Origin of the sequence: Sphingobacterium sp. 1.A.4, from assembly GCF_002734245.1 — a bacterium.
Classification (GTDB): domain Bacteria; phylum Bacteroidota; class Bacteroidia; order Sphingobacteriales; family Sphingobacteriaceae; genus Sphingobacterium; species Sphingobacterium tenebrionis.
Window position 1 is genome coordinate 1 of the sequence record NZ_PEAZ01000051.1, and the last position, 43,643, is coordinate 43,643.

General features: G+C 37.5%; 37 protein-coding genes and 1 pseudogene. 16 read left to right on the top strand and 22 right to left on the bottom strand.

Going from position 1 to position 43,643, the window contains the following annotated elements:
* Positions 1–361: 361 nt before the first annotated feature.
* Positions 362–1,672 carry a DEAD/DEAH box helicase gene (locus tag CRJ00_RS07980; protein WP_099366348.1) on the bottom strand — a complete coding sequence of 437 codons (1,311 nt, stop codon included), beginning with the start codon at positions 1,670–1,672 and terminating at the stop codon, positions 362–364.
* Positions 1,673–1,956: 284 nt separating this feature from the next.
* On the opposite strand from CRJ00_RS07980, the gene CRJ00_RS07985 reads away from it, so the two are divergent.
* The gene (locus tag CRJ00_RS07985; protein ID WP_099366349.1) at positions 1,957–2,853 is read left to right on the top strand and encodes an OmpA/MotB family protein; all 897 of its coding nucleotides are present in this window, start codon (positions 1,957–1,959) and stop codon (positions 2,851–2,853) included.
* A gap of 369 nt (positions 2,854–3,222) precedes the next feature.
* Here CRJ00_RS07985 and CRJ00_RS07990 read toward each other — a convergent pair whose 3' ends face one another.
* From CRJ00_RS07990 to CRJ00_RS08025, 8 genes are all read right to left on the bottom strand, one after another.
* Positions 3,223–3,669: a PepSY-like domain-containing protein gene (locus CRJ00_RS07990; protein WP_099366350.1), complete on the bottom strand. Its 447-nt coding sequence runs from the start codon at positions 3,667–3,669 to the stop codon at positions 3,223–3,225.
* A 50-nt stretch (positions 3,670–3,719) separates the two neighbouring features.
* The gene (locus CRJ00_RS07995; RefSeq protein ID WP_099366351.1) at positions 3,720–4,163 is read right to left on the bottom strand and encodes a PepSY-like domain-containing protein; all 444 of its coding nucleotides are present in this window, start codon (positions 4,161–4,163) and stop codon (positions 3,720–3,722) included.
* A gap of 82 nt (positions 4,164–4,245) precedes the next feature.
* Positions 4,246–5,526 carry a type IX secretion system histidine kinase PorY gene (locus CRJ00_RS08000; RefSeq protein WP_099366352.1) on the bottom strand — a complete coding sequence of 427 codons (1,281 nt, stop codon included), beginning with the start codon at positions 5,524–5,526 and terminating at the stop codon, positions 4,246–4,248.
* On the bottom strand, positions 5,526–6,197 hold the full coding sequence (locus CRJ00_RS08005; RefSeq protein WP_099366353.1) for a response regulator transcription factor: 672 nt from the start codon (positions 6,195–6,197) through the stop codon (positions 5,526–5,528). The genes CRJ00_RS08000 and CRJ00_RS08005 overlap by 1 nt, the downstream gene beginning before the upstream one ends.
* Positions 6,198–6,249: 52 nt before the next feature.
* A complete protein-coding gene (locus CRJ00_RS08010) occupies positions 6,250–6,987 on the bottom strand; it encodes a class I SAM-dependent methyltransferase (RefSeq protein WP_099366354.1) in 738 nt (245 codons plus the stop codon).
* 547 nt (positions 6,988–7,534) lie between these two features.
* Positions 7,535–8,566 carry a pirin family protein gene (locus CRJ00_RS08015; protein WP_099366355.1) on the bottom strand — a complete coding sequence of 344 codons (1,032 nt, stop codon included), beginning with the start codon at positions 8,564–8,566 and terminating at the stop codon, positions 7,535–7,537.
* 228 nt (positions 8,567–8,794) lie between these two features.
* Complete coding sequence (locus CRJ00_RS08020) at positions 8,795–9,415, bottom strand: hypothetical protein (protein ID WP_099366356.1); 621 nt, start codon at positions 9,413–9,415, stop codon at positions 8,795–8,797.
* Positions 9,416–9,533: 118 nt separating this feature from the next.
* A complete protein-coding gene (locus tag CRJ00_RS08025) occupies positions 9,534–10,475 on the bottom strand; it encodes a hypothetical protein (RefSeq protein WP_099366357.1) in 942 nt (313 codons plus the stop codon).
* A gap of 115 nt (positions 10,476–10,590) precedes the next feature.
* Here CRJ00_RS08025 and CRJ00_RS08030 point away from each other — a divergent pair, with 115 nt between their 5' ends.
* Positions 10,591–11,223, top strand: coding sequence for a hypothetical protein (locus CRJ00_RS08030; RefSeq protein WP_144038123.1), 633 nt, complete (start codon positions 10,591–10,593; stop codon positions 11,221–11,223).
* A gap of 114 nt (positions 11,224–11,337) precedes the next feature.
* Complete coding sequence (locus CRJ00_RS08035; RefSeq protein ID WP_099366359.1) at positions 11,338–12,147, top strand: AraC family transcriptional regulator; 810 nt, start codon at positions 11,338–11,340, stop codon at positions 12,145–12,147.
* Here CRJ00_RS08035 and CRJ00_RS08040 read toward each other — a convergent pair.
* On the bottom strand, positions 12,144–14,588 hold the full coding sequence (locus CRJ00_RS08040; protein ID WP_099366360.1) for a TonB-dependent receptor domain-containing protein: 2,445 nt from the start codon (positions 14,586–14,588) through the stop codon (positions 12,144–12,146). The genes CRJ00_RS08035 and CRJ00_RS08040 overlap by 4 nt on opposite strands.
* 235 nt (positions 14,589–14,823) lie before the next feature.
* Between CRJ00_RS08040 and CRJ00_RS08045 the strand changes: the two genes are divergently transcribed.
* Positions 14,824–15,252, top strand: a complete 429-nt coding sequence (locus CRJ00_RS08045; RefSeq protein ID WP_134776718.1) for a cold-shock protein — start codon at positions 14,824–14,826, stop codon at positions 15,250–15,252.
* Between the two features lie 74 nt (positions 15,253–15,326).
* Here the strand turns inward: CRJ00_RS08045 and CRJ00_RS08050 are convergent, their stop codons facing one another.
* Positions 15,327–15,521, bottom strand: a complete 195-nt coding sequence (locus CRJ00_RS08050) for a cold-shock protein (protein ID WP_099366361.1) — start codon at positions 15,519–15,521, stop codon at positions 15,327–15,329.
* A gap of 319 nt (positions 15,522–15,840) precedes the next feature.
* Here CRJ00_RS08050 and CRJ00_RS08055 point away from each other — a divergent pair, with 319 nt between their 5' ends.
* From CRJ00_RS08055 to CRJ00_RS08065, 3 genes are all read left to right on the top strand, one after another.
* Positions 15,841–16,710: a helix-turn-helix domain-containing protein gene (locus CRJ00_RS08055; protein WP_099366362.1), complete on the top strand. Its 870-nt coding sequence runs from the start codon at positions 15,841–15,843 to the stop codon at positions 16,708–16,710.
* A 150-nt stretch (positions 16,711–16,860) separates the two neighbouring features.
* Entirely contained in the window at positions 16,861–18,363 is a 1,503-nt protein-coding gene (locus CRJ00_RS08060) for an acyl-CoA dehydrogenase family protein (protein WP_099366363.1), read from the top strand.
* A gap of 305 nt (positions 18,364–18,668) precedes the next feature.
* A complete protein-coding gene (locus CRJ00_RS08065) occupies positions 18,669–20,015 on the top strand; it encodes a MutS-related protein (protein ID WP_099366364.1) in 1,347 nt (448 codons plus the stop codon).
* Between the two features lie 15 nt (positions 20,016–20,030).
* On the opposite strand, the gene CRJ00_RS08070 is transcribed toward CRJ00_RS08065, so the two are convergent.
* The 8 genes from CRJ00_RS08070 to CRJ00_RS08105 form a co-directional block, all read right to left on the bottom strand.
* The gene (locus CRJ00_RS08070; protein ID WP_099366365.1) at positions 20,031–20,375 is read right to left on the bottom strand and encodes a four-helix bundle copper-binding protein; all 345 of its coding nucleotides are present in this window, start codon (positions 20,373–20,375) and stop codon (positions 20,031–20,033) included.
* Between the two features lie 177 nt (positions 20,376–20,552).
* Positions 20,553–22,727, bottom strand: a complete 2,175-nt coding sequence (locus CRJ00_RS08075) for a S9 family peptidase (protein ID WP_099366366.1) — start codon at positions 22,725–22,727, stop codon at positions 20,553–20,555.
* 114 nt (positions 22,728–22,841) lie between these two features.
* Positions 22,842–24,404 carry a calcineurin-like phosphoesterase C-terminal domain-containing protein gene (locus CRJ00_RS08080; RefSeq protein WP_099366367.1) on the bottom strand — a complete coding sequence of 521 codons (1,563 nt, stop codon included), beginning with the start codon at positions 24,402–24,404 and terminating at the stop codon, positions 22,842–22,844.
* A gap of 142 nt (positions 24,405–24,546) precedes the next feature.
* Positions 24,547–25,518: a hypothetical protein gene (locus CRJ00_RS08085; protein ID WP_099366368.1), complete on the bottom strand. Its 972-nt coding sequence runs from the start codon at positions 25,516–25,518 to the stop codon at positions 24,547–24,549.
* Between the two features lie 71 nt (positions 25,519–25,589).
* On the bottom strand, positions 25,590–25,985 hold the full coding sequence (locus tag CRJ00_RS08090) for a hypothetical protein (protein ID WP_144038124.1): 396 nt from the start codon (positions 25,983–25,985) through the stop codon (positions 25,590–25,592).
* A gap of 247 nt (positions 25,986–26,232) precedes the next feature.
* Positions 26,233–26,883 (bottom strand): hypothetical protein, encoded by a 651-nt coding sequence (locus CRJ00_RS08095; RefSeq protein ID WP_218962198.1) that lies wholly within the window; start codon positions 26,881–26,883, stop codon positions 26,233–26,235.
* Between the two features lie 194 nt (positions 26,884–27,077).
* Positions 27,078–27,944 carry an alpha/beta hydrolase gene (locus tag CRJ00_RS08100; protein ID WP_180268450.1) on the bottom strand — a complete coding sequence of 289 codons (867 nt, stop codon included), beginning with the start codon at positions 27,942–27,944 and terminating at the stop codon, positions 27,078–27,080.
* A gap of 79 nt (positions 27,945–28,023) precedes the next feature.
* Complete coding sequence (locus CRJ00_RS08105; RefSeq protein WP_099366372.1) at positions 28,024–29,160, bottom strand: helix-turn-helix domain-containing protein; 1,137 nt, start codon at positions 29,158–29,160, stop codon at positions 28,024–28,026.
* A 257-nt stretch (positions 29,161–29,417) separates the two neighbouring features.
* Here CRJ00_RS08105 and CRJ00_RS08110 point away from each other — a divergent pair, with 257 nt between their 5' ends.
* From CRJ00_RS08110 to CRJ00_RS08135, 5 genes are all read left to right on the top strand, one after another.
* Entirely contained in the window at positions 29,418–29,840 is a 423-nt protein-coding gene (locus tag CRJ00_RS08110) for a hypothetical protein (protein ID WP_099366373.1), read from the top strand.
* A 635-nt stretch (positions 29,841–30,475) separates the two neighbouring features.
* Positions 30,476–31,579, top strand: coding sequence for a TlpA disulfide reductase family protein (locus CRJ00_RS08120; RefSeq protein ID WP_180268451.1), 1,104 nt, complete (start codon positions 30,476–30,478; stop codon positions 31,577–31,579).
* A 239-nt stretch (positions 31,580–31,818) separates the two neighbouring features.
* Entirely contained in the window at positions 31,819–34,077 is a 2,259-nt protein-coding gene (gene ggpS / locus CRJ00_RS08125) for a glucosylglycerol-phosphate synthase (protein WP_257213721.1), read from the top strand.
* Between the two features lie 13 nt (positions 34,078–34,090).
* Positions 34,091–34,936 (top strand): mechanosensitive ion channel family protein, encoded by an 846-nt coding sequence (locus tag CRJ00_RS08130; RefSeq protein WP_099366376.1) that lies wholly within the window; start codon positions 34,091–34,093, stop codon positions 34,934–34,936.
* 97 nt (positions 34,937–35,033) lie between these two features.
* Positions 35,034–37,553 (top strand): tetratricopeptide repeat protein, encoded by a 2,520-nt coding sequence (locus tag CRJ00_RS08135; RefSeq protein WP_099366377.1) that lies wholly within the window; start codon positions 35,034–35,036, stop codon positions 37,551–37,553.
* Positions 37,554–37,605: 52 nt separating this feature from the next.
* On the opposite strand, the gene CRJ00_RS08140 is transcribed toward CRJ00_RS08135, so the two are convergent.
* Positions 37,606–38,616 carry a hypothetical protein gene (locus CRJ00_RS08140; protein ID WP_099366378.1) on the bottom strand — a complete coding sequence of 337 codons (1,011 nt, stop codon included), beginning with the start codon at positions 38,614–38,616 and terminating at the stop codon, positions 37,606–37,608.
* Between the two features lie 614 nt (positions 38,617–39,230).
* Between CRJ00_RS08140 and CRJ00_RS08145 the strand changes: the two genes are divergently transcribed.
* Together CRJ00_RS08145 and CRJ00_RS08150 are read left to right on the top strand one after the other, a co-directional pair.
* Positions 39,231–39,638 carry a DUF4279 domain-containing protein gene (locus CRJ00_RS08145; protein WP_099366379.1) on the top strand — a complete coding sequence of 136 codons (408 nt, stop codon included), beginning with the start codon at positions 39,231–39,233 and terminating at the stop codon, positions 39,636–39,638.
* A 228-nt stretch (positions 39,639–39,866) separates the two neighbouring features.
* Positions 39,867–40,136 carry a DUF7336 domain-containing protein gene (locus CRJ00_RS08150; protein ID WP_144038125.1) on the top strand — a complete coding sequence of 90 codons (270 nt, stop codon included), beginning with the start codon at positions 39,867–39,869 and terminating at the stop codon, positions 40,134–40,136.
* Positions 40,137–40,150: 14 nt separating this feature from the next.
* Here the strand turns inward: CRJ00_RS08150 and CRJ00_RS19355 are convergent.
* Positions 40,151–40,360: pseudogene (locus CRJ00_RS19355) on the bottom strand (type II toxin-antitoxin system RelE/ParE family toxin); the annotation flags it as partial.
* A 90-nt stretch (positions 40,361–40,450) separates the two neighbouring features.
* Positions 40,451–40,702 (bottom strand): type II toxin-antitoxin system ParD family antitoxin, encoded by a 252-nt coding sequence (locus CRJ00_RS08160; protein ID WP_099366381.1) that lies wholly within the window; start codon positions 40,700–40,702, stop codon positions 40,451–40,453.
* Between the two features lie 208 nt (positions 40,703–40,910).
* On the opposite strand from CRJ00_RS08160, the gene CRJ00_RS08165 reads away from it, so the two are divergent.
* Positions 40,911–42,041, top strand: a complete 1,131-nt coding sequence (locus CRJ00_RS08165) for a DUF4932 domain-containing protein (RefSeq protein ID WP_099366382.1) — start codon at positions 40,911–40,913, stop codon at positions 42,039–42,041.
* A 149-nt stretch (positions 42,042–42,190) separates the two neighbouring features.
* Positions 42,191–42,430, top strand: coding sequence for a hypothetical protein (locus CRJ00_RS08170; RefSeq protein WP_144038126.1), 240 nt, complete (start codon positions 42,191–42,193; stop codon positions 42,428–42,430).
* The last annotated feature ends 1,213 nt before the right edge of the window (positions 42,431–43,643 follow it).

Consider the following 43,643-nt stretch of genomic DNA (forward strand, 5'->3'; position numbering starts at 1 on the left):
CTCTTTCTCTCCCGATTGGACAGAAATGTCAAAATAATCCTTTGAACAATCAATACCTGTTACCATATTTGTATATCATATTTGTGGATCACAGCAGCTCTTATCATAACTTATCAATCGTAAAAACAGGCTCCTGGCCTAATGAACTGTCCAAGTTTATGATAGGAATAAGAGAGGGGGATTAACATTGCGAAGGGTCTCTCAAGGACCAATGACGATTAAAAATCTTACTCCCTCTCTCGCTGTATCCTAAATGAAATACAAAATTATATTCTGTCTCTTTAATTCCTATAACTTTTATACAAACTTACGATGACGCGGGGATTGCTTCGTTCCTCGCAATGACGCGTTAATACAACCCTTAAATTAAATTCAACCTTACCTTCTGGCCTTTGATCCTACCATTAGATCCTAGCTTAATAACTTCTCTTGCAATAGCTCTACTAACAGCTACATAAGATTCATTGGGTTTTACATCGATCATTCCAAGATCTTCCTTCTTAAAATCTCCCAGGTTCAGAATAAAACCAACGATATCAATCTTATTTACTTTTTGGCGTTTTCCGGCCGTTATACGAATAGTTTGGTATTTCGGAGGTTCTGGGATAGGGTAGAACTCATTCAACTCCATCACCGGTACGTCCTGAAAATAAACCGGTACTCTTTCCTCCGTCGTTAATACCCCATAAACATGTCCTTCCTGCTGGTTTCTCCCAGCGCGACCGTTTCTATGGATAAAATCCTCTTCCTTAGGTGGGAACTGATAATGCACCACATGGTTCATATCCGGAATATCAAGACCTCTCGAGGCCAAATCCGTAGTTACCAATATCAATTGGCTACCATTCTTAATTTTTAATATAGCTAGCTCACGGAAAAATTGATCCAATCCACCATGATAAGGGATGCTATCGATTCCTTTGCTTTCCAATAGTTCGGAAATATGTTCTGCGGCTTCGCGATGGTTACAGAAAACCAGGATCCGCTCAGCACCAATCTTACAGATCAATTTAAAGAGACCTTCCAATTTCATTTTGCTGGACACCTCCACCTTATGGTAATCCAAACTCGGGATTAAAGCCTCCTTGTTCAAGAAATCCAATTTAATGGGATCATTAAGCTGGATGAAATTAGGCTTGTCGGTTACATCGGTCGCCGATGTCATCACTTGGTGCTTGATGTTCCTACAGCTGTTGATGATGTAGGAAATTTGCTCAGAAAATCCTAATTCCAAGGATTTATCAAACTCATCCAGGATCAGAGTATGGCAGTTTTCTAACAGATCAGGTCTTCTTTCCAAGTGGTAGATCAATCGACCAGGAGTAGCTATGATCAGGGAAGGACCTTCCTTAAGCTTGTTTTTCTCCATACGGTTATCATTTCCACCGTATAAACAAACCAAGGAAAGGGTATTATCCATCTTTCGGATAACCGATTCGATCTGAAGTGCCAGTTCTCTGGTAGGTACTACAATCAGCGCCGAAGAAGCCTGGATAGGGTATTTTTTCAGCAATTGCATCAGGATTAAGGAGAAGGCCAATGTTTTTCCAGAACCTGTAGGGGAGAGCAGAATAAAATCCCGAGTGTCGTCAAATTGACTCACTACGGCCTCCTGCATGGGGTTCAGCGCCTCTATTCCTAATCTATCGATATATGATTTTTCCTGTTGCATGCTGCAAAATTATCATAATTTATTGGATAGGCAGGGGATATTCGTTAAATAATGTTAACAAAGGAGAGGTCATTTCATTTTCGGCACGGAGATTGAATACTATTTAGCTCATAATTTAGGTTAATAATTGGTTAGTTAAAACTCCTGGAGCTCCCCGCTTCAGGAGTTTTTTTTATAGTAAAAAATCTGCTTAATTTTTATTTTTAAAATTAACTTAACAGATAAAGGCATCGCTTTTGCTTATCTTGTAGGAGCTATTGAATTTTATAATTAAATTACGTGTTATGATAAAAAGAATCAGTATCCCCTTATTCCTCATGTCGCTTATTTTTATTTCCTCCTGTGGGGTAAGTAAAAAAACATACCAGGCATTGGATGCTCAGTATAATGACTTGAGTGCGCAATATCAAAAAAGTCAAGTGGAGCTTGCCGAAAGTAGAGCCCGCGTTACCAGTTTAGAAGAACAGTTGGAACAGGAGCGTAAAACCAATGCAGGTCTTCGGGAGGCATTGGCAAAACTGCAATCCACTTTGGATAATAGTATCAACCAAAACACCCAGGGAAATGTCAATATTTCCAAATTGGTGGATGAAATCAACGCTTCTAATAAATACATCCAGCACTTGGTGAACACCAAAAACAAAAGTGATTCCCTTAATCTGGTGTTGACAAATAATTTGACCCGTTCATTAAGCCGTGAAGAATTACGCGATGTAGATGTGAAAGTATTGAAAGGTGTGGTTTATATTTCCCTTTCGGATAATATGTTGTACAAATCAGGAAGTTATGAAATTTCTGATCGTGCAGGTGAGACCTTATCCAAAATTGCTAAGATCATCCAGGATTACAGAGAGTATGATGTGTTGATCGAAGGTAATACCGATACAGATCCTATTTCGAAAACCAATATTAGAAATAACTGGGATCTAAGTACTTTACGTGCATCTTCTGTTGTACAGGCATTACAGAATACCTATGGTGTAGATCCTAAGCGTCTGACTGCTGGTGGTCGTGGAGAATATAACCCGATTGCAAGCAATGATTCGGCTGATGGTAAAGCGAGAAACCGTAGAACGCAGATCATAATTACCCCTAAATTGGATCAATTTATGGAGCTGATTGATCAGGCACCAGAAACCTCTGATGCGGATGCATCTGCAGCAGATACCTCTGGATTGTAAGCGAATTTATTTAAAACCTTAATATTTAAAGGCTGTATCAGAATATTTGATACAGCCTTTTTTTTGGGTTATGTCATTGTGAAACATACGTCATTGCGATTCATACGTCATTGCGAGGAGGTACGACGAAGCAATCCATACGTCATTGCGAGGAACGAAGCGATCCATACGTCATTGCGAGGAACGAAGCAATCTTTGAACATTGTCATCCTGAGCAGCGTCGAAGGATCTGCAATACTACTTAAGAACAGATGCTTCGACTACGCTCAGCATGACATGCGGACAGATTGCTTCGTCGTGCCTCCTCGCAATGACGGTAGGGTGTGCCTCCTCGCAATGACGGCAGCACGTACTACTTGTAAAAACCTCTTATAAATCTACTCTTAAAAACTTACCTTCTTTATCGAATACCAAATCGATATCATTCACCAATTCCACATCAAAGCCATGCTTTTCTTTTTCAATGCTCTTGATTCCAGAATTCGCATAATTTTCATTAATATAACTTACAATCGGCGCAAGGATAAAACCCGTACTGATTGCCGTATTATTATTGGATTCCACTTCTGTCCAATCTCCATTCTTATCAAACTTCACCTGAACACCAGTTGCCAAAATTGCTTTATACTCTGTTCCTGATAAAGCTTCCTTTTCTTTTTCCACTTGAAGGATTTTCACCCCATTAAAGTGCGTATTTAAAAAGGTATTGGCCTCTTTCGGTAATTGATCCGCTTGAATAACTTCCTCCTTATCACAGGAAATAAACAAAATCCCAAAACTCAATATAGCAGTTAATGTAAATAGTAATTTTTTCATGTTATGTTTAATTTTTTATTATCAATTTTTTAATTTCTAACGATGAATTATTAATCATCGATTCTTATAAATTCTCCTTTTTTATTGAACTCTAGGTCCAATCCGCTGGTCAATTCCACCTCAAATCCATTTCTTTCCTTTTTCAATTGAACAACCTCATTATTTGGAAAACTTTTGCGCACATAGTTCAATATAGAAGCTGGAATAATAGCCTGCGGAACTGATTTTTGTTTTGCATCCACTTCTGTCCAGTTTCCTTTTTGATCAAACTCAATCTCTGTCCCATTTTGTAGGACAACTTTGTATTCCATACCCGAAAGCATTTCTTTTTCAGAGCTTACCAAGGAAATTTGACCCTTATTATAATGTGTATTCACAAATGATTGAGCCGTTTTTGGTAGTTGATTAAATTCCAATACTTTTTTCTGTGCCGATGCACTGAATGATGCAACAAGCATTGCTGCGATCATACTGATTTTTGTTATTGATTTCATGTCTTTGTTCTTATGATTTGAATCAAAGGTCTACATCAATTTAGGAAACAATTAGGAATACGGAGGTAAAATGAAATAAATTTTAATTTTTTATTAATTCAAAAACATGTTGATTATGAATAAACTGATATTGAATCGTTAAATGTGGATATTTCTCCAATATGGATTGCACGATGGATAATCCTAATCCATTAGAGGTACTATCCTGTGTGCCTTTATGGAATCGTTCGAAAATGTATTTCGGATTTAGTGCTTCTCCCAGGCTATCATTAGCAATACGGATAGTCCTTTCCGAAAAAACCACTTGAATTTGTCCCTGTGGTCTATTATATTTGATTGCATTCCTGAGCAGATTTCCGATCAGTATTTGTGCTAGTTCCGGGTTACAATCCGCTAAAAAAATACCCTTATCTTCCAAGGAAACCTGTACTTCCTTGTACGTATAAATATCTTCCAGTTCTTCCAACAAATTCTTCGTTAATGCATTGAAATCTATTTTTTCGGTTTGATTATATTGGTGGTTTTCAATTCTGGATAGCATTAATAAGGATTTGTTCAAACCTACCATCCGATGAAGGGATTGCTTCGCTTCAGCTAATTTTTTCAATTGGGATTCGTTGAATGCTTCATCCTGCAATAAAAGCTCCATTTTACCAATACTCACTGCCAAAGGGGTCTGTAGCTCATGGGAGGCATTTTCCAGAAACCTTTTCTGATCTTCAAAGACCATTTCATTTCGATCGATCATTTTGGCGATCTGCAGATTGAGCTCTTCGAATTCCTTAACCTGGCTTTTTACAGGTTGAAAACTTTTTGATTCCCCAAAACGGTATTGACTAAGGTTGCGGAGGGTTTGTTTAAACGGTTTCCAGGCATTCCGCAGTACAAAATGATTGATGATGATTATGCTTAAGACAATCACTATATATAATACGGATAAAGAAATCGCTAAATTGATCAGGAAATCGTCTTCTTCTACAGTAGATGTGCGTATTTCCAGCTCATAAGCCTTCCCATCTTTGCTGAAAAATCCGGTACTTAGGATGCGATAAGGTTCATCTTCTTCATCATAGGGCATGTAGATCAATTTTCTGGAAAAATTATTTTTGTCCAAATCTTCCCTTGGCGCTACCTCCCGGATGATAAATTGATTGATGCCATAGGTTTTATTATCCGTTATTACCGAAGGATCTTTAAAAGCTTCCCGAATGATCTCGATTTTTTGGTTCTTCAGTCCATCATCTACATTGTCATATACCTCATCCATGAGGAGGGCATAGAACAATAAAGCCCAAATGGCCATAATGACCAAAATGGCTAGAACCAGGTATCGATTCGTGTAATTTTTAACGGATATTGCCATTATACGAGTTTATAACCTACACCGTAGACCGCTTGGATATCAGCTTCGGCATCGGCATCCTTTAATTTTTTTCGAATATTTTTTATCTGGGAATAGATGAAATCCAAATTATCTGCCTGATCTGCATGATCACCCCAAACGGCTTCTGCCAAGGTGGTTTTTTCTAATAATTTATTTGGCCTCAACAGAAAGTAATATAACATATCAAATTCTTTTCTGTTGAATGATAGTGTCTTGTCGGCAATACGAACAATCCGGTTTTCAGGATCCACCGTAATGTTCTTATAGGTAAGTAGGGAAGAACCTTCCTGCGCATTTCTGCGGATAATGGATTTGATCCTTGCCAGTAGCTCTGCAAAATGGAAGGGTTTTGCCAGGTAATCATCCGCCCCGATCTCTAATCCCAGCACTTTATCTGCTACGGAGTCTTTTGCTGATAGAATGAGTACGGCCTGTTTGCGATTTGCCGCTTTCATTTGTTTAAGGATATCCAATCCTGATCCGCCAGGGATCATGATGTCCAAAAGAATACAATCGTATTGGTAGTTCATTACTTTCTCCAGGCCAGATGGATAATCCATGGCCGTTTCTACCAAGAAATTTTCTGCTTCCAAAAACTCTTTGCTGTTCTGCAACAGGTCTATTTCATCTTCTATGATCAGGATCTTCATTTTTTAAAGGTATGTTATTCTTTTTTAAAACCAAGGTGAATACTTTGGCAAGTTAAGCGCTTAATTCTGGAAAGATTTGGGAATATTTTTTAGTACCTGAGATGCCTGAAGCACAACCGTAAAAATAGTTATTGAGGTTTACCTCTAATCCATGGTGTAGGAATATTTCTTGAACAAATTTACAATCGCCGAAGTTCTTACTGTAAATCCACAGCATACGGTAATCACTGGGATTGCCGAGGAATAATTTACCAAGGATTGGAATTAATTTTCCCAAATAAAATCCATAGAAAAAGTTCAAAACAGGGTTAGATGGTTTGGAAACTTCCACAAAACTAAATTTTCCTCCTGGCTTTAAGATTCGGGAGACCTCTAAGGCCAATTGGTTCAGTTGATCTTTATTGAATGTTTTTAGGCCATATGCACAGGTAAGAATATCAAAACTGTTTGCGGGCAGCGAATTGTTAAGTACATCTTCCGTAAATGTCTTTAATTTTCCGGAGAAAAGTTTATCTCCCTTAGCTTTTGCTTTCCTTTGCATTTCTTCTGAAAAATCCAATGCATAAAAAGTGGCGTTAGGATATTTTTTCAACAATAAGTTCCAGTTTTCACCTAAACCAGATAAGATATCAATTACTTGGATAGGGTCATTGTTTTCAGCTAACACATTTATAAATTGTTTTCTCCAACGAATACTAAATCCGAATGAAGTAATATAATTCATTCTTTCATAGGAAGAAGACATTTGATTGAAAAGCTTTTTGACAAATGCTGGATCGTATATATTCATTTTTTTTAGATATGGTAATTGATTCTGGCCATGAATATAAAAAAAACTCCTGAAGCGGGGAGATCCAGGAGTTTTTAACTAACCAATTATTAACCTAAATTATGAGCAAAACATATTTCAATCTTCGTGCCAAAGTATTTATAATTACACATACAATTCAAAATCAGCCCACTAACCATCCAATCTTAACATAAATTAACCATTTCCTCGACCTCGTATCCCACCTGACCCTTCAAAATAAGTTTGAATTTGGGTTAGAATCGCCCTTTAAGCATGTTTAAAGCAAGGGTAAAGTAACAAGAAACTATATGAAGCATACATTTTACATACTTTAAGTATACTTTCACTATGCTTTCACCACGAAGCAAACCATAAAAAAACTCCTGAAGCGGGGAGCTCCAGGAGTCTTAACTAACCAATTATTAACCTAAATTATGAAATTTGATAAGTATATTTCAAGTTCTGTGCCGAAAAACATACTTAACTAAAATTTTAATAAAAAATCATCTTTACTGACAATTTCATGGCAATCCACCATTAAAAAGCTTTAATTAACCTCCTCAGGCTTATCAATCACCTTATCAAAATCATAACTTGCAAAGCGTCCTGTATCTTTCGCGTGTACTAAATCTTGCTCTTCACCGCCCCATGGCCAACCGCCAAATTCTGTTCTGCGGTATTGATTAAAAGCTTCCTGCAATTCTTTTTCAGTATTCATAACAAATGGCCCATAGGCTGCAACCGGCTCACCAATAGGTTCACCTTCTAAGATCAACAACTTCGCAATGCCAGATCCTGTATTTTTGATCCAGATTTCTTCATCACCTCCCAAATCAGCCATGTGGTTTGGCTGAACCTTATAATCCGCCATTTCCACAGGATCCTGCCCATCATAATATAGCACAAAACGGTTCATGGTTTTGGAAACTGCATCTAGGTTGATTGCTGTTCCTGGTTCCATCTCTATTAACGCCGCACCCACATGATGCTCAGGGTCGCGAGCCCAAGAGTGTTTCAATGCACCCAAGGATTTCACACCATAATATTCGCCATGGATAACTTTAATGCTTACTTTCTTTCCTTCTTGATCCAAAACTGCTTCCGGAATGATCTCTTTCCATAACATCTTATAATCTGGTTCCGTCAATTTATCCTTTCCGGCCATATTTACCCAGATTTGGAATAAACGTAATGGATTTGGCTTATCTTCATGGATCAATGGGAACATCTCCGCATGAAGAACACCTTCGCCTGCACTCATCAACTGTACATCGCCATCCCCATATCTTCCTTTGGAACCTTTGGAATCAAAGTGGTCTGCGTATCCTTCAGAAACAATGGTGATGATCTCAAAGCCCCGGTGTGGGTGATGAGGGAAACCTGGGATTTGCTGTCCATGGTACATCCGCCAAGGATTGCTACGATCAAAGTCGTTACCGATGTTTCTTCCTGCCAATGATGCCTTCGGACCTAACTTTCCATTTCCTTCTGGATAAAGTTCATAATGGTAAGCGCCCATAATAAACGGATCGCGTAATGGTAATCTTCCTTCTACTTTGCTTATGTTTTTTACTTTCATGATATTTCCTTTTTTTTGTTTTCCTAGATACCATCAAACAGTAGTCCATAAGGCCAAAAAACGGGCTGGACTTACTTCTAGGTAACTAGTTAACAAGGAGTAACCCAAATGGTTTAGGCTTAACAGCTGGATTTTGGTAGGGGATAGGATGGATATAAAGGACCCTTTTATGTTAGAAAACCTGACAAAACTGTCTATCTGTCAGTTGGATTTGTTAACTAATCACCATTAACTGACAATAATTCCTTTTCCGAAGCTGTAATCTTCCAGGTTTTCGCAACATTTTTCAAATTCAAATGGCAGGCGGTCCAAAGGGATAGTCTCTTTATCAAAGTTAAAAAGGAGTTTGTAACCTAATTTATCTTCACTAACAGCATACACATAATCTGTATGCGTTTCATTTTGCGGCAGAGAAATCATTAACTGTTTATGAAATAACGGATCAATTGCCCAGGAATCTTTTTCTTTGCAACTGTGCCAACCGGTCACCTGGACATTGGGATTCCATTCCTTTACATGATGCAGGTAATTGATCAGGTAGCAGAAATGCTTCATATCTATATCATAGGGAAAAGTCAATAGATTCGTTTGGGCATCTAAGCGGGTCAGGTTGATGATGACCTGGAATTTCTGCTCATTGAATTGATCACAGAACGCTTTGCAGTGGTTTTTAACGTCGTTGAAGATTGGGCCTTTAACACGAATCACTTTATCATTGTTTTTTTTGATAAAATCCTCTTCATTGAACTGTTGAATAGGGGACACATCTCCTTTGCTATTTACGGTTTTTAATAGCATGAAGATCACAAACAATACAACAAGTATAGTAATGATGCTGAAGGTATTCATAAAAAAGGTTAATGATACGTTCGATACGGTTGGTTATATCCTTATCGCTTAGCCTAAAATTAGTTAATTTATTTCTAAAAATCCTATATTTTAGAAAAAAAATTAATAAAGTCTAAGTCTATTTAACAAGCTCAATGCTTACCAGCTCTTTTACTAAAGTTTTGCCTTTTACCTCTTGACCATCAACAATTCTTTCTGAGGCCGCTTTTAATATGTTTCCAGTTTTTAGATCAAAATGCAATTCATACCGATCCTTTAATTCTATATTAACGGAATTCAAATCTTCCTTGTTCTTCAAGTCAAATTGACTTTGAATTTTTCCTATTAATTGCTTGAGTTCTTCTTCATCAATTTCCGATTCTTTTTTGATGATGGCTACCTGATCGGCTTGAATAGTGTCTAACCAAATGCTGCTTTTAATAGATAATGGAATACTGCCAAGAATGTTCGGTGCATCTTCCTGGTATGTTTCCTTCTCCTTAGAGGTAAAATAGTTTCCGTAAAGGCCATGCAATAGTTTGATTTCTTTAAATGCAATGGATTCTATTAATTGCTTGTCCTTGAACAACTCTATTGTTTGGCTCATGGCGAAATCCATATCGTCTGCCATTTCAGGTTCTTCTTTTTTAAGTATGGAAAAGAATTTTTTAAGAGATTGTTCCATGTTACTCATCAATTCCGCTGTATTTAGGACTTCCTGAAAGACTCCATTTTGATCGGTACGATAAACCACCTTGATCTGCGAAAAATCCTTTAATGCATCATGATATTTTTCTGGGATTCCTAAAGATTCAAAATCAGTTTGATATAGCCACTGAATTTTATAACCATTCTCAGCAACATCCAAAACTTTAAATTTTGCCATTAGGCTCCCTTTATTGGACTTGACCAATTCTCCATTAACCGTTTCAGTTTTTTCTTTATGAATGATATAGTTTAATGAATCGCCTTTTTCCCATTTAGGAATTATTTGGATATCAATTTCTTCCTGGCCATATGCAATTTGGAATAAAAAAAGTAAGCTTATGATAGTGAGAAGGTAATTGGTTGGCTTTTGCATAATACTTTATGAATTTATTAGCAATAATAATAAAATTACCCTATATGGGGTATTTATTTCTATTGATGTAGGTGATAATTTTGCTGGTAATATAAAACCAACATAATTAATCAAAATGAAAAAGTTTCTATTAATGCTAGTGCCCATGTTCTTTTCAATTGCCTTAATGGCACAGAACAGACCCGGAGGAAAGTACATCAATGTAGGTTATTCCTCACAAACCTTAAGTTTTGCGGATGATAACGATGCATTCGAATTAAAAAGTAAAATTGGAGGAACGTTCAACAGCGGAAGAACATTCTATATCCTGAACAAACCTGTGGCCAAAATGATCTATTTCGGGATTGATTGGACTTATATTGATCTAAATTATGTGCAATATAAGGAAGAGGTGGTTGATGAGGAAGAAAGCTTCGTAACGCATAAAGCAGAAGCAGGTATGCAGGTAGGACCTTCGGTACATATTGCTCCAATCGATGGATTGACTTTCTCCACCTACTACCGTTATGCGCCAAGTTATTCCATGATGTTTGCGGATTCGGAATTTTCTGGTGGATATGCAGGACTTAATGTCGCTGGTATAAGTATAAATTATTCCGCTTTTGGAATAGGAGTAGAACAGCGTTGGGGAACCGCCAAACATAATTTTAGCTTGGATGTGGAGGATATGGAAGAGGAGCAGGAAGAAAAAGTCTCGCATAAATACAAACTTTCTGGACCAAGGGTGTTTTTATCCTTCAGATTCTAAATCCTCAGATTATAAATAAGACCATCAAATCAATTTAATTTTTTATAGTTAATAGTGAATAATGCTAAACCTCTGGCAATTGCTGGGGGTTTTACTTTTTAGTATATTTAGCCAATGGATAAGAAGGAAATCATTATCAAGGATAAACTTGAGCCTAAACGCCTTCTCAAGGTAGCCTTATTTGACCAAGAGAAAACAAACACAAAACCCCATAAGCATAATGGTTATCTGGAATTGGTGTACTTGTCGCATACTGCTGGTAAACATACCATCGATACGCGGGAAATTTTGGTCAAGACACCTTGTTTATTGGTAATCCGACAGGACAATGTGCATTTCTGGGAATTGGAACGCCCTGTGGAAGGTTATGTGGTTCTATTAAAAAGGGCGTTTATGGAAAGAAGCTTGGATCAGGGATTTCTAAAATTGCTCGAGCAGATCAGTGACTTTGATCAAATTCATTTAAAGGACGATGCATCCATTTACCAACTATTGGCCCTATTAGCCGAAGAGGAAAGTCCAATGATTCAGGAAGCAATTTTTAAGGCGGTTTTGCTTAAAACATTGGAAAATCTACCCAAACCAGAATTGAACCTTCCGAGAAATAATAATCTATTTGATCGATTTGTGGAGCTCATTGGGCAAAGTCGACCTATTGTGAACCATGTGGCCCATTATGCTGAATTACTAAATACCAGCCCTCAGAATCTCAATGCTTCCTGTAAGAAAAGGTCTGGGAAAACAGCTTCGGAAGTGCTTTCGGAACATATTCTTAAGGAAGCGCAAAGGCTCTTATTATATACCGGAAAGAGCATTTCGGAAATTGCTTATGCATTGGGATTTTCCGATAAATCTCATTTTTCCAAATACTTTAAGCGGAACCTTGGCATCCGTGCGAAGGATTTCCGCATGCAGCAAGCTTAGAATTCTTTTTCGCCAAATTCACTTTTTGGAAGTTTTATCAGATGATTCAACCGCTGAAGATTGATGTTGAGGTTCAACAAGAGGATATTCTTCTCATAGATGTAATTGGTGGTGGTATAGAAATCTTTATCCCAAGTGCTGATTCGTTGCTCATTGACGCCCCAATCTCCCAATTCTATATTTTGCCATTGCAATTGGGCAGTCATTGCACCCTTTAGGAATGATTTGCTCAGGTTAAAATGCGGTGTTAAAAAGCGGGAATCAACGCCTTGAACAGTTGGTCTTTCAGAAAGATAATTTACCTGTAAACCCGTGCTCCAGTTCTTACCAAGAGAAGCCTGTAGGCCTGAATTGATGTTGTAGACCCAATCACTATTCGTTTTCGTATCCTCGTAATCCAATACTTTTCCGGAAATGGAATAATGGTATGCATTGAAACCCAAGTTCAGGGTCAGCCAAGGAAAAACCTTTCCATTGGCGCCAAGTTCCGCACCAAAACGTTTTGAATAATCTGCATTGGTAAATACCCGGTGTAGGATGGTATCCGCATACACTGAATTGACCCGTTGAATCGGGTTTTTACTATGTTGGAAATAAGCATTCAAGAATACGGTTCCGTTTTTGAGTTTTTTGACCAATCCGGTCTCCGCATTAGTAATGAATTCGGGTAGGAGTTCGGGATCTCCCTGCTCCAATGTTTCGGAATGTTCCCTTTCTGGAATAGGGTTCAATTCAAAATTATTATTTCGTTGTACCCTTCTGGCTGCTGCAATTTTCCAGGATAGATTGTTTCCTAGATCATGCATCAGGTTAAAGGATGGATACAATTGATGGATGGAGTAGGGGAATTCCTCATTTCTATCCAGCAAAAGGACATCTCTTTGGTAATATTCGTAACGAAGCCCTAAGGAATATTGCGTTTTTTCCAGTTTTCTATCAAATTGGGAATAAAAGGCATGCACCAGATTAGTTGCTTTTAATTTTCCTGTAAATTCAGGGATCAACTGCAAATTATTGTTGCCACTGCTCGATTCCCAATATTCAAAGTTTCCTCGCTGCTTGTCTGATCGCAATTGATAACCCGACAACAATTCTCCAGCCTTCATTTTCCATTGGTGGTTAAATTGCAGCCTTAGCCCATTCAGCGGATTCGTATATCGGTTATCGGTATATTGAACGGTATCCATTCCATTTTCAATATTGGCGTTTTTGGTGGAACCATGGATATTGGCATGTTCATAAATAGCACCTAAAGTAAAAGCGTGTTGTGGATTTACCTTGAACTGATAGGTAAAATCGACCAAATAGAATTCCCCTTGTTTATTCTGCAGGTTGGGATTGAAATAGTTAGAAGTCCCCAATAACTCTCCGGTAGAAGGTTTTACGGTTCTATTGGTATAATGAATGTCGGCAATTCGGTCTTGGTATTTTTTAGACGCCAACAAACCGATGCTGATGTTGTTTTGGGCATTAAATTCATAGGAACCATTTAGTCGTAATCCATAATTGTATTTATCGAAGCTTCTTTCACCTTTGGATGGGAAAGATGTCTGTCTATCGCCAATGATGGTGTTGACATCGCCATCCCTGAATCCTGCATTATCGTTTCGGAGGTAATTGGCAGAACCATTGAGCTCTAGCTTTTCCTGTTTGAATTGAAAAGCGATGTCGGCTCCATAACGCTGCTGTTTTTTAACATTGTCATAGTCGTCAATGCTTGGTAAACCGCCTTGAAGGTTCATGATCCATGAAAAACCACTTGTGATGTTCTTTTTCGTTTTGATATTAATGATCCCTGCCTTACCATCTGGGTCGAATTGTGCAGATGGGCTGCTGATGAATTCCACCTCTGAAACATCATTGGCCGCTATCTGGTTCAAAATACTCGTAGGATCTACTAAGCTCGGTTTTCCATTGATCAATACCATTAAGCCAGCATTTCCACGAACACTTAAATTTCCTTGGCCATCTAAAGCTACCGCAGGAAGATTCTTTACGATGTCTAAAGCAGTACCACCTACGGCATTCTTATATTGGCTGGCTTGGTAAGTTTGCCTATCTGCACTGTGTTTTTGTGGCGTTTGTCCGGCAGATATGCTTATCTGTCCGATCTGGTTGACTGCTGGAGTCAATAGGATTTCGCCCAAATCCATCCGACCATTTCGTGTCATGTTGATTTTGCTGGCGTATTGTTTATAGCCTATAGACTTTATCTGTAGTTGATAATTGCCCTGCTTCAGTTTATTAAATTCAAATTTCCCCACACTATCAGAAATCATTCCGTCCAACACTTTTTGTTGCGCATCCAAAATGGAAATAGAGGCGTAGGGAATTCCTTGGTTGCTTAAGGAATCGACAACCCGCCCAGACAGGATATTTTGCTGTGCTTGAAGATTAAAAAGGGTAAAGAACAGGCAGAATAGGAGGTAGTATTTTTTCACGTTGTTTAGATTTTGCGTAAAAATAAGAAAGCTAGGATAGAATAGGGTATAAGCATTGTTTTATACCATTTTATTTTCAAATAGACTATTTTGGTCTGCACTAAAGAACTCTCGGAAATATGGTTTATTTTTTGTATATTTGTACACATTCAAAAGAGACCTCCATTTTTTTCCATTCTGCATTCTGCAAAAGAAAATCAAATCTCTCATTATTATTTAATCATAAAGGTATTTAATGTCAAAAACTCAACTTACATTCAAGAAAAAAGAAACTGCAAAAAAGAAACAATTAAAGAAATTAGAAAAACAAGAAAGACGTGAGCAGAACAAAATGAACAATGACAAAGGAAAGTCATTGGAAGAGATGTTTGCTTATGTAGATGAATTTGGAAATATTTCCAGCACGCCACCGACCCAACAGTACAAATTCAAGGAAGAGGATCTATTGCGTCCGCAGGATCAGGAAGATGAATTCTTGTTCGGGAAAGTGTCTTATTACAATGAAACCGGTAATTATGGATTTATCCGTGATAATGAAAGCCGTGAGACCGTTTATTTCAATGATAAATTGGCGGGTAAATCACTTTCATTGAATCAGGCTGTGAAATACAAGTACACACGTACGAAACAAGGGAATCAGATTACGGAGGTCGAAGTCCTATAAATACTACTCTTTTTTAATAATGAAAAAGCAGCAATCGAATGATTGCTGCTTTTCTTTTTTAATAAAGTGAGGAATTAACCGATAACGCGAACGTTTACTGCGTTTAATCCTTTTTTTCCATTTTCTACTTCATAAGATACTCTGTCGTTCTCACGTACTGGACCTTTAAGACCTGTAGTGTGAACAAAAACATCAGCACCACCGTTTGATGGAGTGATAAATCCGAATCCTTTAGTCTCGTTAAAGAATTTAATAGTTCCTTCTTGCATTGTATTATTATTTTATTGATAAATTATTTTGTTTTTTTAAGGCGCAAAAAGCGCCTTGCTTTCAATTAAAGCTTTACAATGTATTGAATAGAAAAAACTATGCCGAAAATATTGTGATAACTTCAATAGGTCAAATGAACATACCTATTGCCTATAGACTTGTCAAGTAACATTACGAAGGTAAGATATTTAATTGTAAAAGAAAGAATATTAATTTTTTATTCTTGGAAAAATAGGTTTAATGACAAAATAATAGCAATATATTATTTCTAATTCTGTTTCAGACTGCAATTCTTATCTTTGATATAAACAGTAAGCCATGGAAAAAAATCAGATCAATGCCGATGAGTTTGTATCCAAATTTATGGATGGGAGTTTAAAGCATCTGACCTATATCCAAACGCCGATTAAGATTTTTCCATTAAGGGATATTGCGCCCTACCTTAAAACTCCAGTTCCACCCATCTTCTTTGGCTACAATCTGTTGATCCATATTACAGAAGGATATTTTAACCAACAGATTGAATCTACCACCTTTATGGTGAATGCTCCGGCAGTGGTGATCTGTAATTATGGGCATATTTCGGCTATCCATTCGGTGGATAAATCAGCCCAGGGTTATTGTGTACTAATTAAAGAACAGGCGATGACCTCTATGTTTAGAGAACAGGAGATCCTCCATATCTTTAATATTGCCCCCTTATTAAACCTGAGTAAGGAAGATAGTCAGGAATTGAACAATATGCTCGATTTGTTATACCGGGAGATTTATACAGATAAACCCTATAAGGAACTGTATGAGAGTATTTTCAAAACCGTTGCCTTAAAAATCATTAAACTTTCCAATGCTAATAAGTCTTTGGAAAGGAAGCAGGAAATTGCGCTAGCATTTAAGCAATTGGTTCATCTACATTTCAATAAGCACAAGACCGTGGATTTTTATGCAGATAAACTGGCGGTTTCCATCAATTATTTAAACAGGTGCGTATCTTCTGTTTTCAATAAATCATCCAAAGAATTAATCCTGGAAGTGGCGATTATCAACAGCCAATTATTGCTTCTGGAAACCAACAAAAGTGTGGCCAGCATAGCCTATGAACTTGATTTTGCGGATCCATCTTATTTTACAAGGCTCTTTAAAAAGATTGTAGGTATCTCTCCGAGTGAATATCGGAAGGGTGTAAAGTAAATTTGGGTTTTGCACGATTTGTCCTAATTATTATCTTATTTCTCATAGTATAGCATTTCCTTATTAATTAATTTTGTATTGCTTGTTTCTGTCAAATTTTTAGTAAACAGGCATTAACAACATTGAAAATAACCAAGAAAGAAAAAGGAAATGAGCGAAGTAGTAGCACAAATAGATTTTAATACTTATATCAATACCTTCAGTAAAGAGCTGAAACAATTATTCCGTGAGGATAACGATATCAATCAACTAAGTTTGAATCGTGATCTTCCGAAGGAGTTTTTGAACAAGATCATGGCCCATAAGCCTTTGGCGGTGGCCATTCCAAAAATTCATGGAGGAAGAGGAGTTTCCGTAAAAGAATGTTTAAGTGTTCTTGCTGCTGCATCTTATGAATCTCTTCCTTTATCCTTGATGTTCGGGATCAATATTGCTTTATTCTTGGAGCCTTTAGCGAAATATGGACAGTTTCCTGTACAGGAGCACATTTTTAGCCAGTTTTTGGAAAAAAATGCAATGGGTGGATTAATGATTACCGAGAAAGCGTATGGTAGTGATGCCTTGAATATGAAGACAGCTTATCAGCAGGTTGAAGGATCATACCATATCAAAGGGCAGAAACATTGGCAGGGATTAAGTGGTGCAGCTGATTTTTGGTTGGTTACAGCACGAAAATTTGGCGCGAATGGTGAATTGGCAAGGGATATTGATTTCTTTGTAACAGATAACAATAAAGCGGAAGAGCATATTCCAATGGTTCATCGTTATAATAACCTAGGTTTATATGCAATTCCTTATGGAATCAATGAAATTGATGTGGTGGTTCCCGAGGAGCAGAAATTGACTCCTGAAAGTACCGGTATCAAATTGATGTTGGATATGTTGCACCGCAGTAGGTTGCAATTTCCAGGGATGGGAATGGGTTTCATTAAGCGTCTATTGGACGAGACCTTACAGCATTGTCAAGAAAGGATCGTAGGTGGTTCGCCATTATTGCAGATTGATGCGGTTAAGTATCAGGTAGCAAGAATTCAAGCGGCTTACACGATTTGTTCTGGAATGTGTGCATATAGTGTTGGACAGAGTGGGATTGAGCATGATTTGGCGACATTAAGTGTAGAAGCTAATACCTTGAAAGCACTGGTTACCGATTTGATGCAGGAATCTGCACAGATCAGTTTGCAATTGGCTGGAGCAAATGGTTACCGTTTGGATCATATTGCCGGTAGGGCAGTGGTGGATAGCAGACCATTCATGATTTTTGAAGGATCGAATGAGATGCTGTATAGCCAGATTGCAGAAGGTATTTTGAAATTGATGCGTAAGAGCAAGGAGACTAACCTTTATAATTTCTTAAAAACTTATAAGTCCGCGGATATCAGTGCGGATTATTTTAAATCAGAATTGGATCTCTCGGTAGATGGTAATTTGAAACAAAGAGACCTGGTGACGATCGGTAGAATGATTGCAAGGGTGATCAGTTTCCATTTTGTATTGAAAATGGAAGGGTTTAACCCTGCTTTGGTGGAAATCACCAGACAGAATATGCTTATGGATCTAACCATGTTCTTAGGACAATTAAATGCTAAGAATGAAGCTGATCCTTTGGTTGAATATACAGATAACGCCGATTGGGTTAACTTTCTAGGCTAGTATTTTTTCGTTCTTCCTAGGATAGATTTCCTTGCAAAGACGGAGGGTAGGATTGCTTCGTCGTACCTCCTCGCAATGACGGGAAAACGTACTTGCGAGGATTGATGTCATTGCGAGGCACGAAGCAATCTTCAAAAATGTCATGCTGAGCGCAGTCGAAGCATCTGTACGATCACCATCCCACAGATCCTTCAACTCCCCTCAACATGACATTTTTTTATGGAAATTTCTCAAAAAATAATCTTTATTCATATACCTAAGATTAAATCCATATTACCAACATACAAATTAGTATATTTAACACTATGGCCGAGAAGTTTTTAATTGATGAACAGACCCTCCGGGATCTCCAACTACGTGATTTTAGCAATCGTACCATTTTCAGTTTTTACGAAGAGGCTGTCATAACCGAAGGCGGCCAAGAATTCTTCCTTTCCGTATTCTACGATCCCGTATTGGATATCGACATCATAAAAAACAGGCAATCCAAAATACGTCGTTTAGAAGCGGTCGCCCATGAGGTTTTCCCATTCTACCGTGTCATCCTCAAAGACATTGAAAAGTTTATTAAAACCAGGCATTCCGGCGGGAGCACCTCCAACGGTCTCATGGATATCTTTGGCATCCGGACACCCGCATATTACTATAAAAAACGAAATATTTTTGAGGTCTGTGATTTCCTGATGGACTCCCAGAAGTTCTATCAAAAGATCTATGACCATACCCCCGATGAGGATCTGAAAGAAATGATCGATACCATTGATTCCTGTTTAGCGAGGATTTTTGATGGTAAACCTAGAGATCCCGAAAAGATCAAAATCAATATTTTCAACATCGATAAATTCGATCGACTGATCCGTTTCGAACTTTCCAGCAGAATAAAGAGAGCCATCAGTTTTTTCTATGAAATAGATGCCTATTTCGCTGTCGCTAAAGTTTCGGAAGCAAGATCATTCTGCTATCCCGAGGTATATCCCAAAAACCAAACGGGAGAGATTTATATGGAAGGTGTTTATCACATTTTCCATAAATCGCCTGTAAAAAACGATCTAAAAATTTCGAAGGATAAAAAGTTATGGTTCCTGACTGGGGCAAATATGGCCGGGAAATCCTCTATCATCAAAACGATATCCTCTGCCTTATACCTCACCCATATTGGTTTTCCAGTCCCCGCAGATCAGATAAAGACCGATCTTATTGACGGTTTATTTACCAGTATCAATCTGCAGGATAACCTGGAAATGGGCTATAGCCATTTTTATGTGGAAGCCATGCGTTTGAAGGATATCGTGGATCAATTAGAACCACATTCCAATGCGTTGATGATATTGGATGAGCTTTTCAAGGGAACCAATCATAGCGATGCTTCCAATGCGATACTGAAGGTCATGAAGAACCTGGCAGAAGTGGATGGGCCATTTGTGATTGTATCTTCCCACATCACTGAACTATCGGAAGAATTGAAGAAAATAAATACGGTGGATTTCTTTAAGATGAATATCGAAAGTGACCCTGACGGCTTGCCTATTTTCACATACAAGATCGTTCCGGGTATTGCGGAAGAAAAGCTGGGCATGTGGTTGCTCAAAAAAAGTGGTGCTTTCGAATCCATCGATAAATTAAAGGATCCAAAAGCACCAGAAATTTCATAAAGAAATGCAGCCTGATTAGGCTGCATTCATCATTTGTCTACATGCATCTGCACATTTCCTACATGCTTCCGCACATTCCTTGCAATGGTCCATTCCCATGGAAGCATGTTTTTCACATTCCTCCGCACATGCATCACATATTTCTGCACATAGTGTACAAATATCTTTGCTGAACTTGCCATCCAAACTCATGCTCGTTACGGATGCTTCACAAATAGCTACACATTCCAAATTCAATTGAATACATTTTCTCAAATGCTCCACATTTTCCTCATTCAAACATGCCATTGCACATTGATTACACATCACCACGCATTCGTTGCATGCTTCTATGCATTCCTGGTATTTTGTCTGTATCATAATATTTTGTTTAAAACCTCTATAGAACTCTAAGAGTCCGCCAGTAATTTAATGACCTATCTTTATAGAATGAACAGTTTATACTTGATATTGTTCTTCAATCATAGTAAAAAAATAACGCATAACCATTTGGCTATGCGTTATTTCCTTTAGCATTCTTTGTAGACTAGGTATCCCTTATTTTTTCAGATAGTTATCGAAGTATTTAGCGATTTTATCATACATATGAATCCTATCCTTACCCATAACATTGTGTTCATGGGTAGGGTATAAGAAATAATCTACTTGTTTACCGGCTTCAATACATTTTTGGATAAACTCCATACTGTGTTGTTGTACCACCACCGGATCCTGCGCTCCATGGATGATCAGTAGGTTCCCTTTCAGTTTTTCGGCTTTGTTCAATAGAGAAGTCTTTTCATAGCCTTCCGGATTTTCTTCTGGGGTATCCATATAACGTTCACCATACATCACTTCATAGAATTTCCAGTCCATAACCGGACCTCCTGCTACAGCAGCTTTGAAAATATCATTATGCTTTGTCATTAAGGAGCTCGACATGAATCCACCAAAGCTCCAACCAAAGATGCCCATGTTTTCTGCATCTACATAAGGTTGCGATTTCAGGTAGTCAATGCCCACCAATTGATCGGCCATTTCTGCTTCACCTAGCTTGCGGTGTGTTACTCGTGTGAAATCACGGCCACGAGCATCCGAGCCACGGTTGTCTAAGGTGAAAACGATGTAACCATTTTGTGCCATGAACATATCGAAGTAACCTAATCCTCCTAACCATCTATCGGTTACCATTTGAGCATGTGACCCACCATATAGGTACACCATGACCGGGTATTTTTTGTTCGGATCAAAATTGGTCGGATAAGTTATGCGGGCATTCAAAGGTGTTTTACCATCTGCCGATACGAATGATTTAAATTCGATTTTAGGAAGGTTGATTTTGCCCGTAAAAGGATTCGTAGCATGCAATATAGGCGTTGCTTTGCCGTCTTTCGTTGCAATGACCTGAACGATGTTTGGAGTGTTCAGATTGCTGTACTGATCCAATACATATTTACCACTGTTACTAATGCTGGAATTGTGTACACCATTGGTTTTGGTCAGTTGGGTAGTTTTTCCATTCTTTAATTCAACTTCAAAAAGATGACGCTCCATACCATTGTTGGTCGCACCAATATAATAGGCTTTCGAACCTTTCTCATCAAAGCCTTGGAAATTGGTCACCAATACATCCTTATAGCCTAATTGGCGGATCAATTTTCCTGAAGTATCGTACAGGTAAAGTTGGTTATATCCATCCTTATCCGTTTGATAGATGAATTGTTTAGGATTATTCGGTAAGAATGCCAATGCATGTTGAGGTTCAACCCAAGAGTCTGATTTTTCTTCAAACAAAGTTTGAACAAATTCGCCTGTAGAGGCTTTGTATTTGTTCAGTTTTAAATGGTCCTGACCACGGTTGAGAACACCAACATACACGAATTCCCCGGTAGGATCCCAGGTTACTATCGTCAGGTATTGTTCCTTCGGTTCCCCAGTCTGTAAAGTGATGGTCTGTTTCGTCTCGGTGTCATAGATTTTTAGGACAACTTCCTCACTTTTCATACCTGCCATTGGATAACGGATATCTTTGATGCTAGCTACCCGTGTATCCCATTGTGGCAATGGATAATTGCTCACCATGGTTTCGTCTTTGCGATAATACAATAACTTTTTATTATCCGCAGACCACCACATACCCTTATCGATCCCAAATTCATTTCTATGGATCACCGAAGTTCCATTGACAATGCCATCGATGGTATCTTGGGTTACCTGCAACTTCTGGCCATCAGCTTGGATGATTTCGATGTTATTACCAACCAAATAAGCTGATTGTGTATTTAATGATCCAATTTCTTCTCCTTCACGCTCCTTAGGCAAGGTGTTTTTGACTTGCGCGGTTTTGGTAGCTAGATCGTAAACCAAACCATAGGTATTGTTTTCCCCAGCAACTTGGAAGGAGATCCTTTTGTTGTCTTCCCATTGATAGCTGGTTGGGAAATTACGAAGGTTTATTTTTTCATTAGGGAGTACGGTTTTAATGGCCGATTGTAGATCGGATAGGCTGGCGATCTGCTGCGGTTTCCAATTGTTCTTTACATCGAAAGAAACCAAGTTCTGGTAGGTGCTGTCCAAGCTGGAAAAGGCATCCGTGTTTTTGATCCATTTTGCGGCAGGAAGGCTTTTTGCAGCGTATTTTCCAGGACCAAATACTGTTTCGTCAATAGTTAAATTCCTTTGTCCATAAGCGTAGCTTGAACTCAAAAGGAGCAATAACAAGAGTTTTTTCATTCTTTTTGAAAATTTTATGCAGACGAAATTAAGTTTTTATAATGAAATACCCATATATTAAAAAAGGTAAAGCCCGACAAAGAGTTGTCGGGCTTTACCTTGAGGTTCGGTTGTTTAGTTGATTACATCAATTTCTTTTGTTGCATTATGCGTTCTTCCGAACATATCTACGGCTTGGATTTCAATAGAATGTTTACCGGCTTTTAATTTTGGAAGTTTCAAGCGCCACACGTGTGCTGAATTGGAAGGATCGCTAGGTCTGCGGCCTTGGATCAATGAATTTGCACCATCATAGGCTAATAATTCCTTCATGTAGGCAGGGTCGAAACCTTCTGCTTTTTCCATGTTTTTCCATTCTCCTTGATCGATACGGTAAGTAACCTTATCTGTTGCCGATCCTAGGAAGAAGTTGGCATAGACATGATAACGGCCTGCATATTTTTCTTTGACTACCGAAGGGCCAAATAGACCAATGGTATAATCATCTGCTTTTCCAGCTACTTTATAATCGAAGTTATATTGGTTTCCATCGATATTCAAGATGGCATAACCTTTAGGCGTACCATCACGCATCGTAGACGCAGGAACACCTTTTTCATTCATCTGACCGGAGTACCAGTCACCAGAAGTTGTTCCCACATTATATTCATGATGAGGTTTTGCACCCAACCAATCGTGTTCCTGGGTGTAGAAGTTCTGCTGCTGATAATGGGTATGTGCCGAAAGAGAAAGGGTGTTTGGGTAATCTTTTAATAGCTCAAACAATCTTTTTCTGTCTTTTTTACGGAAGGATTTGTTGTTTTCAGGGTTCAAAGGAATATGGAATGCAAGTACCACCAACTTATCCTTAGGAACAAATTTCAAATCGTTTGCAATGAATTCCAACTGATCGGCTCTTAAACCACCTTGGTAGCTCTTTCCTGTCTCTGGATGTGGATAAATGATATTGTCCAAAACAATGAAGTGCGCATTTCCAACATTGAATGAATAATTATTAGGACCGAAAGTACGTTCGAAACCTTCATCTGCTAAGGAATCTTGAGTCACATCATAATTCATGTCATGGTTTCCCATCACATTGAACCATGGAAGTCCCATTTTACCAACTGCTGTTTTATAAGAAGGGTGTAAGGTTAGATTATCACCTACTAAATCCCCTAAACTGATGCCAAACAAAGGGCCTTTTCTTTCTTTTGCCTCATCGATCAGGCCTTTGCTGAAGTATTGGATTTCCTCTTCAGTATACGCTTGAGGGTCTCCGAATACGAATGCCGAAAATTGATTGGATTCCGGTTTAGCTTTTAAGGCGAAGTCGATCGATTTGGGTAATGGACCAGTAGGAGCAACACCTTGATATTTCAATTGTGGTGATCCATTAGGCTTGTGGATGTAATAGAATTTAGGGTGGTTGTCCTGATCAACAGGCAATTCATAACCGGTAGGTTTGATGACGAAAATGATGTTGTCGTTTTGGACTGGGATTTCGTATTTCCCTTTGTTGTTGGTTAGTACAACATCTTTTCCATTACTGATGGCAACACGTTCAATCCCGTTTTCTCTACGGTCTTGTTTTCCATTTCCATTTAAGTCGTTAAATACGGTTCCTTTGGCTAGGTCTTGTGCGAAGACCGATCCGGTCATCATACAGGCGATTAATGACCAATATAAATTTTTCATTTATCTTATATTATATTTTTATTTCTTTCAAAAGTAAAGAAACAGCTTTAAAATAAGATTAACAAATGATTAAGGAAGTGTTTATGGGTTTAATTATCTTATTTTTAAGATCTTCGGTGTGGAAATGTAACAAATGAACCGATTATTTAATCGGTTCATTTGTTTGGGCTAATCTTTGGGAGCCGGTATTTGCTGGGCAAGCAATATCATCAGTGGCATCATAGATTAATTTTTTTGATCCTCGATCTTTTATCAAACTTTCCGGCACATAGATTTGTACCTTGGTTTGCGAATATCCTGAAGGGTAATAGCGAATATAATATCCATCGGGATGTAGGGTCCAGATCCCACTCGGTATGTCTGCTCTTACTGGCGCCATTCCTGCCATGATCGCATATTTTTCGAACTCGCCATAGGTGTAATTTCCGGAGGAAACCAATTGGCGGATGTTGTTTTCAGCTTCGAAAATCTTTTGGATGGCTGGAGGCATGCTCGATTTAGCTTTCGCCATGACGTCAATTGGAAGGATACCCAAGGCACCACCTTCCAATTGGAGGATCTGTTTTGCAGTCAATAGGCGTAATGCAGTCTCTTTAACAGGTCCACTGTAATCAATGAATTTTGTTTTGGCAATAATGGTCCAAAGAAGCATTTGGATATCCGTCTGTTGCACTTCAGGATGTTTCTCTGCACTTTTAAGGATGGCGGTTACAATATCTTTTTTCTTACCAAGTATAGGCGCATACATATATCCATCCCCAGCAGACGGAGCGTAGGTTCCTGCTTTTAGGCAATAGCTTTTGTTGATCATTTCAAAATGTCCCGATTGCAGGACATAGCCATCATCGCCATTTTTTGCCAATGTTGAAAATGGAAGAAATTGGGCATTACTTTCAAACTCTGGCATTTCTTTGCCTTCTTGATTTACATCGTCAAAGCTGGTGCTAATGGCTTCAGGTTCCTTTAAAATTTTATCAAGCCCTAATGCCTGTGCACCTTTGGAGGTAACAGCTTTTCCAGCTTTATTCAATAAATCCCCGAATTGGGCAGAAGCCATTTGACTATTCAAAAGGATGGTAAAAAGTAGAATTGCGCTAATTTTAAGTTTTTTCATTTGATCAGGTAAATTTGATATTGATTTAAAAATAATATAATCTTTTAAATTTACCTGCTCTTTTATTTAAACTATGTATTAAGCTTTGAATAATTACTAATTTTTTTACTATTAAAGATTAAAAGGACACCCAGGATTATTTTAAGCCCATGTATATCGAAATTATTCCATAGGAATTTTTGATAAGGTTCATCCTTACGAAGGAGCAGCATGTTTTTTATTACAGACAAAATAAAATCTGGAATATTTAGGATGATGATGGCAAGTCCAAGAATAAGCAAAGCGATCTGAAATATCTTTTCATAATTAAATTGGCTGTTTTGAAGGATTTCTAGTTGATATTCATCCTTTAATTTTAATAGATTAATGATTATTTCTGTTCTGAAAAGTAGAAAATAAGCCAAGATCCATTGAATAAGCTGGAAAATTATTAATGAAGGCAAAATGACTACTGTTTCTCTTGCCATTTGTATGGTAAAAAAGAACATGCTTAATTCCTTGAGGGAATTGATACTCCATAAGAAGAGGATGATTCCAATGATTTTGATCGCAAAAATAAAGAGCTCCGTTTTTTTCATGGTTTGGGAAAATGTGGTATGTGTAGTTTATTTTATAAAAATATGTTGTATTTGTTTGAAAATCAGTGGAAATATAAAATTTCCCTTGTTGTTATACAAGGGAAATTAAAAATTATGTTTTTCAATGGTAGAATTATTAAAATTTATGCGTGAAAGCTATACTTCCATAAAAGGGTAATAGTGGGACGGTTTTAAAATCCTGATTCAACAATTTTCCTCCACTTAAGGTAAGTTCGTTGTTTATAAAGCTCCATCCTGTCTGAAATCCATAATGAAAATTTCCACCCATGGCTGGTTCTATCCATCCATTTTTAACCGAAGGAAAGGATTCCTTATAAGCTGCTGAATGCTTGAAATGGCTAGCAATAGCTTTATCAAAGCCAGCTTCTGAAGCTATAAACCATGAGGCTTTGTAATAACCTGCAACTGCATTCATATCCATTCCAAAATTGGATATACCCACTTGGTCATTTTCAAATCGCCGATAAATTCCTCTAACATCACTGGAAATGTGGAGCCTTCCGATCTTTATCCACTGGATTTTGATTCCGACCCGTGATTTCGGGTCATCCAACATCTCTTCACCAATAGGTAAAGAGATATCGCTTGTCAACCACAATGGAATAACTTTTTTATTTAGTTGGAATCCATAACCTAATCCGTAAATGATGCCGTATTCAGCACCGAGTTGGGCTTGTAGAAAATGTTTCTGATCCATTTTGTTTTCCAGATTGATAGTCTGTCCATGAGCCGTAGATGCTGTTAGGGTGAATTGTAGACTAATCATTAGGATAAATACAAGCCTAAACCCAAGATATAAATATTGATTTTTCATGATTACTTCAGGTTGTTTAGAAATGATAATACATTAGGTTTGGTCTGCTGAGTCCAAGCATCAGCATTGGTAATGATTCCGTCATGGCCAACATCCTGTATTTTTACTTTCTTTACGGTCTTAAATACGCTGGTAATCTTATCGGTTCATTGATCGGGATAAGCTTTATTTTTGGATGAATAAAAGAATAGGATAGGTTGGTTGAAATTTTCAATCCCTGTAGAGAAATCCAGTTTATCTCGGTCTGCTTCCTCAAACATGACTGTAGAAATGATCGCCCCATCACGCCATGAACTGCTTTTGTCAAAATCTCCTTCTCCTGTAATGGGGTTACTGGAAGAGAACATACTCATTTTATAGTCCAAAATGGCATGATCATTTTCAGCACCGGTTATGAATTGATCCAGGTAGGTAGCATTGTTCAAGGCTTCCGACCAAACATTAAGAGACCTCGAATTTTTAACATAGGTTTCTACATCCGCCCATTTTAATCCACCAGGTTCGCATAACACCATTCCTTTGATAAGGGAAGGATATCTACCAGCAAAACCTGAAGCTAACATGGCGCCCCATGAATGTCCGAAGAGAATGATTTCTTGCTGGGGATCACGCCTGTATTGTTCAATTACTTTCTTCAGATCATCATAAAGCAGATTAATAATGGCTCCTTTTTCTTTGGGATAATCTTTTTTGTCGATCCTTTGGGATAATCCAGAACCTCGCTGATCAAAGAAAACGACTTGGTAGCCGTTAGATACCAAATCTTTGGCATTCAATAAATACCTGTAATCTCCACCTGGACCACCATGGATCATTACCAGCATTGGCCCCGTCTTGGGGCCAAAAGATTCGGCATGAAGAAGAACGCCATTTGAACGAAAAGAAGGCAGGTTGGCATCCTCATCTACTGTTTGAGGAACCAGAACGCCAGATTTGGCAATCTCCATTTTTTCTTCGCAGGAATCCAAAAGGATTGGGATTAAAATCAATAATCCGAAACGTAATAATTTCATAAACATCATTTTTTGATTGATGCCACGAAACTAAGCTTCGAATCAATTTTAAGGGTCTCATGGAGCCTTATGAGACCTATTATTGAGGTATTGAATTCTTTTGATACATCTTGTCTAGGAATTCCTTTGGTGTGACACCTTTTATTTTTTTGAAGTTTCGGTGGAAGGAAGCTTTAGAATTGAAACCACAATCGTAGGCGATGGAAAGGTAAGTAAACCGTTGATTCTTTGGGTCTGTCGCCAAGCTGATAAATTCTTCAATGCGCATTTCATTGATGTATTCATTGAAATTTTTATTTTCCATGCTATTGATCACTTCAGAGAGGTAATTCGGATGAACTTCCAAGAGTTCAGATAAGGTATCCAAGCTGAGCGCGCTATCTTTAAATGGCTTTTCATTTTGAAGAAAGGTTGTCATTCGTTCATGAATCTCGTTGGCTTGTTCAGGATGAAGTGATGATTTTTTATATCTTATTTCCTTTTTTTCTGGGATTTCCAAAGCTTCCAAACCTTCCTTTACCATATATATTCCTTGATCCGAAACTTTTGGATTGGTGAACAGAAAATTCCTTATTCCTGTAAATCCCAACCAGATCAAAAACAGCATAAATGTGATGTAAATATATTCTTCAGGGAGAGGGGTAAGGGCCAATATCCATATCCCGCTGATCCAAATGCAAAGATTCCTGCACCAAAATATTTTTTGGACAAACTCCAAGTTTGGCGCTTCGTATAAACCTGCAATTTTTTTAGTCCTGCCAATCAATAGAAAGGACTTGCTGATAAAGAAAGCGCCAGAGAAGATAATCAGTATATAATTCACCTTTATTTGCCATTCATAACCTTTACCTTCTTGCTCAATGATACGTACAGCCTCTCCATGATCGACTAAGTAAGCATCAATGAAAATTAAATTGGCTGCTATAAAGGGAAGCAGGTAGGCAAGGTTTTGCCAAAGAACAGCTTTTATTCCAAAATTCTCTTTGATATAGCTAAAGAGTAAAAGGGGATGAAGGATAGGGAGGGTAAAACTGAAAATCAAAACCTTCGGATAATTAATATAGAGTTGATGGATAAACATATAATGCGCACTCAAATTTAGGAACGCGATGATGATCCAAGTTCCAAGGAGAATATCCGTTTTTATCAATCCTTTTTTAGTAAAGATCAGCAACAATAGAAAGAGTGAAATTATAATTCCTGCAAGATAAAGCATAGGGGTTCGGAATAAATTATGAACAAATAAACGATGAAATTCAGTCTTATTTCACAAGGATAAGTTTCAATTTATAAGTTGATACTGCTATTTATCTTATATACAGCGAAATATAAAAAAAATTTTAGGGGTTCAAACTTATAATTTAAAACTATTTTCCCCAAAATGGCTACTAATTTTACCCTTGAGTTAAATCTATGGAAAAATCTGTAAAGCTGCAGAGAAATTAATATGATTTAAAATTTAAAAACTTTAAAATGAAAAGAAGTATTCAAACAGGATTAAAGGGTAAATTGATGGCCTTAGCTTTATTGGGAATGGTTATCGCTTGTTCAAAGGATAACGATGGGTCTCCAAAGCCGAGCAATGATATACAGGCCGCTGTAGGTACCTTTAAAGGAAAGATTCGCGTAGCTGAACAGGATTATTTCAATGCTATTGTAATCGTCAGTAAAGAAGGCGATGATAAATTAAAAGTAGCTGCCAAAACAGGGGAGGCTTATAGTGCAGTTACCCCTAAAGTATTCAAGGTTCAAAATATTTCCAATATCCATATTTCATCAAGTGTAAATCCATCCGGATCTCTTACATATACGATGGATTCCAAGGCTGTTCACATTTCAACTAATAAGGAAGCTGCTACAGATGTAGAGTTTTATTTTCAAGGCACAAAACAATAATCCCTAATGCAAAAAACCATGTTTTGTTGTTAAACAGGATCCCCGAGCTGCTCGCCCGAGCAGTCGGGTTGTTTTTTTTTCCAGTCAAAGAATTGTTCTACCTAGCTTAATTGAAAATAATTAGTAACATAGGTTACGGTATTAACCAGCAGCACGAAGTAAATTGCGGTTTTAGCGGTTTTATTATAGCTAAATTTAATACCCAGTTTAGAATTTATTAAAATACCCAGTAAGAAATATCCGATAATACTCATGGGGATAATAATCGGTTTCTTGGCGAACGCCGGACTATATTGTTGTAATAAGGTTGTGTCTAAAATAAAGACTAAGACAATCAGTAAGATTAATAGGAAAATGTAAAAATATTTGTTCATTAAATTGATTAATAAAGGGTCTTTATAAATTTAGTAAAAACCTATTGATTTTAATCCAAAATAAGCACCAAATAAATAATCAATCTTCCCAGCAAAATGATTCCCATTGGATATAAGAAGAACCATTTAAAAGCAGCATACTGCATATCCGTCCAAGAATCAAAAAATTTAGGGCGTTTCATTCCTTTAGAACAATCAAAAAACAGTATAGTTGATAGAAATTTTTAAACCATAATTAAATAAATGCTTATATTAATTCAAATGTTTAAACAATTCCTCCTTATTGTTTTTTTATTCAGCATTTCAAAGTTATATGCTCAATCAGCATATACCTTAATCTGTAAGGTCGATAGTTCCCTTCACCTTGAAAATGAAACTTTTTATTTAAAGCATATCAACAACGGTGATATAAATCCTATGGTCCATGATTCGGTAAAGGTTAAGAATCATCAATTTGTTTTCCAAGGAACAATGAATACGCCAGCGGTATATACCCGTTTGATCAGTAAAAAGGATGGCTCTGAGAAATGGTTTATGTTAAGTTCTGGTACCAGCCATGCCGTTTTTTCCAAGCCAAATTTCAATCCAAAAAGCGGGAAGCCTTTAGGAATAAGCAGTTCATTCACTATCCCAGGAGACGAAAGGTTCCGATTAATGGAGATCACTGATAAGTTATATGATCTGTATGTGGAGGAGATCGATAAATTTAGGGAGCTTTCCAATTCCAGCAAGGAAGAGACAATTCAGGATCAATTGATGGATTCTTCCTTTCATTATATGGACAAAAAAAATCCTTACCTAATCACATTGATAGAAGAGAACCCATCCAATTATACTTCCTTATATCTATTAAGTTATTATCGGCCAAACCTATTGAACAAAGATGTTGGAAAATTGGAACAACTCTTCAATGGGCTGGATGAAAGCTTGAGGCAAAGCGAAGAAGGGAAACGACTTCAAAAGATTATCAACGCCAAAAAGCATATAAATGTAGGCATGATGGCTCCAGATTTTTCCATGAAAGATATGCATGGAAAGACCATAAAATTAAGTGATTTTAGGGGTAAAAAAGTACTCTTGGATTTTTGGGCAAGTTGGTGTGTTCCCTGTATCGAAAATCTTCCTAAACTAAAAGAATATGCTGAAAGAGAGAATCTTACCGTATTGGCCATTTCTTTGGACCATGATCGGAATAATTGGTTAAAAGCTATAAAAAATCATAAATTCGATTGGGCCATTCATATTTCTGAACTTCAGGGATGGAAAGGGCCGATCGTCCAGAACCTCTATAACATTGAATCCATACCTAGAAGCATCATCATTGATGAAAAGGGCAAAATGATACACATTGATTTAAAATTATAATTCCTATTTCTTTCCCGTAGATCTCCTTCCTCCTGAAAGTACAGCAAGAAAACCCGCTAAAATTTGCTTATTAGTTTAATTTTCTCTATATTTGTAATCATTAATTATTGAATTGAACAGCAGAATCTAAACCTTTAGTCTGCATTAAAGCCGTAAAGTTTGATTGAAATACATGTTATTGGTCATCCAATACATCGGCTATTTATTGCTTTAAAACCTAAGTAAAAACAATTAGAGAAATGAAAAACATGTTATTAGCAACTGATTTAGATGGGACCTTCCTAGGAGGACAGATGGAAGAACGATTACGTCTCTATCAGATCATAAAAGAAAATAAGAATATACAGCTGGTCTTTGTTACAGGCAGGGGTATGGAATCGGTCATTCCCTTATTGAACGACCCTACTATTCCAACACCAGATTATGTCATTGCAGATGTGGGATCTACAATTTTTGATGGTAACTCCTTGGCGGCAATCGACCCGATACAGCATGAGATAGAAATAAATTGGCCTTCCGTTTATGAACTGCAGGAGGCCTATGCCGATATTCCCGGATTGGTGTACCAAAATGTACCCCAACAGCGACGTTGTTCCTATTATTACGATTCGGAAACCGATCTTGAAACGGTACAAGAAATTGCTGCTGAAATGGGTTGTGATGTGATCACCTCGGTGAATAAATATTTAGATATTATGCCCAAAGGAGTCAATAAAGGTAATACACTAAAAAAACTTGTTGACCTATTGGAAATTCCATACGAGCAGGTGCTCGTAGCTGGCGATACCCTGAATGACCTTTCCTTATTTCAAACTGGGTTCGAAGGTGTTGCGGTTGGGGATTCCGAAGAGGCTCTATTAGAAGCTACCAAGGGACTTTCCAATGTCTACCAAGCGGAAGATGCTGGGGCAGCAGGTATCCTGGAATGTATGGAAAGGCATGAAAGGTTTCGGACCTACGTTTCCAATAAACCATCTGAACCCATGCTCCTGGATTCTTCAGAAAACAAACAGCTGATCATGGTATACCATCGATTACCCTATGAACGCAAACTGGTAGATGGTGAACTCAAACAGGTGGCTCCTCAAAGTCCAAATGGTATTATCCCATCGTTATTGGGGCTTTTCGAGCAGGGAAGACCTGGCGTCTGGATAGGTGAGGAGGTCGATCTCGGTGAGAACCAGAGCACAGAAAAGCAAAAAGTAGATGTGGAAAAATATCCTCATTTAGATGTATCCGCTATAACACTTTCCCAAAAGGATATCGATCAGTTCTATCGGGTTTTTTCAAAGGAAGCCTTTTGGCCAACGATATTTTCCTTCGTCGATAAAGCGAAATTCAATCACAAAGATTGGGACCATTATTTGAAGATCAACAGGTTGTTTGCAGAAAGGATCGCAAGAGAAGCAGACCGAGAAGCCTTGGTCTGGATTCATGAATATAACCTGTGGATGGTACCTTCTTTCCTAAAAATGTTGCGACCCGACCTGAAGATTGGATTTTTCCACCATACAGCATTCCCAGCCGCCGATATCTTCAATACCATTCCATGGCGACGGGAAATCATCGGAAGCCTTTTGATGTGTGATTTCATCAGTTTCCACATACCGAGGTATGTAGAGAATTTTATTGATGTTTTAAGGAGTCATACGCCGTTCGAAATAGAAAAAACAATAAATGTTTCCAATCAGTTTCTGACCTATAGCATGGCGTTAGGGGTGGAGCATATGACCAAAATCATTTCGGTAGAAGGTCGTACCATTCGCTTAGGGGCGCAGCCAGTAGGCGTAAATTTCGAGTTGATCGAAAGGATCCTATCCCAGGAATCCATTCAGAGGCGAATTGAAGGGTATAAAACAGAAGCAGCAAAAACGGGTGTAAAACGTATAGTTTCCATCGAACGGATGGACTATGTCAAAGGGCCTTTGGAAAAGGTACAGGCTTTTGGAGAATTCCTGAAACAACATCCTGAATTTCAGGGTAAAGTGGAATTGATCAATGTATGCACGCCACCATCCAAAGGGATGCGGATATACGATAAGATTCGTGACCAAGTAAACCAGGCCGTTGGGGAGATCAATGGTAAATACGCCACTTTAGATTGGACCCCGATCCAGTATTTCTACCAGGCATTACCGTTTGAGGAAGTTCTTATCCAGTATGCTTTGGCGGATGTTGCTTGGATCACCCCATTAAGGGATGGATTGAACCTGGTTTCCAAAGAATTTGTAGCTACGCAAGGAGTACTGAAACAGGCGGGGGTACTGGTTTTATCCGAATTTGCCGGCGCATCAGTGGAACTTCCTTATTGCGTTCCAACAAATCCTTACGATCAGTTGAGCATGATCGAGTCTTTACACCAAGCATTGACCATGGAAGAGGAGGAAGCCCGGATCAGGATCAGAAGGTCGCTCCAGCAGATCAGACATTACGATATCCATTACTGGGGAAAGGATTTTGTGAGGGAATTGGAAAGTTCAGATGAATTAAGCGTATAAACTAAATATAAAAATGCAAGTAGAACAATTAGAAAACGTTGAAGGGAAAATAGAAAAATTTATAGATAGTGCGATAGCCTATGCGCCAATCTTGATCAGTTCCATTTTATCGGCTGCATTAGTCTTATTTCTGGGACTTTGGTTGATCCGAATGGTTAGAAGGCTTGTAGATAAGATCTTCATCAAACGGGAGGTCGATCCAAGCATCCGTACCTTTCTTGGCAACCTGATCAATTGGATATTAAAGGTAATGTTGTTTATCGTGGTGGTAAGTCAGTTGGGCGTACAGACCTCTACATTTATTGCTGTAATCGGTGCAGCCGGGCTGGCTATTGGTCTTTCCCTGCAAGGTTCCCTATCAAATTTTGCCGGTGGAGTTCTTATCCTACTCTTTAAACCATTCCGTGTGGGAGATTATATTTCTTCCTCTAGTGGTGTGGACGGTACTGTTAGGGTGATCGATATCTTCAATACCCGATTGGTAACCCCGCAGAATCAATTGGTTATTATTCCAAATGGGGAATTATCAAACAGTAATATCACCAACTTTACGGAATTGGGTACACGCAGGACTTGGTTTGATATAGGGGTATCCTATGATGCAGACCTACGTTTGGCAAAATCCATTCTATTGGAGTGTATTCGCAAAAATGAATATGCCTTTAACGATCCTGCACCAGATGTGGTGGTTACCAGTTTGGGAGACAGCGCAATCAATCTTTCCGTACGTGTAACGACCAGCAATGAACATTTCTGGGCTATGCAGGAACAACTCATCATCAGCTGCAAGGAAGCCTTGGATTCAGCAGGCATAGAGATCCCATTTCCACAAACAGATATCCATATAAAGCGAAAATAATACATCTCTATTGTCATTTTTAAGAGGGATATTGACGTCTTGGCTTATAAATTGTAGGGAGGTAATTTATTATTGGAAAAGCTCAGCAAAAGAAGAGATGACACTTAAACTAGGTTTCAATACGAATTATCAGAAAAATATATTTACCGGATACCAGAAACATATCCTTACTGGTTTCTTTTCTATATTATTATTAGCTGGACAGGCGCAAGAGAAGGAAAAACAGCAACCTGCAACTTTGGATTCCATAGAAATAGTAAGGGATTACCGTCCGATGCTAGCGGATGTGGTCAAGATCAGGCGTACACCGGATATGGACATCGATCGGAAGGCATTGGAAGTTGAATTGCGGCAGATCGCTGCCGGCATGTTCTATTCCCGCTACGATTTCCGCGAACCCTTTCATAGTCCTTTGCCGGAAAGATACCCCAATGCTTCCCGAAATAATATTGATAATAACCGGATAGGTATCATGGCCTATCGGGGTAAAGAGTATGAACGTGCCAGTTCCATACTGAAGAAGGTGGAGCCGGGAGATGCTTTTTATCAGAGTTCCATCATCGCCCTAGGAAAGATTGCACAGGAAAATGGCGATAAAGTAAATGCCAGGAATGCATTCTACAAAGCATCCCAACTGAGTTTCGATAAGGAATTGAAAGCCGATGCCTTATACAACTATGCGAAGATGCTAAATGAATTGGATTCGGTGCAGGTATCCTTACAACCTTTAAAGGATTATCTTGCCCTGCGATTTGAGGGCGTAGATTTAAGCGCCAACCAAAAGGAAACCACGGAATCGCGAATGGCGGAGATCCTCTCCGGAAGTAGCAATTTTGAGACTGCCGTTTATCTGTTGGAATCCTTCAGTAATCGAGATCAGAAAGCAGAAGAGGTCTACCAGAAGATTACCTATTATCGAGGTTTGGAGTTCTATAACGAACGTGCATTCGAAAACAGTATTTCCATGTTCATGCGGGCCGAAAAATCTACCTTAAATCCCGAAATGGCAGCATTGGCAACCTATTGGAAAGCAGAAGCCATGTACGAAGTCCGCAAATTCAGCGAAGCAGTCGACAACTTCAGCAGATTCCTTCGTCTTCCAGCAGCGAAAAATACCTCTGTATATAATTATGCAAATTACGCTTTGGCCTATGCGGCATTCCGCATCAATAGGTACAGCGTGGCTGCCGATTATTTCGAGCGGTTTTTAGCATCGGAGGGAAGCTCTTTAGATAAGAAGGTGAAATACGATGTGATGGCTCGATTGGGAGATTCCTACCTCACCATGCGTAATTATGAAAAAGCTAAAGGTTTTTATGATCAATTGATCAGCGAGAAGGCACCGAACCAAGATTATGCCTTGTTTCAACAGGGAATTATACAAGGCTTGCAGGGAAATAATGAAGGAAAATTACAAACCTTGCTATCTGTTGTAGAAAAATATCCAGGATCCAACTATGCAGATGATGTGGCCTTTGAGATCCCATACATGTATTTTACGATGGGTGAGTATGATGCTGCAATAGAAGGGCTTCAGAAGATGGTCAAGCAATATCCTCGAAGTAGTTATGTGCCTAGAGCCTTAGTAACCATTGGTTTGGTTCAATACAATAAGGATGAAACGGAAGCAGCTATGGCTACCTTCCAAAAAGTGGTGAAGGATTTCAGTACAACTTCAGAGGCCGCACAGGCCATGGCTTCCATTGAAAGTATTTATCTGGATCAAGGCGATGCGCCGAGTTATATTGAATATGCCATCAATAACAATATCAGTAACCTGAGTGAGGCAGAGCAGGATAACATGGCATTCCAAGCAGGAAGAACCTTGTTTGCGAGAGGACAGTATGGACCAGCTGTTGAGGCGATCAATGCTTATTTTGATAAGTTTCCAAAACCTAGACAAGAGAAACATGCGCGTTATATCCGTGGAGTGAGCTTATACCATACCAATAAGCCCCAGGAAGCCCTGCATGATCTGAATATCATTCTGAACGATTGGACCAGCCCTTATACCGAGAAAACCTTAATGACTGCTGCGGCACTTTACCTGAGTCTAAAGGAATACAACGAGGCGATTGTGCATCTTAAAAAGTTGGAGCTGAATAATGACTATAAGGAAAATTATGGTTATGCGGTCACGAATCTGATGATCTGTTATTTTGAATTAGGCGATTACGAACAGATGAATAAGTATGCGAAGTTGGTTCAGGGCTATGAAAAGGCTACGGAAGAGGAAATTGCTACGGCGCATCTGTATGCGGCTAAGGCCAGTTTAAAGCAGGAAAACAAAGAAAATGCTTTAAAAGAGTTTAATCTGGCGGCATTGAAGAGCCAAGGGGCTGTGAGTGCTGAGGCGAGGTATCGTGTGGGATTGATGCAATATGATAACAAGGAATACGACAAAGCCCAAAAATCAGCTTTTGATGTGATCGAGAATATGGATTCGCATGATTACTGGGTGGCGAAGAGCTTTATCCTCCTTGCAGATACTTATTCCCGCAAAGGGGATAATGTTCAGGCAAGAAGTACCTTGGAAAGTGTGATCGAAAATTATGAAGGTGATGATGATATTATTCCTACAGCAACCGACCGTTTACAGAAATTAAAGAAGAAATAATTTTATAAATAATCATCAAGACTTTCTTGAGATGATTTGGATAGACCTGGGATTACATTTCCAGGTCTATTCGTTTTCCATTCTTCCAATAGCAGGGTTTGTAGGCTGTTGGCACAACGCCAGTTGCACCTGTAATATAAACATCTGTACCATCCACGAATATTCCATAGGCCTGTGCATTATCTTCCAGCTCATGGATTTCTCCGTTCTTCCAGTAGCAGGCTGTATGGCCGGTACTGTTTGAATTCCTTTTATTGATCAGCCCCACCGCATAAAGGTCATTGCCGTTTTTGATGATTTGATGGACTTCGCCATGTAGGTTTTTATTCAATACAATTGCCTCGGTATTTTTCCAGTACATAGGGATTCCACACAATCCTGCCACATAGGTCTCTTCTGGAGAATGCCTAAATATTGATGTGATACCATTGAATACTTGGGATTCTTTTGGAATGATCAATTCGGTAAAGCCGCTGTTTTCTTCCCAATAGAAAGCCGATTTGGGAGCAAAGGCAGATCCCATTTCTGTTCCGACAAATTTACCATAGGTTCCAGCAAAAATTGGCTTATTATGGTAAAAACTTACTGCTGAAATGGTTCCCGTACTATCAGACGATAGTTTTATCTCCTTGCCATTGAGGAAATAGGGCATAAGTTCTTTCTCTCTGAAAGCGGATTGGAAAAATTGAAATTCTTGTATGTTTCCTTGGTTATCTTTGTAATTATAAACAATTCTGCTTTGGTTATTAATTGCCTCCCGGAAACCGCTTTGATTTTTAATCTGGTTCATGAAAGCTGATTTTTCTGTAGATTTTCCATTCACCCAAAATTTGGAACTTATTTCTCTGTTTTTTGCTTTTACGCCACTGATTAGGATGTTCCCATTTATTACTTGAATTGAACTTCCGAATTGTAAATGGTAATTCAGTTCACCATCATTTCCATCTGTATCGAATAAGGAATTTTTACAGCTAGGGAAAAGGGTAGTGGTAATAGCGAGTATGAGCAGAATGCTGAACTTAAAAAATGGGTTGAATTTGTTTTTAAACAGGATATTATACATAATTGGGCTTTGTAAATGAAATGGTTTTTAATTCGTTAATATTTAGCTAACGAGGAAAGGATTATTTCTGCTACAATGATGCGGTATCTAGTTTAGGTGTGTAATAATTAATATTAAAAGATTTGTGTACTATCCTTCATTTAAATGCGATTCAATGTTCATTTTTTTGATGGAGTATCCTAATTCTTTCAATTTTTTCATCTTGTCAATTCACTTGTACCCCTCGCGAAAAGTCGGGTTGTTTGAAGTGCGAAAATTCGTAACTTAAAACAGTTCAATGAAAAAGACAAGAATCAGCGAGCGTCAGATCGTTTCGGCAATCAAGCTGAATCAGGTAAAACCACTACTGATATCTGCCGGGAGTTGGGTTTTTACCCTATAATTATGGATTAAATATTACGATTTTGATGATAGATCCAAATGGAATGGAAGCAGAAGAACTTAAAAAAATTATTGATATGGACTTTGATTTAAATAAATTCTTATATCAATTAGACTGCTTTCAAGTATAAAATATTGGATTAGTTACTAATCTTTTAAATAAAACCAAAAGGAGGAAATGGCCCAGGCGAGCCTACAGGATATAACTTAAATGAATTATAAAATAAGTAAATATGGTAGAGAAGAATCAAATATTTTTAAGTTTTTGTGTTTTTGGCTTTGATGATGTTACACATCAGGATATTTCTAATCTTTTAGGTATCCAACCATCAAAATTCCATGTAAAAGGTTTGAGAATGAACCCAAAAGTTGATCGGCTGGCAAAACAAAATGGATGGTTTTTAGATGCATTTAAAAGTGATAAAGAAGACTTTGAAACGCAAATGAATTCTATTCTAGATGTAATTGAGAAGCAATTAGAAAATTTTGAATTTATTTGTAAGAGATATTATTGTGAGTTTTCGTGTGCTGTATTTATAAATAACGCGGAGGAAAGTGTTCCATGGGTGCATCTTGGATCTAGGTTTAATCGAGTAAATGCAAAATTAGGGATTGAATTTGACTTTGATATATATTGTTAATTGTTTTTCATATTTAGAGAGAAGGTTTAGAAAAAGCAAAATTAAAAATCATATTGAGTAAAATTACTGAGTACAAACCATCATTGGGATACAAACGTTTTTTGGGATAACCAAAAGGAATTAAAATAATAGTTGGTGTTAAGTTTGCAAACAAGTATTCCTTTGAGGAAACAATCCAATCTTGATGATTGATCCTGATGGGATGGAGGCCGATAGTACGAAAATAAAGTGAATATAGTAAAATTAAAAAAAGTGGGGATAGAAATAGAAATTAGTATGAAAGAAGTTTTTTTATTATGGCATACTCATATTGATAATAGGCTTGAGAATGGAGAGGATTTTAAATTAATTGGTGTATATAGCTCAATTAAAAATGCGGAAGAGGCAATAAATAGAACATCTAAACTTGAAGGGTTTAAAAATAATTTAGATGGTTTTGAAATTTCAGCTTATAAATTAGACTCAGATAATTGGACTTCTGGTTTTATTACCGAATAAAATTTGAACAAGACTCATCCTTCATTTAAATGCGATTCGATGTCCATTTTTTGATGGAGAATCCTAATTATTTCAATTTTTTCATCGTATAAATTCACTTTATAAAATATAAAATGTGATTTTACACGTGACAAAAAATATCCTTTTCTAACTTCGCTAATATCTTTTCCATATTTTGGATTTTCAGCTATATATTCGATTTCATATATGATTAAATCAAAATAATAATCAGCTTGTTAAAACGACCAGGTTTCTAAAGTATAAAGCCAAATATTTTCTAAATCATTTTTCAGCTTCTTTACTAATTATGTAGTTCATTTGTCAGCTGAATATTTTTTATGAAGGTTCTGCTTGAATGATTCCGGATCAAAATTTGAAGAAAATCCAGATTTTTCCCCTTTCTTAAGTTCCTTTATTAATTCTATTTTCTTTGATTCCTCGTGTTCAAACATTCTTAACGCAGCACTTACCACTTCACTTACAGAAGAAAACGTCCCACTTTTGTTTTGCTTTTTAATAAAACTATCAAAATACTCTCCTAATAATATTGAAGTATTCCGAGCCATAATTTTAGATATAAATTTCTATTATCAAAGATACCAAGTATTGATACTTAAATCTGATTATAAAAAAATAATATGAAAACAGCAGAACACCTTTGAGTAATGTCAAAAAAAATGTAGAAATTTATTCATATCCTATTTCAGACCATAATGGATAAAGATTTATGGATATGAGAAAAAACACTAACTAATTTTATAATTCTGTCTACACATGAGAATATTTTTAATAATCGTCCTATGCACTTTTAGTTTTGTTGGTTTGTATGGACAAGATAATGCTGTCAGATTTAACCAAGAATACATTAAACTCAACGATAATAAGGTAAATATAGAGATACCGGAGGTACAGGAGTTGGCTTTAATCATGATGGCGATTACAGATCATGGACTTAAGGACTCCAATATGGTTAATCACAAAAACAGTTATCATCAAGAGGTGATTAATCATTTCAGTAAATTCAAAGACCATAAGGCAATTAAGATATGTGATTCATTATTGCAAAAAAGTCTTATTTATTACATTTTGATATCTTCCAATTCCTATGGATTCCAATTTGATGGCGACAGTTTGATTAGGACAAATGTTTATACATTTCCTGCAAAGGGGGTAGGAACAGTGGAGATTCATGAAGATCCAATAGTATTGTATCGGAAAGAAATTGAGGATTTCGCCAAGAAATCAGGCTATAGGAAATTTTATCAAGCTCATAAGCCTTATTTTCAAACTATTATAGATGATTATATCAAATATGCGGCAATAGATAAGCAAAAGAAATGGCTAGAAAATAAGTTTGATTATAAAATCAATAGCTATCGGGTTTTGACCTCGGGACTTATAGGTGGCATAAATGCAACACATACTTTTGAAGATAATAATTTTAAGGAAATGCTTTTGTACCTACCGGTAATCAAACATCAAGCAGATATAGATCAAGATTTTAATAGGGCATTGAACAGTAGGGTGATTTTTACAGAAATTGATCATAATTATGTAGGTCCAGTAAGTTCAACGTTTAAGAACCATATCGATACTATTTTTGATAGGAGATCAATTTGGGTGGATTCAACGAATAAATCAACCAATCATTATCCAAATCCTATTAAAGTTTTTGATGAGTATTTAACCTGGGGATTGTTCATTTTGTACATCATGGATACCGAACCCAAAAATCAAATTCTTCTATCGAAAGTCAGAGAAAATATTGATGGTAGGATGAAGTTAAAAGGCTTCCCTAAATCAAAAGAATTTAATGAAGAACTTGTTCGTCTTTATAATCAGAATGATTTTCCAAAAATAAAAAACATTTATACGGATTTGCTTAAGTGGTCCTCGAAACAATAGACAGGATAGCTTTTAAGGTATAAGAATAGGTGAAATAAGTTGTATTAAAGGTTTTTTAGTTTGTAGCAGGTAGGATAATGGAAATAAAGGATAAATCGGATTTTGACACTATATTTCAAGATAGGTTCGGGGATATTAGCAAAATAACTTTGAGTAATATCAAGAAAAATAGAATTAGAATTAATCTGGGTGAAGATCTGGATGGAAAATCTCGGGTAAACCAAGCTTTAAAAAGGAGCAAAGTGGTTTTGGATTTCTGTTTTAAAGGTAAGGAAATATGGTTGCAGATTATTTTGTGGGATAATGATGCATTGATAGGATTAAAAACTGCAGGTATCAATCCTGATGACGCAGATAATAGATTTGAATGGAAGGAGGATGATATTTGATAGGACGCTTAATATAATCAGCATCGCAGAATCATTTTACTGGGAATACAATGGCAATATCCATTTGGCAAGCGATGTGCTAATTCGAGCTATGTTTACAATGATAATAGTTATCTTTATAATGGAAAGGAATTGCAGGATGAGTTGAAAGGGGGAGTACATTTTTTGGGAGGTTCATATATCCAAGACGGCAAGTATGATTACAACGATTCATCGATCCTGATGGACGAGGACCAAATGATTGGATAAAATGGAAGGCTTATACTGGAAATACATATTATACATACGATCGACAAGTAACTAAAGTTGCACAAGCGAAAGAAAAAGGATATACTGATGTTGACTGGGTCAAGAAATCGGCTAGTATTGGTGTCTAGCAATTTTTTCGAAAATTGGGAAATTGGGGAGTCGAGGGAACAAGAAGAGTATCAAATGGAGTTGTAACGAAGTTTCAGGGTTTATCATTATCAATATGGCTGGAGAAGTAGGGAAAGTTTATGATAAGGCGATACAAGAAAAAATAAAAAAGAAACTAAATGAACGAAAATAATCTTTTTCGACTGCTGTTTGGTCTTGTCTTTGTTATAGCTTCAAGCTTACAACTTTTATTCTTTCTGAGAAGGATTAAGAAGACCTCTGATGGTAGTCATTCCTTGTCTCTAAGTAGACTTCAGGTCATTCTATCTCTACTATTGGGTATAGTATTCGGTCTCTTTTTAATATTCTATAAGTTGTTTTAAGAGAATCTAACTCAAAATTTATAGAACGCCCAATCCAATAAAGATTGGGTGTTGTTTTATTTGAGTATAGCCTGCATCTTGCTTTTGGCTAGGAAGGCATCGAGCAGCACAAATACGTGCTCCTTTTCGCTTTCGTTGAGCTTTATAAAGCCTCGGATAAAAAAAAATAAAAGGGGCTGTCTCCTATGTTTGTGTCAAGCAAATGTAGGAGACATTTTTTGTTTTATAGATTTGCTGTATTTAGTGAAAAGAGGGAGAGCCTAGGGCTGTCTTAGTAGCTTTTTTAGCATACTGATTTTTAGAGATGGCCTTCCTCTTTTTCGCTTCCTAAGACAGAACAGAATGTAAGGCGGAATTACAGTCCAGCTTGAATATCCATAAGGAGACAAGTCCAAGGGAAGTTTCACTATTGATTTTTCAGTTTCACATCAAAAAATTAACATGAAAACACTCAAGCAGGTCGTTGGCATTGA

Coding starts and splice junctions, on each gene's coding strand:
- CRJ00_RS08050 (WP_099366361.1), bottom strand. CDS start 15,521: ATGCAAGAAGGAACTATTAAATTCTTTAACGAGACTAAAGGATTCGGA.
- CRJ00_RS08025 (WP_099366357.1), bottom strand. CDS start 10,475: ATGCAAAAGCCAACCAATTACCTTCTCACTATCATAAGCTTACTTTTT.
- CRJ00_RS08010 (WP_099366354.1), bottom strand. CDS start 6,987: ATGAATATATACGATCCAGCATTTGTCAAAAAGCTTTTCAATCAAATG.
- CRJ00_RS07980 (WP_099366348.1), bottom strand. CDS start 1,672: ATGCAACAGGAAAAATCATATATCGATAGATTAGGAATAGAGGCGCTG.
- CRJ00_RS07985 (WP_099366349.1), top strand. CDS start 1,957: ATGATAAAAAGAATCAGTATCCCCTTATTCCTCATGTCGCTTATTTTT.
- CRJ00_RS08070 (WP_099366365.1), bottom strand. CDS start 20,375: ATGATACAGACAAAATACCAGGAATGCATAGAAGCATGCAACGAATGC.
- CRJ00_RS08145 (WP_099366379.1), top strand. CDS start 39,231: ATGGTAGAGAAGAATCAAATATTTTTAAGTTTTTGTGTTTTTGGCTTT.
- CRJ00_RS08075 (WP_099366366.1), bottom strand. CDS start 22,727: ATGAAAAAACTCTTGTTATTGCTCCTTTTGAGTTCAAGCTACGCTTAT.
- CRJ00_RS08060 (WP_099366363.1), top strand. CDS start 16,861: ATGAGCGAAGTAGTAGCACAAATAGATTTTAATACTTATATCAATACC.
- CRJ00_RS08100 (WP_180268450.1), bottom strand. CDS start 27,944: ATGAAATTATTACGTTTCGGATTATTGATTTTAATCCCAATCCTTTTG.
- CRJ00_RS08090 (WP_144038124.1), bottom strand. CDS start 25,985: ATGGCAAGAGAAACAGTAGTCATTTTGCCTTCATTAATAATTTTCCAG.
- CRJ00_RS08080 (WP_099366367.1), bottom strand. CDS start 24,404: ATGAAAAATTTATATTGGTCATTAATCGCCTGTATGATGACCGGATCG.
- CRJ00_RS08110 (WP_099366373.1), top strand. CDS start 29,418: ATGAAAAGAAGTATTCAAACAGGATTAAAGGGTAAATTGATGGCCTTA.
- CRJ00_RS08020 (WP_099366356.1), bottom strand. CDS start 9,415: ATGAATACCTTCAGCATCATTACTATACTTGTTGTATTGTTTGTGATC.
- CRJ00_RS08160 (WP_099366381.1), bottom strand. CDS start 40,702: ATGGCTCGGAATACTTCAATATTATTAGGAGAGTATTTTGATAGTTTT.
- CRJ00_RS08140 (WP_099366378.1), bottom strand. CDS start 38,616: ATGTATAATATCCTGTTTAAAAACAAATTCAACCCATTTTTTAAGTTC.
- CRJ00_RS08055 (WP_099366362.1), top strand. CDS start 15,841: ATGGAAAAAAATCAGATCAATGCCGATGAGTTTGTATCCAAATTTATG.
- ggpS (WP_257213721.1), top strand. CDS start 31,819: ATGAAAAACATGTTATTAGCAACTGATTTAGATGGGACCTTCCTAGGA.
- CRJ00_RS08165 (WP_099366382.1), top strand. CDS start 40,911: ATGAGAATATTTTTAATAATCGTCCTATGCACTTTTAGTTTTGTTGGT.
- CRJ00_RS08045 (WP_134776718.1), top strand. CDS start 14,824: ATGTCAAAAACTCAACTTACATTCAAGAAAAAAGAAACTGCAAAAAAG.
- CRJ00_RS08030 (WP_144038123.1), top strand. CDS start 10,591: ATGAAAAAGTTTCTATTAATGCTAGTGCCCATGTTCTTTTCAATTGCC.
- CRJ00_RS08015 (WP_099366355.1), bottom strand. CDS start 8,566: ATGAAAGTAAAAAACATAAGCAAAGTAGAAGGAAGATTACCATTACGC.
- CRJ00_RS08000 (WP_099366352.1), bottom strand. CDS start 5,526: ATGGCAATATCCGTTAAAAATTACACGAATCGATACCTGGTTCTAGCC.
- CRJ00_RS08085 (WP_099366368.1), bottom strand. CDS start 25,518: ATGAAAAAACTTAAAATTAGCGCAATTCTACTTTTTACCATCCTTTTG.
- CRJ00_RS07990 (WP_099366350.1), bottom strand. CDS start 3,669: ATGAAAAAATTACTATTTACATTAACTGCTATATTGAGTTTTGGGATT.
- CRJ00_RS08130 (WP_099366376.1), top strand. CDS start 34,091: ATGCAAGTAGAACAATTAGAAAACGTTGAAGGGAAAATAGAAAAATTT.
- CRJ00_RS08095 (WP_218962198.1), bottom strand. CDS start 26,883: ATGATTAGTCTACAATTCACCCTAACAGCATCTACGGCTCATGGACAG.
- CRJ00_RS08105 (WP_099366372.1), bottom strand. CDS start 29,160: ATGCTTTATCTTGCAGGAATTATAATTTCACTCTTTCTATTGTTGCTG.
- CRJ00_RS07995 (WP_099366351.1), bottom strand. CDS start 4,163: ATGAAATCAATAACAAAAATCAGTATGATCGCAGCAATGCTTGTTGCA.
- CRJ00_RS08120 (WP_180268451.1), top strand. CDS start 30,476: ATGTTTAAACAATTCCTCCTTATTGTTTTTTTATTCAGCATTTCAAAG.
- CRJ00_RS08065 (WP_099366364.1), top strand. CDS start 18,669: ATGGCCGAGAAGTTTTTAATTGATGAACAGACCCTCCGGGATCTCCAA.
- CRJ00_RS08005 (WP_099366353.1), bottom strand. CDS start 6,197: ATGAAGATCCTGATCATAGAAGATGAAATAGACCTGTTGCAGAACAGC.
- CRJ00_RS08035 (WP_099366359.1), top strand. CDS start 11,338: ATGGATAAGAAGGAAATCATTATCAAGGATAAACTTGAGCCTAAACGC.
- CRJ00_RS08135 (WP_099366377.1), top strand. CDS start 35,034: ATGACACTTAAACTAGGTTTCAATACGAATTATCAGAAAAATATATTT.